Origin of the sequence: Paraburkholderia solitsugae, from assembly GCF_013177695.1 — a bacterium.
GTDB classification, from domain to species: Bacteria; Pseudomonadota; Gammaproteobacteria; order Burkholderiales; family Burkholderiaceae; genus Paraburkholderia; species Paraburkholderia solitsugae.
On the sequence record NZ_WOEY01000091.1, the window covers coordinates 1 to 56,621 of the forward strand.

The window sequence follows — 56,621 nt, forward strand, 5'->3', positions numbered from 1 at the left end:
TCCCGGTAGAACGCATCGAAATAGCTGGGCCGCAGTGCCACCGAGACGACCCCGGCAAACGAGCCGTCGACGGCGGGACGCCCCACACCGGTGTTGAAGACCTGCTCGCCCACAACATGTCCCGCCATCACCTTGGAGACATGCTCGAGGCCTTTGCCGTCGCGAATGCCGATGAAATCGTCGCGATCGGCAATCGACAGCACCGGTGCAGGATAGAAACGGCTGGTGGCGAGCAGATCACCTTCACGGCCGAAAATCGAAACGGCCGCCACCTGGGGATAGCCGCCGCCCATGGTGCGCAGTTTCTCGTGAATGTCGGCTTCTTTAGCGCGGATGCCGTCGTCGTCCAGACCTTGGGTCAGATCGACGATGCGCGAGTCGAGCGTCTCGTTCATGTCGAACACTTTCAGTGCGTGTTCTTCCGCCACGCGCACGGTGCGCAGCGTCACGTCGGTTGCGTCGGCCATGCGCCCGCGCAGATCGCTGAACGCCATCGCCGCGACGTACACGCAGGGCAGCACGATGGCTGCAATCAGCAGCGCGATCAGCGTGATGCGCCGGACGTGGAAATTCTGTTCCGGCACGGCCGGGAACAGTGCCTCGTGCTGGCGATCGGCGGGAAGGCGGCTCGCTTTGGGCGGGTCGAACCGGTCTGGTGTCATGGTCGATAACGCTAAGGTCGTTCGGGACGAAAGGGCCGGGCGTCGGCCTCATACGGAAAGCATAGACATGTCGCGGCGGTACTGGTTACCGTGACACATGGTTGCCGTCTGATTTGTCTACTGTTTGAATCAGTGACGAATCGAGAAGCGCAAACGTACACAAAAGTATAAATGTAAAAGAAAACCTTCCATATCTATCAAAATATTTTCAATAATACTCATTATTGGGAAGATCTCTTTAACCAATGCGAAATTGGTGTATTGCCTTTCCGCCGTTTTACTTCGAAAATCGACGCCACTACAAATAATGTGTCCGCCATGCTCGGATGCATCTGCCGCGAGGGCCCGCCAGACAACGCGCACAACGCGTGATGGAAGGCGCTCGCGGAAACACGCGCGCGGCAAGGGGACCATCCGATCCGTAAAGCCGCGCGGAATCATCTACGGGGTAGGCTTCGAACATGCCGGTCATAGCCGTCGTCCACCGTGCTCGCGCGCATCCAGGCGTGCTCACGGCTTCCGTCCAAAGCGCCTCGCTGCGCGCGCTCCCCGCTCGTCTGCAAGCCGTATTCTCGCAAGTCTCAGTCCGCTTTGCCGCGGGTCGACAGACCACGCACTAAAGAAATCGCCTCTACCCGCCGTTAACGCGCAAGAGCTCATTCCGCTTACTGACCCGCCCATGCCTTTGCCCATTGTGATCGCCGACGATTCATTGCTTGCCCGCAAGGTGCTCACCAAGGCATTGCCACCGGACTGGGATGTCGACGTGTCCTACGCGGCGAACGGGCGCGAAGCGCTCGGCTTGTATCGCGAAGGCAAGGCGTCGGTCATGTTCCTCGACCTGACGATGCCGGACATGACGGGCTATCAGGTGCTGGAGGCATTGCAGCATGAGGATCTGAACACTTTCGTCATCGTCGTCTCCGCCGATGTCCAGCCGATGGCCCAATCGCGCGTACGCGCGCTGGGCGCCGCTGCATTCATCGCCAAGCCCGTGACGCCCGAGGCGGTACTGCCCATCCTCAAGGAGTACGGGTTGTATGTCTGAGCCAGCCCTCAACGAAGATCAGCGCGACGCGCTGCAGGAGGTCGCCAATCTGGCGATGGGCCAGGCCGCGACGCGTCTCGCGCACCTGCTCGATGCGTTCATCGAATTGTCGGTGCCGCGCGTGAAGGTGGTGGTGGTGCACGAAGCGGCACAGGCGCTGCGCGAGATGACCGGGATCGAGGACACGGTGAGCGCGGTGCGCCAGGGCTTTCGCTCCGACATCAAGGGCGAAGCGCTGGTGATCTGCCGCAGCGACAGCATCGACCAGTTGTGTTCGCTCGTGAGCGATCCGTATTCGCGCTCGAGCTACGAGGCGGTGAGCCAGAAAGAACTCGTGTTCGACGTCGCGAATGTGCTGACGGGCGCGTGTGTCTCGTGCATTCTCGACCAGCTCGGCCGCACGCCGGTCTTCTCCGCGCCGGGCCTGCTCGGCGAAGCGATGACGCTCGACGAAGTGTTCCAGCCCGGTGTGCTGCAATGGGAAGTCGCGCTGCTGGTCGAAGTCAATTTCGCGCTCGAGGATCAAAGCTTCCGCGCGCACCTCGTGATGCTGATGGCCGAAGAATCGATCCGGCATATGAACGAGGCGCTCGACGCGCTGTTGTCCAGCCTATGAATGTGCCTGTGGACTCGTTGAGCGATCTGGTGGTCGAACGTGTCGGTTTCGGCATTTTCGTGCTCGATCGCGACATGAGCGTGCTCATGTGGAACCGCTTCATGCAGGATCACAGCGGGTTGTCGCCCGAACAGATGGTCGGCAAATCGCTCTTCACGCACTTTCCGGAACTGCCGCGCGTGTGGCTGTCGCGCAAGATCGAAAGCGTGTTTCAGCTCGGCAGTTTCGCGTTCAGTTCGTGGGAGCAGCGCCCGTATCTCTTCAAGTTCGATCACGACCGGCCGATTACCGGCGGCGTCGATTTCATGCAGCAGGACTGCACGTTCATGCCGCTGATGCGCGACCGCGAAGTGGTGGCGGTGTGCGTGACCATCTCCGACGTCACGCATGTCAGCATCGTGCAGCGCGAGCGTGAAGAGGCGGTCGCCAAGCTGCAGGAATATGCGGACCGCGACGGCCTCACGGGCATCGCCAATCGTCGTTTCTTCGAAGCACGCCTGCGCGACGAGTACACGCGATGGCAGCGCTACGGCGGCGAGATGTCCGTGCTGCTGTTCGATCTCGATCACTTCAAGAAAATCAACGACCAGTTCGGCCACGGCGTCGGCGACACGGTGTTGCGCGTGATGGCGCAGCGGGTCGCCGGGGTGGTGCGGGTGCAGGATACCTTCGGGCGTTTCGGGGGCGAGGAGTTTGCCTTGCTGTTGCCGTGCACGCCGCTCGAAGACGCCATGCGGGTCGCGGAGAAGATCCGCTGCACGATCGCGGACACGCCGGTCGAAGTGCAGGGCACGAGCGTGCCGGTGACGGCCAGCGTCGGTGGCGCGGCGGCGCGCGTGGGCGTGCCGACGTATGACGTGCTCATCAATGAAGCCGACGCGGCGCTGTATAGCGCGAAACGGCAAGGACGCAACCGCTCGGTGGCTTTTTCCTGAGCCTTTCCCGCCAGGCCGACGGTCGGCGCATGTCGCCCCCAGCCCTCGTTCCGGCCCTTATTCACCCCTCAAAACTGCGGCATCTCACAAACGTTGTTATACTTTTCGCCGTTTCCGGCATCCCAGCCGGGCGTTTCGCGCGTGTCCGCGCGCGCGGGCCGCTTACCTTGCGGGTAGGCATTAAAACTTCTTGAACGCCTTTCAGCGGGCGCCTCCAGCGGAGATCGTCTTGGCTGTTTCCAATCTTGTCGTGGACGAACCAGAAATCGACGCCGCTGCCGCCACGTCCGGCAGCTCGTTCTATCTCGCGATGCGCATCCTGCCGGCCGCGCAGCGCGACGCGATGTATCAGGTCTACGCCTTCTGCCGCGCTGTCGACGACATTGCCGACAGCGACATGCCGCGCGCCGAACGCGCCGCCGCGCTCGAGTGCTGGCGCGCCAACATCGACGCGTGCTACGTCGGCGCACCGCGCGCTTCCTTGCGCGCGCTGACGCGGCACATTCATACGTTTCACCTGCAACGCGAAGATTTTCACGCGATGATCGACGGCATGGCGATGGACGCCGCCGCCGACATTTGCGCGCCCGACGAGGCCACGCTCGACCTGTACTGCGATCGTGTGGCCAGCGCGGCGGGCCGCCTATCGGTGAGGATATTCGGGATGCAGGAGGAGCCCGGCCGGCTACTTGCGCACCATCTGGGCCGCGCGCTGCAACTGACCAACATCCTGCGCGATATCGACGAAGACGCCGGCATCAACCGCTGCTACCTGCCGCACGAATTGCTGGCGCGCGAAGGCATCGCGGTGACGAGCCCGACGCAGATTGCCGACGATCCGTCGCTACCGCGCGTCTGCGCGACGCTCGCCGAGCGCGCCAAGGAGCACTTCGCTGCCTCCGACGCGATCATGGACCGCGAGCCGCGCAACCACGTGCGTGCGCCGCGCATCATGTCGGGCGTCTATCGCGTGCTGCTCGAACGCACGCTCGATCGCGGTTTTGACATTCCGCGAACGAAGGTCAGCAAGCCGAAACTGCGCCTGCTGTGGATCGTCGCGCGTTACGCGCTCTTCTGAGCTGATGCCAAAGCTCATCCATGTAATCGGCGCCGGGCTCGCCGGCCTGGCCGCTGCGGTGCAATTGCAGCGGCGCGGCGCGCAAGTCGTGTTGCATGAGGCCGCGCGCGAGGCGGGTGGCCGTTGTCGTTCGTATTACGACCCCAAGCTGGGCGCCACGATCGACAGCGGCAATCACATGGTGCTGTCAGGTAATTTCTCCACGCTCAACTATGTGCGCGCGATCGGCGCCGCCGACGAGCTGGTCGGCCCGGCCCAGCCCGAGTATCCGTTCGTGGATCTGGCGACGCGGGCGCGCTGGACCGTGCGCATGTCGCCGGGCCGTCTGCCCGGTTGGATCTTCGACCCGAACGCGCGCGTGCCGAACACCGGCCCGAGCGACTATCTGGCGCTGGTGCCGCTGCTGTTCGCCAAGCCTGGGCGCAGTGTGGCGCAGACCATGCGCTGCAATGGCCCGCTGTGGGACCGCCTGCTGCGGCCGCTGTTTCTCGCGATGCTCAATGTCGAGCCGCGTGAAGCGTCGGCGGAGCTGACGGGCGCGATGGTCAGGGAGACGCTGGTCGCCGGTGGTCTGGCGTGCCGGCCTCTGGTGGCGAAGAACGGTCTGGGCAGCGCCTTTGTCGACCCGGCGCTGCGTCTGTTGCAGCATGGCGGCGCGGCAATCCGGCTCGGTTCGCGCCTGAAGGACATGGAGTTTGCCGACACCGGCCCCGGTCGTATCTCGGCACTGAATTTCGCGGACGAACGCATCGCGATCGAAGCGAACCAGGCCGTGGTGCTCGCGGTGCCGCCGGAGATTGCACAGACGCTCGTGCCCGGTGTGCGCTCGCCGAATCGCTTCGCCGCGACCCTGAACGTGCATTTCGCGGTCGAGCCGCCGTTCGGTATGGCGCAGGTCACGGGGCTGCTCAATGCGACGGCCGATTGGCTGTTCGCCTTCGAGGGGCGCGTGTCGGTCACGGTCAACGCCGCTGAACGCCTGCTCGACACACCGCATGAAGCGCTCGCGAAAACCATCTGGGCCGAAGTGGCTCAGGCCGCCAATTTGCCGGCCGAGCCGATGCCGGCCTGGCAGGTCGTGATGGAAAAGCGCGCGTCATTTGCCGCTCTGCCGGATCAGGAAACGCTGCGCCCCGGCACGCGCACTCGCTGGAACAACTTGATGCTCGCGGGCGACTGGACGGCCACTGGTCTGCCCGCGACGATTGAAGGGGCGATCCGCTCCGGCCAGAAGGCCGCGGACACGCTGCTGAATCAACCGATGGAACGCCGATGAACGACTTATCTCAAGCCCAGCCGCTGGACGCCGTCCTGCCTGAATTCGCCGATGCGGCGCCGACTGTGTCGATCGCTGCGCCTATCGTTGCGCCGCAAGCGTCCGCTGGGCCGCTCGACGCCGCGATCACGCGCGCCACCGACGCGATTCTCGGCGCGCAGAAACCGGACGGCCACTGGGTCTACGAACTTGAAGCCGACGCGACGATTCCCGCCGAATACGTGCTGCTGGTCCACTATCTCGGCGAAACGCCGAACGTGGAACTGGAGCAGAAGATCGGCCGCTATCTACGCCGCATCCAGTTGGCGGACGGTGGCTGGCCGCTCTTCACCGACGGCGCGCTCGACATCAGCGCCAGCGTCAAGGCGTACTTCGCACTGAAGATGATCGGCGACTCGCCGGATGCCGAACACATGGTCCGTGCGCGCGAAGCGATTCTGGCGAACGGCGGCGCGGAGACGGTGAACGTGTTCACGCGGATTCTGCTCGCGCTGTTCGGCGTGGTGTCGTGGCGCGCGGTGCCGATGATGCCGGTCGAAATCATGCTGCTGCCGATGTGGTTCCCGTTCCATCTGTCGAAGGTGTCGTACTGGGCGCGTACCGTGATCGTGCCGTTGCTGGTGCTGAACGCGAAGCGGCCGGTGGCGCGCAATCCGCGCCGGGTGCGGATCGACGAGCTGTTCCGCGGCGCACCGGTCAATACCGGCATGCGCGATCGGGCGCCGCATCAGCATCTCGGCTGGTTCCGCTTTTTCCGCGGCGTGGATGTGATGCTGCGCATGATCGACGGCCTGTTCCCGAAGGCGACGCGCGAACGGTCGGTGCGTGAGGCAGTGCGCTTCGTCGACGAACGGCTGAACGGTGAAGACGGCCTCGGCGCGATTTTCCCGGCGATGGCGAACTCGGTGATGATGTACGACGTGCTCGGCTATCCGGCCGATCATCCGAACAGCGCAATCGCCCGTCAGTCGATCGAGAAGCTGCTCGTCATCAAGGATGACGAAGCCTATTGCCAGCCGTGCCTGTCGCCGGTGTGGGATACCTCGCTTGCGGCGCACGCGCTGCTTGAAACCGGCGAAGCGCATGCGGAACAGGCGGCTGAACGCGGGCTCGCATGGCTGCGTCCGCTGCAGATTCTCGACGTGCGCGGTGACTGGATCTCGCGCCGTCCGAACGTGCGTCCTGGCGGCTGGGCGTTCCAGTACAACAACGCGCACTATCCGGACGTCGACGACACGGCGGTGGTGGCGATGGCAATGCAACGTTCGGCGGCGCTGACGCAATCGGATGTCGATCGCGAAGCCATTGCGCGGGCGCGCGAATGGGTGGTCGGCATGCAAAGCAGCGATGGCGGCTGGGGCGCGTTCGAACCCGAAAACACCCAGTATTACCTGAACAACATTCCGTTCTCCGATCACGGTGCGTTGCTCGATCCGCCGACCGCGGACGTGTCGGGCCGCTGCCTGTCGATGCTCGCGCAACTCGGCGAATTCCCGCAGGGCAGCGAACCGGCGCAACGCGCGTTCGATTACATGCTGAAGGAACAGGAATCGGACGGTAGCTGGTATGGCCGCTGGGGCCTGAACTACATCTACGGCACGTGGACCGCGCTGTGTTCGCTGAACGCCGCAGGCCTGCCGCACGACGACCCGCGCATGAAACGCGGCGCGCAGTGGCTCCTGTCGATCCAGAACGAAGACGGCGGCTGGGGCGAGGGCGGCGAGAGCTACAAGCTCGACTATCGCGGCTACGACCGCGCGCCGAGCACGGCTTCGCAAACCGCATGGGCGCTGATGGGCCTGATGGCGGCGGGCGAGGTGAATCACGAGGCGGTCGCGCGCGGCGTCGAGTATTTGCAGCGCGAACAGCGTGAACACGGCCTGTGGGACGAAACGCGCTTCACGGCGACCGGTTTCCCGCGCGTGTTCTATCTGCGTTACCACGGATATCGCAAGTTCTTCCCGTTGTGGGCGCTGGCGCGCTTCCGTCATCTGAAACGCAACGGGCTGACGCGCGTCGCGGTCGGGATGTAACGGATGGCGTTTTCGACAACGCCGTTAGCCGGCGCCGGCCGCAGCACCTTGCCGGTGATCGTGGTGACGGGGATGGCGTTCGAAGCGCGCATCGCGCGTGGTAAGGGCGTCGAGGTGGTTTATGCGGCGCGCGCCGATCTGCTGGAGCGGGCGCTGAGCGCGGCGGTCGCGCGCGGTTGCTCGGGGATCGTCAGTTTTGGTACGGCGGGTGGGTTGGCGCCGGACCTGGAGCCGGGCGCGTTGATCGTCGCGGAGGCCGTCGAGGGGCCGTTTGGGCGGCTCGAGACCGATCGGGCATGGGCCGATAGGCTTGCTGCCGCGCTGTCGACCGGGCCTCTTGTGGCGCGTCTGCGGCGCGGGTTGATGGCGGCTGTGACCGCGCCTTTAGTCACTGCTGACGATAAGCGCGTGCTGCATCGCGCTACGGGCGCTTTGGCCGTTGATATGGAATCGCATATTGCCGGTGCGGCGGCCGCCGCGCATGGTGTGCCGTTTGCGGTTTGCCGCGCGATTGTCGATCCGGCCTGGCGGACGTTGCCGTCTGCTGCGACCGCTGGCTTGCGGGATGATGGGACGACAGCGTTAGGGCCGATTTTGCGGGAGCTGTTGCGGCAGCCGTCGCAGTTGGGCGCGCTGATTCAGGTCGCCGTCGACGCGCGGGCGGCGCGGACCTCGCTGGTGCAGGCGCGGCATGCGATGGGGGAGGCTGGGGTTTTGCAGGCTGTTGCCTGAAGGTGGCCGCTCGCCGCTCCTTGATTTGGCTTCTTTGGCCTTTTCTTGATTTGTTATTGGTTTATTAGCGTTGCCCCTGTGCGGGGCGGCACTTACTTTCTTTGCCGCCGCAAAGAAAGATAAGCAAAGAAAGCGGCTCACACCGCTAATTCTTAAGCGGGTCCCCCGCGCAGCCACGGTAGTGGTGCATCTGGAATCTGTGCCCTCGCACATTCGGCGTCAGTGACAAGGGCGTCATACTTCCGGCGGCGCTGCGCGCGCCGACGCGTAATTCATAAAACCGCTTGTTTTGCTCCGCGCTCGGTCTGTAATTGGCGGGCGCGCGACTCATTTCCGCTCTTCGCGGTTGCCCGGCGCGCTTTGCGCGAGCCGGGTCGTCTGACTCAGACCCTTTATTGTGTCGCCGGTACTGCTTCTTGCAGTTTCTTGTCCGTCGGCGCGGTTTGCTGCGGCGGCGTCGGGGTCATTGCGCCCGACGACGCCGCAGGTGCCGCCGCTGGGGCGGTCGGTGTGTCGCCCGGATCACTGTAGTTCGGCACGCCCGCCGGGGCGCCTGTGGCGCTCCCTGATGCGGCGTTCGGGGCTTCGGCTGCGTCGCCAGGGTCCGCGTAGTTCGGTAAGCCTGCCGCCGCGCCCGAAGCGCCCTTGGCGGGCGCAGCCGCGCCCGAGTTGTCCTCGTCGTCGTAGTTCGGGAGCGGTGCGGCGTTTTCGCCGGGACCGCGCAGGCGCGCTTTACGCTGCTGCGTATAAGCGTCGCGAACGAATGAGTACTTGTCCAGTGCAGCCTGTTCCAGCAGGCTGGACGCGCCCAGCAGGTCGGAGCGCACACTCACGAACTGCAACACGTACAGTGGATTGCGCTCCGCCGGCTCGATGTAGTTCAGCGGGTTGAACTTCACGTCCACCACCAGACCCACGCTGTCACGCACCGTGCTCGGGCCGAATAGCGGCAGAACAAGATACGGGCCCGATGGGACGCCCCAGTGACCCAGCGTCAAGCCAAAGTCCTGGTGGTGCTTCGGCAGGCCGGCCGGCGTCGCCCAGTCGAGCAGGCCGCCAAGTCCAAAGGTCGAGTTGAACGCGAAACGTACGAGGTCTTCCGTTGCGTCCGTGATCTTCAACTGCAACAGGTTGTTGGCGGCGTTGGTCAGATCGCCCAGATTCGAGAAGAAGTTGCTCACCGCCGTGCGCAACGGCTGCGGTGTCACCTTCTGGTAACCCTTGGCGACCGGAACGGCGATGTAGCGGTCCACGCCGTCATTGAATTTGAAAATCACGCGGTTCGCGGGCTCGAACGGGTCGCCCGGTTTGCGGTCGGGGCCGGTGGCGCAGCCAGCGATCAGACCGGTAGCAGCCAGCGCCAGCACAGTGGTTCGCATCTTCATACTTATATTCCTTTGTGCTTCGCGCGACGTCGCGGTTTGCCCATCAGTACCGGTTGGAACACCACTGCGCCAATCAGCGTGCAAAACAACGAGAGCGCCAGCAAGCGTCCCATACTCGACGTCCCCGGATGGTGCGACAGCCAGAGACTGCCGAACGCCGTCGCCGTAGTCGCCGCGCTGAACAACACGGCATGCGTAAGGCTCGACTGTAAAAGGCTGGTCTGGCCGTGGCGCCACGCCATGACGAAGTAGATCTTGAATGCTACGCCGACGCCCAGCATCAGGGGCAACGCAATAATGTTCGCGAAGTTCAGCGGCATGCCGAACACCACGCACAACTCCAACGTTACCAGTGCCGACACCAGCAGCGGAACCAGGGTGCGCAGCATATCGCTGAGCCGCCGCAGCGCAATCCACAGCAGGATGGCAATCGACAGCAACGCGTAGCCGGCAGCCTGCAGGAACGCCTTGATGATCGTGTCGGCGGAATTGAGGATCGAAATCGGGCCGCCGATCGCGTCCGGTTCGGCCTTCTTCACCGCGTGCACAAAGCGGGCGAGCGTCGCGTCGTCGTTCGGATCAGCACCGGCTTTTATCCTCGGCGCGATGTCCACAAGCGCGCGGCCGTCCTTGGAAACCCAACCCGTGGATATCTCCTTGGGCAGGTTGTCGCGAGTAATCTCGGTCGGCTGCAGCAAATCCGCCAGTTGCTTCAGCGCGATACGCAGCGGCTCGGACATCGCGGTTTCGGCACGGTCGCGCGTGGCGGCGTCGGCGGCAGCCAGCTTTTGCAGCGTCGCGGACAGATGCTGGGCTTCGGCGGCGCCCGGGCCCGGGTGGTCGTCGGCGGCGAGCGAGAGCTGGTTCGACGCGCGCTTCAACGCGGCAACGCGCACTGCGTCGGTGGCTTGAGGCGAGGGCTGCTGTTGCAGCGCGGGCAAGAGTTGCTGCGAGGCGCTTGCAACCAGCATCAGCTTTTGCTGCTGCTCGGTGGGAATGAACGTGTCGAGCGTGGTCACGCGGCCCACTTCCGGCAGCGTGCGCAGATGAGCGGCGATGCGGTCCGCGTCGGCAAGCGTTGGCGCCAGCACTTGCACGTTGTTGACCGCCGCTTCCGGCGAATCCTTCAACGACAGTAGCGTCGCCATCGATTCCGTGTGCGGGTCCTTCAGATGCAGCGGGTTGAAGTCGAAGCGCAAATGCGTGAGCAACGGGGCGGCGCCGATCACGACGATGAGCGTGCCGATCAGCACCGGCTTGCGGTTGCGATCGAGGAAATCGTCGACGGGGGCGAGCTGCTTGAAGCCCGGCGAGGTGGGTTCGCTCCGCGGTCTGAAGACTTTCAGCAGCGCCGGCAGCAGCGACATGTTGGTGAAGTACGCGACGAACATGCCGACGCCGGCGATCTCACCCAATTCCGACACGCCACGGTAAGCCGTTGGCAGGAAGGAGAAGAAGCTCAGCGCGACCGCAACGGCCGCGAGCGTCAGCGGCACGCCGATGCTGTGCGCGGTATGCATGAGTGCCGCGGAAATACGCTCGTCGCGATTGCGTTCCTCGCGATACTTGACGCCGAACTGCACGCCGAAATCGACCCCGAGCCCGACGAACAGCACCATGAAGGCGACCGAAATCATGTTGAGCGCACCGACCATCATCAAGCCGAGTGCCGCGGTGATCGCGAGACCGACGAACAGCGTGATAAACACGGCGGCGATCATGCGGCCCGAACGCAGCGCCAGCCACAGAATGACCAGCACGACGATGAATGTGCCGATGCCGTTGAGTACGGCACCGTCCTGGACCGATGCGAATTCTTCATCCGCCAGGGGCTGTTCACCCGTCAGGCGGATCGTGGCGCCATAACGCGTATCGAGGTGCAACGAGGCGGCAGTGTCGCGGATCGTTTTGGACGCGGTAGCGCCCGGCTCCAGCGCGTCGTAGTTCACAACCGGCTGCACCGTGACGAAGGCGCGTGCCGGATCCGTGGCGGCGCCCTTGTCGACCAGCGCACGCCACGAGAACGCAGCCGGCTGGCCGGCCAGCACGCGATCGAACGTGGTCGCGCTTTGCGACAGCAGATGGCTCATGTCGGCCAGCTTCACCTGACCGAGCTGCAGCGGCAGCAACAGGCTCGTGGTGAGCGTGCCGGCCAGGCCGGTCAGGCTCGGATCGTGCGCGAGCGCATTGACGAGCGGGCGGGACTGGACGAGCTGCGAGGTGGTCGAAAGAACCTCATCGGTTGACGGAAACAACAGACCGTTGTGTTCGAAGAACGGCCCGCCGGCGGGCTGCGAGACCGCCACGAACTCTTTCGGATCGGCTTTGAGCGCGGCCGTCAGGGCATTGGCGGCCGCGTCCGCAAACTCCGGGGCGCGGGCTTCGACCACCACCAGCACAGTGTCGCCGCGATCCGGGAAGGCCGCGTCCATGGCATGTTCGAGCGACGACCATTGCTTGTCGGTTTCGACCAGACGGCTGATATCCGTGTTGATCTTGAAGTTATAGGCTACATAGATGCTGCTCAAAACGGCGAGCACGAGCGACGCGGCGATGATCCGAAACGGATGACGCACCGAATAGGCGACGAGACGGACAATAGATGACTTCAACATGTAGGCGGAGAGGGCCTTATCGCAGGTGGCGTTTTTGACGAAAGTGCACAAGTATACAGAGCCGGAGCGGTTCGGCTCCACTTCGGTAGCAAGCCCGGCTCCCGGGCAGCGGTGAAGGGGCGGGAACGCAATATCGGTATACTGGGTCTATCCTGCTTTCGCTACAGGCTCGTGAGCCTGCCGGCGCTTACTTCTTTGGGTTTTGGCGAGCGTATGAAACGTTATCTGTCTGCTTTTCTGGCTGCGGCCGTGGTGTCCACTGCGGCCTATGCGCAAAGCGCGCCTGATGCGGTGGTGAAGAGTGCCGTCGAAGGCACGGTCGCCGCGATGAAGGCTGATCCGCAGGCCCGTGGCGGCGACATGGCGAAGATCACCGATCTGGTCCAAACGCGATTTGTGCCGGCCACCGATTTTCAGCGGACCACGCGGATCGCCGTAGGGAAGGCATGGAGTACGGCGACGCCTGAGCAGCAGAAGCAACTTTATGACCAGTTTACGCTGCTGCTGGTGCGTACCTACGCCGCCTCGCTGTCGCAGTTGCGGGACCAGGACGTGAAATTCAAATTTCTACCGCCCAACGTGCCGGCCGGCGCCAAGGATGCGGTCGTGCAGTCGCACGTGATCAGCAATGGCGGCGACGATGCGATTGATTACCGGCTGACTAAAGGCGCGTCGGGCTGGAAGATTTACGACATCAACATGATGGGCGCCTGGCTGATTCAGGTTTATCAGACGCAGTTTGCCGATCAGATTTCCAAAGGCGGCGTTGATGGGCTGATCAAGTTCCTGACTGCACATAACGCACGCAGCGCAGGCTGAAGTAACACCGAAGTAAAACACTTCACGCAAAAAGAAAAAGCGCGGTGGCAATCAAGCCAACGCGCTTTTTTTCTAACATGCCTATCATGGGGCGGACAAAACCGTCCCATGCGCCGCTTAGTGTGCAGAAGCGGAAGCCGACGTTTGCACCTTCTTACCCTTTCCAGCACGCCCAATCTCTTCGAGCTTGATCTCGACGTGCCGCGAGAACACGTACTCAGCCGGACGCTGCTTATCCAAGGCAATATCCTTGGTGAAAGCACCGGACGTCTTCGGGCCGCGCAGGCTGACCCTCAACGCCTTCAACGGGTGCGCAACCGTATCCATCACGGCAGTCGCTTCAAAGCCGCAGTGCACCATGCAATCCGCGCACTTCTCGTAGTTACCCGTACCGTACTTTTCCCACTCCGTGGTTTCCATCAATTCCTTGAAGGTCTTCACGTAGCCTTCGCCGACCAGGTAGCACGGCTTCTGCCAGCCGAACACCGTGCGCGCCGGGTTGCCCCAAGGCGTGCACTCGTACGTCTGATTGCCGGCCAGGAAGTCGAGGAACATGCCCGACTGGCTGAACGACCAGTTCTTGCCGTTGTTGCCGCGCTTGAAAATCTCGCGGAACAGTTGCTTGGTCTTGTCGCGGTTCAGGAAGTGTTGCTGATCCGGCGCGCGTTCATATGCATAACCCGGCGAGACGGTGATGCCGTCCACGCCCATCGGGCCCAGCGTGTCGAAGAACGCAGCAACGCGTTCCGGCACGGCGTCGTTGAACAACGTGCAGTTGATGTTCACGCGGAAACCGCGGCGCTTCGCTTCCTTGATCGCGGCGACAGCCTTGTCGTACACACCTTCCTGCGACACCGAGTGATCGTGCGCCTGCTGGTCGCCGTCCAGGTGAACCGACCAGACGAAGTACGGATTCGGCTCGTAGTCGTCCATCTTCTTTTCCATCAGCAGCGCATTCGTGCACAGATACACGAACTTCTTGCGCGCGATGATGCCCTTCACGATCTGCGGCATTTCCTTGTGCAGGAGCGGCTCGCCGCCTGCAATCGAAACGACCGGTGCGCCGCATTCGTCGACTGCGCCAAGACATTCTTCGAGCGACAGACGCTGATTCAGGATGGGATCCGGATAGTCGATCTTGCCGCAGCCATTGCAGGCAAGATTGCAGCGGAACAGCGGCTCCAGCATCAATGCGAGCGGGTAGCGTTTGTTGCCAGAGAGATGCTGACGCATGATGTATGCGCCAACCCGGACTTTCTGTAGCAGCGGAATAGACAAGACGTCCTCCTTAAACTTCGCGTGCAGCGAGTGGTTGCATCAGTTTCGATGGCAACTTGAATTCGACTTTCTCTTCACGGCCCGCCATCGTCGTGACATCGACAGGCCCCAATGCGCGCAGCGCATCGATTACGTTCTTCACCATCTCTTCCGGTGCCGAAGCACCGGCCGTGATGCCGACAGTCTGCACGTTGGCAAACCACTCCGGCTTCACTTCCGAACCGTCGGCGACGAGATAACTCGCCACGCCGCTTTCGCTGCCGATCTCGCGCAGCCGGTTCGAGTTCGAACTGTTGGTTGCGCCTACCACCAGCAGCACGTCGATTTCTTTGCTCAGTTCACGCACCGCCGCCTGGCGGTTTTGCGTGGCGTAGCAGATGTCGCGCGTGTCAGGACCTACGATGTCGGTGAAACGGCGCAGCAAGGCGTCGATAATGCCACGCGTGTCGTCGACCGAGAGCGTGGTCTGCGTGACGTACGCGAGCGGCGTATCGAGCGGCAGGTCCAGATGCGCGACTTCAGCCTCGCTCTGCACCAGCAGCACCTTGCCGGGAATCTGGCCGATCGTGCCTTCCACTTCCGGATGGCCCGCGTGGCCGATCAGGATCAGGGTACGGCCCGCGGCCACATACTGGCGCCCTTGCACGTGGACTTTGGTCACGAGCGGGCAGGTCGCGTCGAGCACGTCGAGGCCGCGCTGTTCCGCGTCGCGCTCGACGGTCTGCGCGACACCATGCGCGCTGAAAATCGCCACGGCGCCTTGCGGCACCTCATCGAGTTCTTCGACAAAGCGCGCGCCTTTCTGGCGCAAGTTGTCCACCACGTGGCGATTGTGAACAATCTCGTGACGGACATACACGGGTGCGCCGTGTTGTTGTAGCGCACGATCGACGATCTCAATTGCACGAACAACACCCGCACAAAAGCCGCGGGGCTGAGCAAGGATGACTCGCATAAATTGGCGAACTCCGACTGACGCGGGTTTCGAAGAAGTCGGTAAAAATGACTTTATCGCCGCGACCATCTATTTAGTTGACGTCTTGAGCCCCGGCGCCGAGCCGGTACAGCAAAACCAAACGCGCATTCTAACGCTATCAGGCCGGTTTTGCTCTGGTGCCCCACCAAGGTGTTGGGCCGCCGCCGCGCCACGGGCTTGCTGCCCGGCGCCGCCCCATGGTGCAGGCGGCAATGCGCGGGTGGCAAGGCGTAGCTGGCAATGTGCGGGCGGCAATCATTACGCACTGCACCGGTTTGGCGGAACCCTTAAACTACATGGTCCTGCGGCGCGCGTTTGCGACTGCATTACAGAACAGAAAGGTTTCGAGGCTCGCTGGATGGACGTCGATCTATACGAAAATTTTCCGGTCGCGAGCGTGCTGCTGCCAAAGGCGCTGCGCGCGCCTATCGGCATTATCTATCAGGTTGTCCGCACGGCCGCCGACATTGCCGATGAAGGCGACTGGAGCCCGGCCGAGCGGCATGCCCGCCTTGCTGACTTCCGCGCCGGCCTCGACGCGGTAGCACAGCGCCGCGCGGCGCCGGTGCATCCGCTCCTGTTCGGGCAGCTCGCCGGCGTGGTCGCCCAGTACAAACTGCCGCTCGCGCCGTTCTACGACCTGCTGCACGCGTGCGGTCAGGACATCGACACCAACCGTTACGCGGACCGGGCCGCGCTGCTCGACTACTGCCGCCACTCGGCCAGCCCGGTCGGGGTTCTGATGCTGCATCTGGTGGGCGCCGCCACGCCGGAGAATCTCGCCGATGCCGATGCGATCTGTACGGCATCACAACTGATCAGCTTCTGGCAGGACGTCGCCGCCGACTGGAAAAAAGACCGCCTGTATCTGCCGCTCGCGGATCTGCGGCGCTTCAACGTGACCGAGGCGCACATCGCGAGGGGCGTCGTCGACGATGCCTGGGCGAAGCTGATGGCCTACGAAATTTCGTTCGTCCGGGCCATGCTGGTGCGCGGCGCACCGCTCGCGCTGCGTATCCCAGGGCGGTTGGGGATCGAACTGTGCGGCGCCATCCACGGCGGCCTGCGCATCCTCGAGCGGATCGAAAAGGCCGGCTACGACGTGTTTCGCGAGCGGCCGGTACTCAACACTTTCGACTGGTGCGTCGTCGCGGTACGCACTGTGGTGATGCGCCTGTCGCGGCGCGTCGGCGTGCAAGCGGGTTCACTTGAGGGTAATGCTTAATGGCGGTGGTTCTGTTTCTTCTGTCGTGTCTGTCCCTGCTGATCTGGTGTGTGTTGCTGTTCGCGCGCGGCGGTTTCTGGGGGGCCCGCCCCGCCACGCCGCTCACCCTCGAGCCGCGTGAAACCTGGCCGGCGGTCGCCGCCGTGGTGCCGGCCCGCAATGAAGTCGATGTGATCGCTCAAGCGGTGACCACCTTGCTCGAGCAGGACTATCCGGGCGAATTTCACGTGATCGTCGTCGACGACCACAGCACCGACGGCACCGCCGACGCCGCCCGCGCGGCCGCGTTGCAACTGCAATGCCCGGATCGTCTCACGGTGCTGAGCGCGAAGCCGCTGCCGCCGGGCTGGTCCGGCAAGGTGTGGGCGCAGTCGCAAGGGATCGAGGCGGTGCGCACGCTCGGTCTGCCGGCCGATTTCCTGCTCCTGACCGATGCGGACATCGGCCATCCCGCTGATGCTGTGGCGCAACTCGTCGCCCGCGCGGATGCGGAAAAGCGCGATCTCGTCTCGCTGATGGTCCGTCTGCGCTGCGATTCGTTCTGGGAGAAGGCGCTGATTCCGGCCTTCGTGTTCTTCTTCGCCAAGCTGTATCCCTTCTCGTGGGTCAACAACCCGCGCAACCGTACGGCCGCGGCGGCGGGCGGCTGCATGCTGGTCCGGCGCAGCGCGCTCGAAGAAGCGGGCGGCATCGAATCGATTCGCGCCGAGCTGATCGACGATTGCAGCCTCGCTGCGCGGATCAAGCATCGCGGCACGGGGCGTCATCCGATCCGTCTGGATCTGGCGGCGCGCAGCGTGTCGCTGCGTCCTTACGATAGCTGGCGTGAGATCTGGAACATGATCGCGCGCACGGCCTTTACCCAGTTGCGTTACTCGCTGCTGCTGCTGGCGGGCACGCTGCTGGGCATGACGATCATCTACCTGATGCCGCCGGTGGCGGCGCTGGTGCTCGGTCCCCTGGGCTGGCCCGCGTGGCTTGCGTGGGCGCTCATGTGCTGCGCGTATGCGCCGATGCTCAGCTATTACCGTCGCTCGCCGCTGTGGGCGCCGTTTCTGCCGCTGATCGCATTGTTCTATGTCGGTGCGACGTTCGCGTCGGCGGTGCGCTACTGGCGCGGCAAGGGCGGTCAATGGAAGGCGCGGGTGCAGGCGCCGGTGCAGGAGCGCTGAGACGCGCCCGTCCGGAGGTTCATCAGATGAAAAAAGCGGCGCTCTCAGGCGCCGCTTTTTTTTACATCGACTTGGGCATCAGCCCTTGGTGAGCATCATGTACATCTGGATCACCATGTCGGGCGAGAACGTGAACGGCACCCAGCCGTGGCCGGTGTGACGCATGACCAGCAGACGGTCGCCATTCGACTGTTTCTGTACGGCCATGACGGGGTTTTTCGTCGACACGAAGCGCCAACCCGGCGGGATGCCCGGCGGCGGCTCCGGCGTCATCGAGGCGCGCGCGTTCGACAATTCCTCGATCAGTTGCCCGATCTGCTCAGCACGCAGCGCGACCGTCTGGCCGCCGATCGTCATCGTGATTTCGTTCTGCGCAGGGCGGTTGATTTCGAGCGTGGGCTGCAACTGGGCGGCCGGCTCTTCACCGGGCACAGGTGCCGGCTCCGCTGCATCTACCGCTGCCGCCGCTGCTTCAGGCGCAACGTCGTCCACTTTCGCTTCGGACGGGACGTGATTCGCCACCGGCGCTTCCTGCGCGGCGGTTACTGCGGTTGTCTCGGGGATGTTTTCGGCCTGCGGGGCCACGACAGCCTGGATGAGCTGATCGACGCCCATTTCCAGCGCGCCGAGCTGTTCATGAAGATTCATGCGAGGTTTCTCTGGTAAGACCCACGATTTTACCTGCTGCGCGTAGGCTTTTACCTGTCGCAAACACAGTGACGTTGTAACAAAGTGCATGCAGGCCACGCCGGATCGCCCGGCGCGGCCTGCATGACCTGAATGATGCCGCCTACGCGGCCCGACGCTGACTTTCCTGCCCGCGTCGGCGCTTTATCAGGGCTTCAGATACCCGGCTTGCCGGAACCATTCGAGCGCATCGCTCAAGCCCTCGCGATAGGGCCGCGCGCGATAGCCGAGCTCGCGTTCCGCCTTCGCCGACGTGAAGTACATTTTGTTCTTCGACATTTTCAGACCGTCGACGGTGAGGAACGGTTCACGCTTCGTGATCTTGGCGACCGCTTCGGCGCCCATGGCGAGCGGGTAGAGCGGCCAGCGCGGCAAACTCAGCGTCGGCGCCTTGCGGCCGGTCAGCACCGCGATATCCGCGAGCATCTGTTGCAGCGGCAGATTTTCGCCGCCGAGAATATAGCGCTCGCCGATCTTGCCACGTTCGAGCGCGAGAAAATGGCCGGCGGCCACGTCATCCACGTGCACGAGGTTCAGCCCCGTCTCGACGAACGCGGGAATCTTGCCGAGCGCCGCTTCGACGATGATGCGACCGGTCGGCGTCGGCTTGACGTCGCGCGGACCGATCGGCGTGGACGGATTGACGATCACGGCCGGCAGGCCGTCTTCGGCGATCATGCGCTCCACCGCGCGCTCGGCCAGCACCTTGCTGCGCTTGTACACACCGATTGCCTGGTCGGCTTTGAGCGGCGAGGTTTCATCGGCGGACTGGCCGGAACTGGTGACTTTCAGCGTGGCCACGCTGCTTGTGTAGACGATACGTTCAACGCCTTCCTTCAGCGCCGCGCGCATGGTCGCCTCGGTGCCTTCGAGATTCGAGCGCTCGATTTCGCTCGGGTCCGGCGCCCACAGGCGATAGTCTGCCGCCACGTGCAGCAGATAACGCACGCCGCGCAGCGCGTTGCGCATCGACGCTTCGTCGCGCATATCGCCGACGACGATTTCCGCATCCAGCGCCTCGACGTTTTTGCGCGGACTGGTGGCGCGCACCAGCACGCGCACCTTGAAACCCTTCTGTTGCGCGATGCGCGCCACCGACGAGCCGACGAAGCCGGATGCGCCGGTCACGAGCACGAGATCGCGATTCTGTTCGGTCATTCTCTTTCATTCCCTGCGTGACAGTCGACGGATTGTACGTGTCGCGCGTGCCGCGTGTCGCACCGGGCGGGCTCAGCGCGCAGGCGAGCTCAGAGACCGCCGAGCAATCTTGCCGCGACGCGTCTAGAATGCCGGCTTGAAAGAATTGCGTTGCATGGGACCAGAGTAAGCGCTAAAGCGCTAACTCTGGTCGACAGCTGAAGCACTAACTCCGGTCGACAGAGGAGAGGACGGCATGGCCCCGGATCTGGATCAGCGGATCGAAACGTATTACGTGAGAGTGCGCGGCACCGTGCAGGGCGTGGGCTTTCGCCACGCCACCGTGCGGCAGGCCCACGCGCTCGGTATCAAGGGATGGGTGGCGAATCTCGACGACGGCTCCGTCGAAGCCATGTTGCAGGGCTCGGCCAACCAGGTCGACCGGATGCTGTCGTGGCTGCGTCACGGGCCGCCGGCGGCGCGCGTGACCGAAGTGACCGGCGAAGAGCGCCTGACGGAAAAGCGTTTCGAGCGTTTTGAGCAGCACTGAGCGCGTGAGCTTCGCGCAAAGCAAAGGCGGCGAGCCATCACATCGATAGCGCGCCGCCTTGTCGTTTGCGTGTCTCGCGTTTCCGGCTCGCGGCTCAATAGCACTTAGCCCCTAGCGCGCCACCAGCAAGCTCTCCGCAAACCCCCATCCATCTTCGATCCACTGATGGCTGCATACGAAGCCGGCATCGTCGGCGATCACGGGCATCTCGTCTGCACGATACTTGTGGCTGCTCTCGGTCCAGATCGTTTCGCCTGCTTTGAGCGAGACCGTCAATTGCGCGGCGCCCACGTGCGCCGTGACATCGCGCTTCGCACGCAGATGCATCTCGATGCTGCGCGCGTCCGGATTGAAGCGCGCGACGTGCTCGAATGCATCGAGCGGAAAATCGCCATCGAGTTCGCGATTGACGCGCGCCAGCAGATTCAGATTGAACGATGCGGTCACACCGATCGCATCGTCGTAGGCGGCAACGAGCACCGGCGTCGGCTTGATCAGATCCGTCCCGAGCAGCAGCGCGTCGCCAGGTGCGAGCATGTTGCGGATATCGCGCAGAAAACGCGTCGCCGCGAGTCTGCCGAAATTACCGATCGTACTGCCGAGAAACAGGACGAGTAGCCGTTCGTCCTCCGCGCGGTTCTTGCTCACTTCAGCCAACCCGGCCAGGTAATCGCGTTCATAGCCGACGATCGAGATCCGCTCGATGTCACCAAGTTCACGCCTGCACAACTGCAGCGCGCTGCGCGAAATTTCAATCGGGAAGTAAGAAGTGGGGCGCTTTTTACACAGTGCTTCCAGAATGCGCCGCGTTTTGCGGCCGCTGCCGCTGCCCAGTTCGGCGACGGTCACGTCGTGCGGCAAGTGCGCGACGATGTCCGCAGCGTGCTTCGTGAGCAGCCGTTCCTCGGCGCGCGTCACGCCGTATTCGGGCAGGACAGTGATCACTTCGAACAGCGCGGAGCCGACTTCGTCATACAGATACTTCGACGGCAGCTCTTTCTGCGGCGTGTGGGTGAGTCCGGCGCGTACTTCGGCGGCGAAGGTAGCGCGGAATAAATCGGGAGATGCGTCGTGCGATAGGGCTGGCTGGGTCATGCTGGCTCCAGTAGTCACATTCAGTCACATTCGATGAGCGGGATTGCTGGCCGGGCGGCGGCAGGCGCGGTGAAACGCAGTTGATGCATGCCGCGGGAAAGAAGGGCTGGCTCGGTAGCGTGGACTGCCTTTGCCGACCCGGCTCGTTGATGCTGCAGATGACGATTGCAAATGACGGCTGGCCGTTGCGACGGATATCCAGGATGCCTCAGATGACGTTGCAAACGGTGTCGCCAGATTTCGTAGCAAGATTCGCGCTTGAGCAAAGCAGGGGACGTTGCCGGCGTTGCAGTTGCGGATCCGCTTGGTCGCGCGTGAAGTTATGTTCTAGTGCATCGTCGCGCGATGCGCACGGGAAAAATTGCTACTTACTGCAAGGAACGAACGGGCACGTTGGCGGGGAACCCGTCTAGAATGCCCGCTTGCATCACCTATCGAAGATAAAAATGCAGCGCTTGATACGCACCGTCAGCCGCACTGCCTGCTTGTGAGACTTTACTTCTAATGACAACGATTCGAGGCACGCAGCCGTATGCTGCGCTGCACACACCGGCATGTGCATCCGCTCGTGCACCTGAACCGCATGCCAAAGCAATTGCGCCACGGGGCGCGCGATGAACCAGTATGACCCAAAGCGCGGAATCGCGTTGTCGGTCGGCGCATCGGCGATGTTCGCTTTACTGTCCGCTTACGCCAAGCTGCTTGCACCGTTGAGCGGTCTCGACATTTTCGCGTGGCGTGTCGTGTGGACCGTGCCCGGGGCGCTATTGCTGATCGTGCTGCGCAAGCGCCTGCCGATTCTCCGGCAACTTCTTTACCGCATGGTGACGGAGCCGAAGCTCGGCGTGGCGATGGTTGTCAGCGCGGTTTTGCTGGGCGCGCAGCTGTGGGTGTTTCTATGGGCGCCGCTCCATGGGCGCATGCTTGAAGTCTCCCTCGGTTATTTTCTGTTGCCGCTCGTGATGGTGCTGGTGGGGCGCTTCTACTATCACGAGCGCCTCGACGCTTTGCAGTGGCTAGCGGTTATCTGTGCCGCGTTGGGCGTTGGGCACGAACTGTGGATGACGGGCGCGTTTTCCTGGCCGACCCTGCTGGTTGCGCTCGGCTATCCGCCGTATTTCGTGCTGCGCCGTAAAATCAACCAGGATTCACTCGCCATGTTCACGGTGGAAATGGCGTTGCTGCTGCCGGCGGCAGCTGTGTTCATCATCATCGGCGGTTCGCTGGCGATGATCGGCGGCCGTATCGACATGTGGTGTTTGCTGTTGCCTGGGCTTGGCGCGCTAAGCACCATTGCGCTGGCTTCGTATCTGAAGGCGAGCCGTCTGTTGCCGGTCGCATTGTTCGGCATCCTCGGCTATGTCGAGCCGGTGTTGCTCGTGTTTGTCTCGATCACGCTGCTCGGCGAGGTACTGAGCGCCGCGCAGTTAGCCACCTATATTCCGATCTGGATTGCGGTTGCGTTGACGGCACTGCATAGCGTGCGGCTTGTTCGCTTTGCGACGCGCTGAGCTGCGTGGGTTGAGTCGCGGCGGGTGGTTGAGTTGAGACGGCGCGCAGCGTTGCGCTGATGCCGCTGAATCAGGCGCAGCGGCATCAGCGATGCGCCGCCGCGCGATCCACATTGATACGCGTCGCGCCGACCTGCGCCTCGATGGCTTCGCGCAGTGCCGGCCGCCAGCCGAAACCGAACAACGCTTCAGCGAGCACGAATAGCGGCCCGATCAGCAGACCGATCACATCGTCGACAAATGCCGGCTTGCGATGTTCGTATGCCACGTGGCCGATGAACTGAAACACCCAGCCGACAACGAAGAGTCCGATGCCCGAGGCGAGCCAGGTGAGCGTGGCTTGCGCGGCGAGCCACTGTCCGCATGCGATGCACAACACCGATACCACGGCCATCATTACACCGAGCGGCACGTCGAGCACGAGGTAATAGACGGTCGCCGCGGCGAACAACACCCACGCGGGCGATAAGGTAAGCGGCAACGCGCCGAAGCCGAAAGCAGGCCGGCTCAACAACACAGCCAGCGCCAGCACGATCATCGGAATGCCGATGAAATGGGTGGCGATATTGCGCCGGTCACGATGGTAGGCCGCGTATTGCGTCAGCTGTTGCGTCAGCGTTCTCATGGATGCCGCTCCTCGATCAAAGTCAGCATAATCGCGGGCAGCGGAATTTGAAACCATCGGGTAGCCGACAATCGGGCACGGATACAGTCTTATGACTGCGAGTTTTTCATCAAATGAGCTTGGCCGCCTGCTGGCGCGCAGCGCGTGGTTTCGCTCGGCGCCTGCTGCCATGCAGGCGCAACTAATCGAAGCGGGGTGTGTCGAGCGCCTGGCGGCCGGTCAACGGCTTTTCACGCGCGGCGATTCTGACGATGGCCTCTATTGCGTGCTCGACGGTCTCGTGCGAATCGGCGCGGCGAGTTCGGCCGGCAAGGAAGCGTTGCTCGCGGTCATCGAGCCGGTCAACTGGTTCGGCGAGATCGCGCTGTTCGATAATCGCCCGCGAACCCATGACGCGTACGCCGAACGCGATTCCGAGCTGTTTCATGTGCCGCGCACCGCGCTTGCCGTGCTGCTCGAACGCACGCCTGAATATTGGCATGCCTTCGGTTTGCTGTTGACGCAAAAGCTGCGCCTCGCTTTCGATGTCATTGAAGAAGCCGCCTTGCTTCCCGCCGCGCCGCGCGTGGCGCGCCGCTTGTTATTGATGGCTGGCGGTTACGGCGAACCCGGTGCATTGCGGCGCGTACTCAAGGTGCCGCAGGAGGACCTGGCGATGATGCTGGCTTTGTCGCGGCAGACGATCAATCAGGTGCTCAAGCAGTTCGAAGCGCAAGGTGCATTGAAGCTGGGCTATGCGGAAATCGAAATCGCCGACGTGCAAAAGCTCAGCGCGCTAGCCGAGCTGAATCCGGCAACGGATTGATCGCCTCGATCTACCCGTAAACCTACCCGCAAAGCGCGGCACGGCCTCCCGCTCACTTACGAAAAGAACGCAAAGGGCAACGTGGCGGCCAGGTAGACGGCGATACCCGTCGAAGGCAATCCCGCCGCGATGGCGATGGCCGCGACCGCGGCGCTCGCGACCGCCAGGACAAGCGTGCGTCGCCGAACGGCTTGCCGGCCGGCAAGGTAGTTGCGATGCGATGTGTCGCCGCGGTCGTCCGGGGATGTGACGGCGTACTGACGGATGTTCAGGCTGGACATGATGACGTCTCGTTGAGCGGTCACCAAAGTCTGACATTCCTGAAATATCGAATGCCTTAATAACGCGTCGACAAACGCAAAAGATGCATATACGCCCCACTCACGCGCCGCTGCATCTTTATAAGCATTTTACGGCGCACCCCTATTTCTTTGGCGATTCGCTACACCAAGCCCGGTAAGGTCGAGCCACCCCCGGTCAGGAAGCGAAAGTATGCATGGAAATAGCGCTCTGGATGGTGTGCAAACACAACAGGATCTTTGTCCGAAATTTAGCCTGAAGGCCATAGTCACGGCAATCGTCTTCTCGCTTGCCGCAGTGTCGCAAGGCGCCGATGCACAATCGACATTGGCCGCTCCAACTGCCGCGAGCGACACAACCCCTGACGCCGGTATGCCGGCGCTCAGCGATATCACCGCCATGTTGCGCGCGCAGTTTCGCGTTGCGCCATCGGAATCGATGAAGATCGCACGCGCGGTGTTGATCGAAGCCGACCGTCACGCCATCTCGCCGGTATTGCTGCTTGCCGTGATGTCGGTCGAATCGAGTTTCGATCGCCACGCGGTCAGCAACGCAGGTGCGCGCGGGCTCATGCAGGTCTTGCCCGCAGCACATCCGCAATTGATTGCGGACACAACTGATTTGTCCGATCCGGCGATCAACGTGCGGATCGGCACGACCATTTTGCGCGGCTACCTCGACGAGAGCGGCGGCGATCTCGACGCCGCGCTGCTTCGCTACAGCGGCGGCGGCCGCGGTTATGCGCGGCGTGTCGTGCTGCGGATGCAGCACCTGGACGCAAGTTTGCGCCACGAATGATTAACGCATTCGTGGCGCGTTGATGTGTACGTTAAGGTGGAGGTCAATGTGCACATCGAAGTGCACATTGACCTCCACATCGAAATGCAACCTCTTACTCTTTAGCTCATTGCCCCGGCAAACTCGGCGCGCAGATCCTGCAACCTGTCGCGTGCGGTGCTGAGGCGCTCGACGAGTTGCGCCGAGGCGCGTGTGATCGGCATACGTGTTTCGTCGGTCAGCGAATGATCGAACGCCAGCATCGCCTTGATCGCGGACGGATTGGGCGCGGCGAACAGCAGACGCAACACGGGCAACAAGCTGGCAAACAGATTGCGCGCGTCGTGGTCGCGATCGGTCCGGATCAATTCCTGTACCGCAACCAGAAGGTCCGCGCAAACATGTGCGCTGGCCAGAATGCCCCCTGTGCCACCGTTGTTCAGGCAGTCGTCCAATGCTTCATCGGTGCCGCATAGTACGTTGATCGGCAGGCCGCGCAGCTTGCTGAAGTGTTCCTTCACGCATTCCTTGATCGCGACGATGTTGCCGAACTCAACCAGGCGCGCGACCGTCTCCGGCGCGATCGTCACGCCGGTTCGATGTGGCACGTTGTACAAAACGATCGGCCGCTCGGTGGCGAGTGCGGCTTGTTCGAAATGCCACTGCACGCCGGCTTGATCTGGACAGACGTACGACGGTGGCGACACCAGGTAACCCGCGCAGTCCCAGCGCTCATAGCGCTGAATATCGTGCAGGACGTCGCGCGTATTGGAGCCGCCGACCCCGATCAGCATCGGCAGACGGGTGCCGATCACATCGGTCAGCGCCTGCAATACCGTGAGGCGCTCGGATTCCTGTAATAAAGCGGCTTCACCTGTCGTGCTCAAGGCGACAAAACCGCTGATCTCCGTGCTCAGGTAGTAGTCAGCGAGGCGCTGCAACGCGTCGACGTCGACTTCGCCATTGCGAAACGGGGTAACGATGGGCAACCAGATACCTGAAAACATGATTAGCGCGCCTTTGCGACGGCTTGGCGGCGCTTCAGTGGTCCGATCAGTGCCGCGGGGAGTGTGGAGATGAGCGTATGCAAGGTGAAATCGAGGTCGTCGAGCGCAATGTCGAGTTGCACGCGCACTTCTTCGCGCACGGCCTCCGTGCTGACGACATAAACGCCGAGTGGGGAATGAAGCAATGTGCGCAGTTGGGTGCCAGGAAGATCGTGCGGAGGATGAGGCAGGGTCACCTGCAAGCGGGCGCGGGCCGCCGGGAAAGGAATGACATTGTTGCGTTGGGGCGGGACCGGCGGCGCGCTGAGCGGCTGCGTTTCGAAGCTGTCGATTGATTGTGTGAGAGCCATTTGCTTTGGCGTTCGTCGACGCCATGGTTGATCAAGACAGTTCGAGATTAGACGTCTACGGGTAAACGCAGTGCAAAAATTGAGGTGTCCGCTGAAAAAAACTTGCGGGTTCGACGTGTCGCTCGAATTGAATCAGGCGGCGTGCTGGCAAATTAACTTTGCGTGAGTTTCAACCCGGTTCATACGACGCGCCCATAAAAAAAGGCGAGTCGTGAGACTCGCCCTCCCTGAACGGCAGCGTTCGGCTTCGATTAACTACGCATGCGTGGCCGGTGTGTGCCGAAAACCGATCACGTGTTATTGCGTCTTCGTCGTGTCGGTCTTTGCGCCGTCGGCTTTTGCCGGGGCATTGCTGGCCTCTTTCGCGCTCTCCGTTTTGGTCTTGCCTGCGCTAGCTTCGACAGCGGTCTTCTTGGTTGCCTTATGGATCTTCGCCGTGTGAGCGGCGGAAGCCTTTTTCACATGCGCCTTCGTCGCGGCCTTCGTCGGCGCTTTCGTCGTGGCGGCGGCTTCAGTCGTGGCGCCGGTTTGCGCGGCGGTGCTCGCCTTCAGATTCGCTTGACCGGCGGGCTGCGTTTGCGCGGGTTGCGCGGCCGACGGCGCTGCGGTTTGTGCAAATGCGGTCGACACGACGAGAGCGGAAGCGAGAGCAGCGAAAAGCGTCTTCATGATGTAACTCCAGGTTAAACCGGTTGTTCTTTGTGTCGCGGCTGAAATGTTTCAGCGCTGCCGGTTTAACGTTGGCGGGAAGACAGCAGTTGACGGCGCTCTGGTGACAAAACGTAACGGCGGATACATATTGCCGTGTGCCGTTCAGCCGCCGCCACCGGCGCCGAACTGAAGCGGCACACTCGTAAAAGCAGGATCAACGCGTATTGCCGAGTACCTTCTGCGCAGTCGCATCGACGGCCTGCCGCATCTTGTCGACCAGTTCGTCGATCTGCGCGTGGTCGATCACGAGCGGCGGGGCGACGATCAGCCGGCCGTTCGTCGAGCGCACGATGGCGCCCAGTTCGAAGCCGACAGTCCGGCTATGCCAGGTCAACTCGGCTTCGTCGCTAAAGCGCTCGCGCGTGGCCTTGTTTTTCGCGAACTGTATCGCGGCCACCGCGCCCACGCCCTGGATCTCGCCGATCAACGGGTGATCGGCGAATGCGTCACGCAATGCCTTCTGCAGATACGGACCGGTATCGTTCTTCGTGCGCTCGACAAGACGGTCTTTCACGAGAACATCGAGATTGGCCAGCGCGACCGCCGCCGCGACCGGGTGACCTGAATAGGTCAGTCCGTGCGCGTAGACACCGCCTTGTTCGACCAGTGCCTCGCCGACCTGCCGGCTCATCACGAGACCCCCCATCGGCACGTAACCCGACGTCAGACCCTTCGCAATGCAGATCAGATCGGGCTCGAAGCCGAAATGCCGATGCGCGAACCACTCGCCGGTTCGCCCGAAACCGCCAATCACTTCGTCCGCACACAACAGCACGTCGTACTGACGGCAAATACGCTGGATTTCCTGCCAGTAGCCGTCCGGCGGAAAGATCATGCCGCCCGCCCCTTGGAATGGCTCGGCGACAAAGGCGCCGACCCGGTCCGCGCCCAGTTCGAGAATCTTCTTTTCGAGCGACAACGCGGCCTGTTTGCCGAATGCCTCCGGGCTCAGATCGCCACCGTTCGCGTACCAGTAGGGTTCGTCGACATGCGTTACGTTCGGAATCGGCAGATCGCCCATCTCATGCATGAACGCCATGCCGCCCAGCGACGCGCTGCCGACGGTCGACCCGTGATAGCCATTGATCCGCCCGATCAAGACCTTCTTGCCGGGCTTGCCCTGGATGTCCCAGTAGCGCCGCACCGTACGAATGAGGACTTCATTCGCCTCGGAGCCTGAGTTCGTGTACACGACATGACTAAAACGATCGCCCAGCAGCGAGAACAGTCGTTCCGACAATTCGATCACGGCGGGATGCGTGGTGTGAAAGAACATGTTGTAGTACGACAGTTCCTTCATTTGCCGTGACGCTGCGTCGATCAGTTCCTGACGGCCGTAACCGACGTTGGTGCACCAGAGGCCGGACATGCCGTCGATATAACGGTTGCCGTCGTTATCCCACAGATAGACGCCTTCGCCTCGCACCATCACGCGCGGCCCTTCGTTGTTCAGGGCTTTCTGATCGACGAAGGCATGCAGGTGATGGGCTGCATCGCTTTGTTGGTAATCGCGGGTAGCGCGGTGCGGGAAGTTAGGAGCGTTCATGTTCAAGGTTCCAGTTGTGTAACGAACGGATGTGGCCTTTCACGTCCCGGTGCGGCGAGTCGCACGCACCCAGGCTGTACTCTCAGGCTCATTGCAGATTGATTTCAGGCGTTGGAGCGCCGGATCAGTAGCTGATCCACGTTGTTTTTAGCCCCGTGTATTTGTCGAGTGCGTGCAACGACAGATCGCGGCCGAATCCCGATTGACGGAAACCGCCAAACGGGGTTTGCGCGCTCAATGCGTCGACGGTGTTGACGGACACTGTGCCGGCACGCAAGCGCGACGCCACGCGATGCGCGCGTGCCAGGCCGCCCGTCCAGACCGACGCGGCGAGTCCGTAAATCGAATCGTTGGCGAGCGCGATCGCTTCGTCCTCGGTGTCGAATGTGAGAACCGACAGCACCGGTCCAAAGATTTCCTCGCGCGCAATCGGGTCGTTTGCGTTCACATCGACAAAGATGGTCGGCTCGATGAAATACCCCTTGCCGTCGACAAGCCGTGTTCCGCCGCCTGTCGCCAGCGTCGAGCTCGTGCGCCCTCGCGCGATCCATTCTTTAACCCGCTCAAACTGCGTACGGTCGACGATTGCGCCCATGCCGCTAGCAGGATCAAGCGGGTCGCCGGGCATGAAGTCGCGCGAATGGGCAATCAGGCGATCGACAAACTCATCATGGATCGAGCGATGCACCAGCAGTCGTGAATTGGCCGAGCACACTTCGCCCTGATTGAAGAAGATGCCGAAGCATGCTTTGCGGGCCGCAAGATCGAGATCGTCCGCGTCTTCGAAAACCAGATTGGGACTCTTGCCGCCGCATTCGAGCCAGACCTGCTTCATATTCGATTGCGCGGCGTATTCGAGAAACTTCTTGCCGACGGCCGTCGATCCCGTAAACGCCAGAACGTCAACGTCCGGATGCAATCCGAGCGCCCGTCCTGCGGTCTCGCCGAAGCCGGGCACGACGTTCAGCACGCCCGGCGGCAGTCCAGCCTCGAGCGCGAGTTCGGCAAGACGCAGGGCGGATAGCGGTGATTGCTCCGCGGGCTTCAGCACGACGCTATTGCCAGCTGCAAGGGCAGGGGCAATTTTCCAGGCCACCATATCGAGCGGGAAATTCCACGGCACGACCGCGCCGACCACGCCGAGCGGCTCGCGTGTGACAACGGCGAGATTGCCCGGATCGGTCGACGCGACCTCGCCGTTCACTTTATCTATCGCTTCGCCATACCAGCAGAACAGGCTGCTTGCGGCCGGCACGTCGATGTCGAAGGCGTCGGCCACGCGTTTGCCCATGTTGAGCGAATCGAGCAGGGCGAGCTCCGCACCGTGGGACGCAATCAAAGCACCTAACCGGCACAAGACACGCTTGTGTTCCGCCGCCGGACAACGCGACCAGTGCCCAGCATCGAACGAAGCACGGGCAGCACGAACGGCGTCGTTGACCTCGGCCATGCCACAGGATGCAACGTTGGCAATCACCGTCTCGGTCGCCGGATTGATCGCCTGGAAGGTCTTGCCGTCTTGAGCGTCCGTGAAGCGACCGTCAATGTGTGCCTGCGCGCGCGGGAGAACTTCTGCGGCCCGTCGCCGCCAGTCCGCATGGGTGTGGATATCAGCTGAAGAATGACTCAAGGAATAACTCCGGTCTGGCGATGGGCAGGACTACCCGCCCATCTCGTGTATCGATGATCGAGATAGCTACTGCTCTAGCGCCCTACTGTCGATTAACAAAAAGGGACGGGAAAGAACAAATTTGCTCTTCATTGCATCTGTTTTTCCTATTCATTTTCGAAGTTGCATTTCCTTCTGGTCTCTTTCAGGGTTTCGTTGCTTGAACGCCGGGACAGATTGAGAACACACATTAACAGGCGGGGTGGAACGAGCCGACTTTGCATCTCAAAAAACTATCCATAAGGTAGGAAAACTATTTTTATTCAATAAATGCGCGATGCTACGCTCCATCCGTCGTTCGCCGCAGAGTCCTTGTATCTGGAGGTTTTGCGGCACCAGGAACGCCATGTTGCAAGAGCCGCGCGCACAGGAGACGTTGTGCGTAGCGCCGGTGGGTGGACGGATAAAGAGCCATGAACGAGATCGACGACTTCCTGAAGAAGAACCGCGTCACCGAAATCGAAGCGATCATTCCGGATATGGCCGGGATCGCACGCGGCAAGATCATTCCGCGCAGCAAGTTCGAATCCGGCGAGTCCATGCGCTTGCCGCAAGCGGTGATGATCCAGACCGTCACAGGGGACTATCCGGAAGACGGCACGCTCACCGGCGTCACCGACCCGGACATGGTGTGCGTGCCTGACGCCAGCACCATCCGCATGATTCCGTGGGCCGTCGATCCGACCGCCCAGGTGATCCACGATTGCGTTCACTTCGACGGCACGCCCGTCGCGATCTCGCCGCGCCGTGTGCTGCGCCGCGTGCTCGAACTCTACAAGGCCAAAGGCTGGAAGCCGGTCATCGCGCCCGAGCTCGAGTTCTACCTGGTCGACATGAACAAGGACCCGGACCTGCCACTGCAACCGCCGATTGGCCGTACGGGCCGTCCGGAGACCGGGCGTCAGGCGTATTCGATCGAGGCCGTCAACGAGTTCGACCCGCTGTTCGAAGACATCTATGAATACTGCGAGGTTCAGGAACTGGAAGTCGACACGCTGATTCACGAAGTCGGCGCCGCGCAGATGGAAATCAACTTCATGCACGGCGACCCGCTGAAGCTCGCCGACAGCGTGTTCCTGTTCAAGCGCACGGTGCGCGAGGCTGCGCTGCGTCACAAGATGTACGCGACTTTCATGGCCAAGCCGATGGAAGGCGAACCGGGCTCGGCGATGCACATGCACCAGAGCCTCGTGGACGAAGAAACCGGCCAGAACCTGTTCACCGGTCCGGACGGCAAGCCGACTTCGATGTTCACCGGCTATATCGCCGGTCTGCAGAAGTACACGCCGGCGCTAATGCCGATCTTCGCGCCGTACATCAACTCGTATCGCCGCCTGTCGCGCTTCATGGCTGCGCCGATCAATGTGGCGTGGGGTTACGACAACCGCACGGTGGGCTTCCGGATTCCGCATTCGGGGCCGGCTGCGCGCCGTATCGAGAACCGCATTCCGGGCGTGGACTGCAATCCGTATCTGGCGATCGCAGCAACGCTGGCTGCCGGGTATCTCGGTATGACGCAAAAGCTCGAAGCCACCGAGCCGCTGCTCAGTGACGGTTATGAATTGCCGTACCAGTTGCCGCGCAACCTCGAAGAGGGTCTGACGTTGATGGGCGCATGCGAACCGATGGCCGAGATTCTCGGCGAGAAATTCGTGAAAGCCTATCTCGCACTGAAAGAAACCGAATACGAAGCGTTTTTCCGCGTAATCAGCTCGTGGGAACGCCGGCATTTGCTGCTGCACGTTTAAGACCACTCCGCAACCCAGCTTTTCTCAACGCCAATTTCGTCCGGCAAGAGCACCGACAGACGCTCGCACCGGCTTCTTTATTTACTAGGGGAACATCATGAGCGCTTGTCATTCTGGACGTCATCTTCGCCATGCAGCTGCGGGGGCCGCGCTACTCGCCTTTACGAGTTTGGCAGCGCTGTCGGTCACGCCGGCGCAGGCGGCCGACACGGAACTGAATGTCTACAACTGGTCGGACTATATCGCCAAGGACACGATTCCGAACTTCGAGAAGCTGGACGGCATCAAGGTCAAGTACGACAACTACGATAGCGACGACACGCTACAGGCCAAACTGCTCGCAGGCAGTTCCGGTTACGACATCGTGGTACCGACGTCGAACTATATGGCCAAGCAGATTCAGGCCGGCGTGTACCAGAAGCTCGACAAGTCGAAACTCCCTAATCTGGCCAACCTGGATCCCACCTTGATGAAAATCATCAGTGAGGCTGATCCGGGCAACCAGTACGGTGCGCCCTACGCGTATGGCACCGACGGCATCGGCTACAACGTGCAGGCCGTCCAGAAAGCGCTGGGTGCGGATGCGCCGGTTGACAGTTGGGCGCTGGTGCTTGATCCGCAGTACCTCTCCAAGTTGAAGAGTTGCGGTGTGTCGTTCCTCGATCAGCCCGTCGACGTGTTCGCCGCCACGCTGCAATACCTGCACAAGGACCCGAACAGCACCAGTCCGGCCGACTACCAGGCCGCCTTCGAAGTGCTGAAGAAGGTTCGCCCGTACATCACACAGTTCAACTCGTCGGGCTACATCAACGACCTTGCGAACAACGACATTTGCGTCACGCTCGGCTGGTCGGGCGACGTCGGCATCGCGCACCGCCGTGCGGAAGAAGCCAAGCGTTCATACGACATCAAGTTTAACAACGCGAAGGAAGGTGGCCTGGTGTGGTTCGACATGATGGTGATCCCGAAGGATGCGCCGCACCCGGAAGCGGCGCTCGCGTGGATCAATTACATCGAGGACCCGAAAGTTAACGCGGCCATTACCAACGAGGTTTTCTATCCGACCGCCAATGTCCCCGCGCGCCAGTTCGTCACGCCGGCCGTTTTGCATGACCAGGGGGTGTACCCGGCGGTGGATGTGTTGAAGAAAATGACCCTGATGAAGCCGTTGCCCACTGACATCCTTCGACTTGAAAACCGTCTTTGGGCTCAGCTTAAAACCGGCCACTAAACCTACTAAACCGTTACCACGGCAAAGCAACTCATAGAGAACTTCGCGGCAGGAGTCGCTCGACTCCTGCCCACCAGAGGTAAGCAGCACAGTAGTCAGCCTGCGCGCTTTTAGCGTTCCAGCTCCGCGCAGTCCCATGTTTTCCGATCGCAGCGCATCTTGCGAGCCGCTCTTCGCGTCTCGTATGGAGACACTTGCGCCCGCGATCCGCAAGGAATGGTTACATCATGAACTCGACGACCTTAAAAAGCGCGGCCGGCGCCGCCCAGATGGCCCGCCCCGCACCGACGACAAAGTCGAAATCGGACGAATTCGTTCGCATCGAAAATGTCGTGAAAAAATTCGGCGACAGTACCGCTGTCAATAACGTCAATCTGAACATCGCGAAGAACGAACTGTTCGCGCTGCTCGGCAGCTCCGGCTGCGGCAAGTCCACGCTACTGCGCATGCTCGCCGGACTGGAAACGGTCACCTCCGGGCGCATTTTCGTCGACGGCGAAGATCTCGCTGCGATGCCGCCGTACAAGCGCCCAGTCAACATGATGTTCCAGTCGTATGCGCTGTTCCCGCACATGACGGTGGAAGCGAACATCGCTTTTGGTCTCAAGCAGGAAGGCACGCCGAAGAACGAGATCAAGGAACGTGTTGCTGACGCACTCAATCTCGTGCAGATGGGCAAATATGCGCAGCGCAAACCGCATCAGCTCTCCGGCGGCCAGCAGCAGCGTGTGGCGTTGGCCCGCTCGCTCGTCAAACGCCCCAAGCTGCTGCTGCTCGACGAGCCGATGTCCGCGCTCGACAAACAGATCCGCCAGAAAACCCAGCTCGAACTGGTGAACATCATCGAGAAAGTCGACGTGACCTGCGTGATGGTCACCCACGATCAGGAGGAGGCGATGACGATGGCCGGCCGCATCGCGGTCATGAGCGAAGGCCATATCGTGCAGATCGGCTCGCCCAGCCAGGTATATGAGTTCCCGAATAGCCGCTTCTCGGCTGAATTCATCGGATCGACCAATCTGTTCGAAGGCGTTGTCGTCGAGGACGAACCGGACCACATCTTCGTCGAAAGCCAGGACCTCGAAGCCCGCATGTATGTGAGCCATGGCATTACCGGCCCGCTCGGCATGCCGGTCGGCATCTCGGTGCGCCCGGAACGCGTGAAGGTATCGCGCGAGCGGCCGGGCACGCCGCATAACTGGGCGCGCGGCGTCGTCTCGGATGTCGCCTACATGGGCAGCTATTCGCTGTACCACGTACGCCTCGAGAGCGGCAAGACAGTCGTGTCGAATCTCTCCAGCTCGCACCTGATGAGCGAAGGTGCGCCCGCCTACAACGATGACGTGTTCATCTACTGGTCGCCGTCGAGTGGCGTGGTGCTGACGCAATGAGCCATCCCACTACCTCCCCCGCGGCGCTCGGCGCGCCGTCCGGCAGCCGCTTGGCCGGTTCGCTGAAAAAACGCCTCTCGAAGCTGATGCCGGCAGGCCGCTCGACGGTCATCGGTGTGCCGTTCATCTGGCTCACGCTGTTCTTCGCCGTGCCGTTCCTACTGGTGCTGAAGATCAGTTTCACCGACTCGCGGCTTGGCATTCCGCCGTACACCGATCTCCTCAGTGCGAAGGATGGCGTGCTCCACGTGGTCATGCAACTGGGGCACTACGCGTTCCTGTTGCAAGACGACCTGTATGTGGCCACCTACATCAGCTCGCTGAAGATGGCGGCGGTCTCGACGCTCTGCTGCCTGTTGATCGGCTATCCGGTCGCGTACTACATCGCGCGTTCGGAGCCCGCGAAGCGCAACCTGCTGATGATGGGCGTGATGCTGCCGTTCTGGACGTCGTTCCTGATCCGCGTCTACGCATGGATCGGCATTCTGAAAGACGACGGCCTGCTCAATCACACGCTGATGGCCCTCGGGATGATCCATTCGCCGCTGCGGCTCTATCACACGGATATCGGCGTCTATATCGGCATGGTCTATTCGTATCTGCCGTTCATGGTGATGCCGCTCTACGCGCACCTGGTGAAGTTGGACCTCACGCTGCTCGAAGCCGCGTACGACCTTGGCTGCAAACCGTGGACCGCGTTCACGCGCATCACCTTGCCGCTATCGAAGAACGGCATCATCGCCGGCAGCCTGCTGGTGTTCATTCCGGCGGTCGGCGAGTACGTGATTCCCGAACTGCTCGGCGGCGCCGACACGCTGATGATCGGCCGCGTGATGTGGAATGAATTCTTCAACGATATGGACTGGCCGATGGCCTCCGCCGTGACGGTCGCGATGGTTCTGCTGCTGCTCGTGCCGATGGCCGTGTTCCAGTACTACCAGGTCAAGGAACTGGAGGGCGCGAAATGATCAAGCCAAATAAAACCCTTTCCACCAGTGTGCTGACGTTCGGATTCCTGTTTCTGTACATCCCGATCATCAGTCTCGTGGTGTTCTCGTTCAACGAGTCGAAGCTCGTCACGATCTGGTCCGGCTTCTCGCTGAAATGGTACGCCGCGTTGCTGCAGGACGACGAGTTGCTGACCGCTGCCTGGTTGTCCTTGAAGATCGGTCTGATGACCGCGTGCGCGTCGGTCGTGATCGGTACATGGGCCGGCTTCGTGCTGGCCCGTTTCGGGCGCTTTCGGGGCTTCACGCTGTTCGCCGGGATGATCAACGCGCCGCTCGTGATTCCTGAAGTGATTCAGGGCATTTCGCTGCTGCTGCTGTTCGTGGCGATGGAACAGATGCTCGGCTGGCCGAAGGGTCGCGGCGTCGTCACGATGTGGATCGGTCACGTGATGCTGTGCGTCTCCTATGTGGCGATCATCGTGCAGTCACGCGTGAAGGAGTTGAACCGATCGCTCGAAGAAGCCGCCCTCAACCTGGGCGCGACTCCGCTCAAGGTGTTTTTCGTTATTACCTTGCCGCTGATCTCGCAGGCGTTGATGTCCGGCTGGCTGCTGTCGTTCACGCTGTCGATCGACGACCTCGTGCTGTCCGCGTTCCTGTCGGGTCCGGGCTCCACTACGCTGCCGCTCGTCGTGTTCTCCCGTGTCCGCCTCGGCCTGAATCCGGAGATGAATGCACTGGCGACGATCTTCATCAGTCTGGTGACGATTGGGGTGGTCAGCGTGAATACGCTGCTGGTCGCCAAAGAGCGTAAGCGCCTGCGCGATATGCAAGCAGCCTTGACGGTGGCCGAAGCCGCCGATGCAGGTCCCGCCGCGCCACAACCCGCAACGGCGCGCAAGTCGCTCGATACGGCACGCGCATAAGAAGTCCTTTTGCAATACGACCAATAAGGAGAATTCGCATGAGAAAGAAGCTCATCTGTCTGTTGGTGGCGGGAAGTTTGCCGGGCTTTGCCATGGCAGATACCACTAGCGACCAGATCAAGGCGCTACAGGCCCAGCTCAATGCACTGCAAAAGGAAGTGAAGCAGTTGCGCTCGGAAGCGGCAACCAGGCCGAAAGCTGCAGCGGCTGCCGCCGCGCCTGCCCCTGCCTCGGCAGTGGCCGCTGCGCCGGTCGATATCTCCTCGCCGGATTACGGCAAGGCGCAAGCGACGCTGACCAACGATCAGGTCGATACGATGAAGCAGCAGCTCGCCAACCAGCAACTGAAGGTCGATTCGCTGGTGGATGCGCAGAATACCGGTCCGATCGCCGGTCTGTCGGTGACGGGCTATATCGATCCGACCTACGTGTATAACCGCGCGGCAAGCAGTTCGTCGTTCCTGTTCGCGAACCACGAAAGCAGCTACAACTACTTCAACAGTACGTTCGGCGATCTGTACCTCGACATCAAGAAGACCTTCGGTGTCGGCCCGATGGCGCCGTCGGCCGAAATCACGTTGATGCCGAACCGCGGCAACGGCATCACGTTGCTGACAAACGAGCACGGCAATATCGGCAACAACATTCTGAATACGGCGGTCGTGACCGTCCCTGTGACGGCAACGACGACCTTCGTAGCCGGTTTGATGCCGAGCTTCGGCGGCTACGAAGTGCAGCAGTCGAACCAGATGCTGACGCTTACGCACAACCTGCTGTATGACTTCTCCGATCCGGGCAGCTATATCGGCGTCGGCGTGAACTACACGGGCGACAACAGCAACTGGGCATGGAAGTTCATGCTGGGCAACGAACAGTACCGCACGTATGGTTCGGTGGTGCAGACAGGCACCAACGCGCTGGGCGACCCGATCACCAGCAGCAACAAGATCCCGACCTTCACGGCCCGCCTCGACTACACGTGGTCGAGCGCGCTGGATATTGGCGGTTCGTTCAACATCGGTCGTCAGACGCTCTCGGCTTCCACGCAGAACGTGAACGGCAACACGATTCCGGTGTACGGCGTGGGCGGTCAGGCATCCAGCGCCTTCGGCACGTTCTTCTTCGGCGAAGCGGACATGGCCTACACGCTGGCTGACGTGACGTACAACGCAGAAGTCGACTACGGCCAGCAGCAGAACGCCGCATTCAATGGCGGGCAGGCGCAGTGGTACGGTCTGTCGCTGCTCGCACACCGCAAGTTCAGCTTGCCGGTGGTGGGCCGCATGGGCGCGACCGCCCGTTACGACGTGCTGGTTGACCAGAAGAACGGCGGCGGCGGCGGTGGCGTTGCGTTGAACGCGAACGGCATGGATACGGCGGACGGCTTCGGTATCGGCGCGGACTGTCTCGCCAATTCGAAGGCGAGCGGCGGTCTCGGCTTCGAGTGCAAGGGCGCAATCCATCAGGACGCCGCGCTCGATCTGTTGTTCTACCCGACCCAGCAGATCACGGTCAAGGTGGAATATCGCCACGACTGGGCGAACAAGCAGGTGTTCCTGAAGAACGACGGTTCGTACGGCAAGTCCAACGACCTGCTCGCGACGCAGTTCATCTACTCGTTCTAACGCCTTGCATTGAGGTGTGGGAGTGCCGGAGCGAGGTGCCCGTCGACAGACGTCGTCGGGCACCTGACGCAAAAATTCAGCGCTTCGCGTGCTGCTTCTTTATCTGCGCTTCACAGAAGGACGTGAAATGCCGCACAACCTGTCGCGGCTTCATGTTGCGCGACTGTGCAATGCCCAACGTGGCGGCTGCCACGTCGTCCTTGAACCGTTTGACGACGAAATCCTCACCGTCCACGGTATGGGTCGATTTGAGCGGAAAGTTCAGGATGCTGTATCCGAGACCGTTCGCCACCATACCGCGCACCACCTCGGGTTGTGCGGACTTGAACGCCGGGACCGGACGCTCGCCCACCGCGTCGAACAGCCCCGCAAAATATTCCCGGCTATGGGGCAGGTCGAGCATCACGTAGGGCTCCCCCACCAGATTCGCGAGCGCGATCGAGCGATGTTGGGCCAGATGGTGCGTTTTCGGGAGGATGACGTACGGCGGCAGCGTCAGCATCGGCAGGAATTCAATGTCGTCGGTCAGATCAATGCTGTAGGTCAGCGCGAGGTCGAGCGATCCGTCGTGCAGGCCCGTGAACAAATCTTCCTGATGCGCTTCCCGCGTCTGGAATACGACGCCGGCATGTTGGGCCACAAAGTGACTGATGAGACCCGGCAGCAACGGCGGCGCAAGCGAGACCAGGCAGCCGAGCGCAATCCCGCCCGATATGCCGGTATCCATTCCGCGTGCAGCAACCTGCAGCTCTTCCGCATTCTTGAGCAGGTCACGCGTTTTGCCGAGCATCTCGCGCCCTGCCTGGGTCAGGGAAAGCCCGGAGGCGTGGTGACGGATGAACAGTTGCACACCAAAGGATTCCTCCAGCTCTGCAATCGCCGTAGAAATCGAGGGTTGCGAAATGTGCAGAACTTTTGAGGCGCCGGTGAATGACAGCGCTTCTGCCGTCACGACAAAGTATCGCAGCTGACGCAGCGAATACCGAAGCAGAGGGCTTTCCATTGACCTGTTCCCATGAAAAAAATCATTCAGGAGACGCCGCGCAGGGCGCTCGATTCCACGCTGATTATCTCGCGCTCTGCATAGCTAAAACAAATGTTTTGCATTTTTTAAATATGTTTTTCAGATGTGATCTATCCGCGTAGATTTCTTTCATCAGTGGATCTTGCAAGGAGATAGCCGTGACAGTTGAAAGAACGTCAATCGATACGCTTGTGGTCGGCGCCGGTCAGGCCGGCGTGGCCATGAGTGAACACCTGAGCAAACTCGGGGTGCCCCACCTCGTTCTGGAGCGCGATCGTATCGCCGAACGCTGGCGCACGGGACGGTGGGATTCTCTGGTTGCCAATGGTCCGGCCTGGCACGATCGTTTCCCGGGCATGGAGTTCGACGATCTCGACCCCGATGCCTTCGCCTCGAAAGATCGGGTGGCGGATTATTTTGAAGCCTATGCCAGGAAGTTCAACGCACCCATCCGCACGGGTGTGGAAGTGACGAAGGTGGTACGCAATGCCGGCCGGCCGGGCTTCACCGTTGAAACCACGAAAGGCGTGATCGAGGCCAACCGCGTGGTTGTCACGACCGGGCCTTTTCAGCGCCCGGTTATCCCGCCGATCGCGCCTGAAGCCGGGGAGCTCACGCAGATCCACTCCGCCGAGTATCGTAATCCGCAGCAACTGCCCGAGGGTGGGGTTCTGGTGGTCGGCGCCGGGTCATCGGGGGTGCAGATCGCGGATGAACTGCAGCGCGCCGGCAAGCAGGTTTACCTCTCGGTTGGCGCGCACGATCGTCCTCCACGCGCCTATCGCAATCGTGACTTTTGCTGGTGGCTGGGCGTGCTCGGCGAATGGGATGCGGAGGTCATGAGGCCGGGCAGGGAACATGTGACCATTGCCGTAAGCGGTGCGCGTGGTGGCCATACGGTTGACTTCCGGCGGCTTGCCAATCAGGGGATCACGCTCGTCGGTTTGACGAAATCGTTCCATGACGGTGTGGTGACCTTCGAATCGGATCTGGCTGACAACCTGGCTCGCGGCGACGAGAACTATCTGTCTTTGCTGAATGCCGCTGACGCCTATATTGCCCGCAATGGTCTCGATCTCCCGGAAGAACCTGAAGCCCGCCATATGCTCCCGGATCCGGAATGCGTGACCCATCCCATTCCTGAACTCGATCTGGCCCGGGCCGGCGTGACCTCGATCGTGTGGGCAACCGGCTATGCCGTCGATTACAACTGGCTGCATGTCAACGCTTTCGACGCAAACGGTAAGCCGAAACATCAGCGCGGCGTGTCGATCGAGCCTGGCGTTTATTTCCTGGGTCTGCCGTGGCTGTCGCGTCGTGGCTCCGCTTTCATCTGGGGCGTCTGGCACGACGCCAAGCATATTGCCGACCATATCGTCACGCAGCGCAAATATCTCTCCTACCGCGATGCCTCGGAACGCCAGGCAGAAGACGGTCGCGAGATCTACGAAGCAAAATTTCTTCCGAGTACTGAGGTCCACTAATGAGCCAGCCCACGCACACCCGCATCCGCATGTTCAACACCAAGGATACCTATCCGAACCAGACGCTGGATAACGACCTCTGTCAGGCCGTGCGCGCCGGCAACACCGTCTATGTGCGCGGTCAGGTTGGCACCGATTTCGAAGGCCACCTGGTCGGGCTCGGCGACCCGGGTGCCCAGGCGAGGCAAGCGATGCAGAACGTCAAGCAGTTGCTGGAAGAGGCGGGCAGCGATATGTCCCACATCGTCAAGACCACCACCTACCTGATCGACCCGCGCTATCGCGAGCCGGTGTACCAGGAGGTCGGCAAGTGGCTCAAGGGTGTGTTCCCCATTTCTACCGGCCTGGTGGTGAGCGCGCTCGGCCAACCGCAGTGGCTGATGGAGATCGACGTGATCGCGGTGATCCCGGATGGCTGGAAGCCGGCTCAGGCCTAAGGAGCAGGACATGACTTTCTCTATCGTCGGACGTTGCGCGGAGACGGGGCAACTCGGGATCGCCATCAGCTCTTCCAGTATCGCGGTGGGTGCTCGATGCCCCTGGGTACGGGCGGGAGTGGGTGCGGTGGCGACCCAGAACGTCACCCTGCCTGCCCTCGGCCCGCAGATTCTCGACCTCCTCGAAAACCAGCCGATCGAGCCTGCCGCGGCCCTGGACCGGGCGCTCAGCGCCAACGGCTGGAGCGAGTATCGCCAGGTGACGGTGATCGATGGCCAGGGCCGTACCGCGTTCTTTAGCGGTAAAGAAACACTGGGTTTACACAACGCTGTGGCGGGTGAGCAGTGCGTAGCCGCCGGCAACTTATTGGCGGGTGTTCAGGTCATCGAGGCGATGGTTCAGGCGTTCGAGAATGCGCCTGGGATGCTTGCCGATCGCCTGCTGGTAGCCATGCATGCCGCGATGGCGGCCGGTGGCGAGGCAGGGCCCGTGCACTCGGCGGCGCTCAAGGTCGTGGGCGAGGTGAGCTGGCCGATCGTCGATCTGCGCGTCGACTGGGCGGAGGAAGACCCAATCGGCCAATTGGGCGCGCTCTGGCAAGCCTACCGGCCGCAGATGCAGGACTACCTCGCGCGTGCGTTGAACCCGACCGCGGCGCCCAGCTACGGGGTACCGGGCAATGAGTGAAATGTCCAGCCGTGAGCTGCTCGAACGACTGATCGGTTTCGCTACCGTCAGTCGGGACTCCAACCTGGAACTGATCGCTTTCATCCAGCATTACCTGGCGGAACTCGGCGTGGAGAGCGAGCTGTTCTACAACCCGGAGCGCACCAAGGCCAACCTGTTCGCCACCATTGGTCCTCGTGACCGGGGTGGCGTTGTGCTTTCCGGCCATACCGATGTGGTGCCGGTGGATGGGCAGGCCTGGACGGTGGAGCCGTTCCGTCTCACCGAGAGAGACGGGCGGCTGTACGGTCGCGGCACGGCCGACATGAAGGGCTTCATCGCCTCCGTGTTGGCGGCAGTACCGGTCTTTCTCAAGCGGCCGCTGAAGCTGCCGGTACACCTTGCCTTCTCCTATGACGAGGAAGTGGGATGCCTTGGTGTGCGACCGATGTTGGCGGAATTGGAAAAGCGTCCGCACAAACCGCGTCTGTGCCTGATCGGCGAACCTACCGACTTGAAGCCGGTTTTGGGCCATAAGGCCAAGCTGGCGATGCGCTGCCAGGTGAAAGGGGCTGCCTGCCACTCGGCCTACGCACCCTATGGCGTCAACGCTATCCACTATGCGGCGCGACTGATCGGCAGGTTGGAAGAGATCGGCTCGGAGCTGGCACAGCCTGAACATCACGATCAGCGCTTTGATCCGCCGTTCTCGACAGTGCAGACCGGCGTAATCAAAGGGGGGCGTGCGCTGAACATCGTGCCGGCTGAATGCGAATTCGATTTCGAGGTGCGCGCCTTGCCAGGCTTCCACGCCTACGACGTGGCGGATGAGTTGCAGATCTACGCCGAGGCCGAACTGCTGCCGAAGATGCGTTCTGTGCAGCCCGATACTGACATTCGCTTTCAGTCGCTCTCCGCCTACCCGGGATTAGCCACCTCGCCCGACAGCGAAGCGGCACGCCTGTTGGCATTGCTGAGCGGTTCCACCGAGTTCGGTACGGTGGCCTTCGGCACCGAGGGCGGACTGTTCGACCAGGCAGGCATTCCCACCGTGGTCTGCGGGCCGGGAAGCATGGATCAAGGGCACAAACCTGACGAATTTATTACCGTCGAGCAACTGACCCGCTGCGATGCAATGTTGGCTAGCCTAGCCGAATACCTCTCGCGCCCAGTCTGATTCAATCTCCGCGCTGGAACCGCATCGATTCGTTGATCACTTTTTGCACCTCAACCCTTATTTGTACCCATTAAGAAGTGGTGGAGCAGACCGTTAAGCCCTTTGTGCCCCGTTGGTATTTTTGTTGTTCGCACGCCTGCTTACCAGGTCTACCCATGCTGAATCGCTCCCCTATCGGGCTGGATTTTCTTCGCCGTCACCAATTCGAGTTGGTCCTGTTTTTGGCTGTGTTCGTGTTGATCGGACTTGCCGGCTACGGGCTTGCTCGGGACCGCATCAAGATGGTGGAGACCGGGCACAAGGATGCGCTGAACATTGCAGAGGCAGTGCAGTTGCATATTTCGGGCGAACTTGTGCGGGCGACCAATAGCGTCTTGGGCGTTCGCTCGGATTTGCAAGGAAATCCGGGGGCGAGCACGCGCCTGGTGCAGGCTAGCCTGTCGGAGGCGATGCGCTATGACACCGTATCGGCGCTAGTTGGGGCCGACCACGGCGGCGAAGTCCTGATGGTGGACCGCGCGGGCTTTTTCATCAATCAACCCGCTATGGCAAGCGCGCTAAAGGCGGCGTTCAGAACCCTGCAGGCGAACACCGTCCAGCCACTCCCGCTTATCCATGACGATGAGCGCGGCATCTGGTATTTACCCCTGGCGTTACGCAGCGTGGAATCCAGCAGAGACGCGGACGTTTTCTTCTCACTCGTTCCGGCGGAGCAGTTGGTCGAAGCGGCGGCCAGTCTTCAATTGGTAACAGACGGACGCTTTGGTTTGTTCACGGGAGACGGGAAAAGGCTGTTCCGCTACCTTAGTCGCGAGCGCGCCTTCGAGATTCGCCCCGCTCCGGTTCCGCCAAACTTGCTACGAATCCTGGCGGCGCAGCAATCAGGGACATTTGAAAGCGAATCTTCCGTCGATCGTCGATACGACATTTTGGGCTACTCGCACTCCGACTCTCTACCGCTCTTTGTGGTGGTGGGCGTGCCTAAGCGCTCGATCGAGATAGCATGGCTGCGACAGTCTGCTGTGCAGCTCTTTTTACTGTTGGCAGGGACTATTGCATCAATTGTCTTCGGTTTGCGATTGAAGAAGGCAGTCCTGGACCTGCAGGGTAGCCACAGCCAGTACCGGCAACTGTTCAGATCGGTGGGCGACGGACTGGTCATCCTGAATCGCGACGGCGTCATCCAGAAATGCAATCAGGCGGCTTCCCGCCTTTTGCGTGTTGGATCGGAACAGGATCTCGCTGGTGTGAATCTTTTTCATCTTACGGTTACGGATAGAGATTCAGCGGTGGTCGAGTCCCGCGGACTGAGACAATTGCGCAAACTCCAGCCGGGCGAAACGCGCACACATGACTGGCAATTTCGGCGGGTCGGCCAGTCGGGCATGGTCTACGTGAAATTGCATCTATTCGCGTCTCCACGCGACACGGATCCATTCGTCACAGCGCTGTTGCGGGACGTGACGGCCGAGCGCGAGCATCTTGCCCGGCAGGAATTTCTCGCCCGGCACGATGCGTTAACGGGGCTGCTGAATCGTTCCGCGTTCCTTGATCATGTTGCTAGCAGAATCGGCGGCCATTCGGACACGTCGTTCTTCGTTGCGTTTGTGGACTTGAACCGTTTCAAGGACATTAACGACTCGTTGGGGCATCACGCTGGCGACACTGTCCTTGAAATTCTGGGCGGGAGACTAAGCCGCGTGCTTGAAAACCGGTCTGGCTGCATTGGCAGACTTGGGGGCGACGAAATTGCGGTTTGCGCGGACCCGAGGGAATGGGCAGGTGGAGTCGCTGAGTTCTGCCAGGAACTGCACGCAGCCGTGCAAAAAACCTTCACGCTCAACGATGCCAATTTCGAAATTTCCGCGAGTGTCGGCATCGCGGTCTATCCCGATGACGCAACTGATGCCGAGCAGCTTCTACGCTGTGCCGACATCGCCATGTATTCCGCAAAACGGGCAATGATTCCGTTTGAGTATTATTCGCAGAAGCTGGATTGCTACGCGCCGCGGTCATTGACGTTCAAGTCTGATTTTGCACGCGCCATCCGCAACGGAGACCTGGCTCTGGCGTACCAGCCAAAAGTGCGCTTGAGTGATGGGGCCCTGGTCGGCTTCGAGGCATTGGCGCGCTGGACACATCCCAGTCAGGGTGCCATATCGCCTGGCATTTTCATTCCTTTGGCGGAAACTACGGAGTTGATTTATCCCTTTACGGATCGGGTGATCAGGATGGCGATGCGGCAACTGAAGTCGTGGTCGCTGCTAGATCCGAGGGTGTCGGTATCTGTCAACGTGAGCATGAACAATCTGCTGCATAGGGATTTCGTGGCGCAAGTACGCGCATTGCTCGCCGAGTTCGATGTTTCGCCGGAGCAACTCGAACTGGAAGTCACGGAAAGCGCACTGATGAGCGATCCCGATACCGCACTGATGCAACTTTGTCAGATTCGAGACATCGGCGTAAGACTGTCTATCGATGACTTTGGCGCGGGTCACTCTTCGCTCGCTTATCTGAAGAAGCTTCCTGTCCATATCCTGAAGATCGATCGCTCCTTTATCGCATCACTCATGACAGAAGAAGCGGATCGCCGGATCGTGGAATCGTCCATCACGCTGGCGCATAGTTTCAACCTGGAGGTGGTGGCCGAGGGGGTGGAAACGTCTGATGTCGCCGACTTACTGACGAACATGGGATGCGATATCGCGCAAGGCTACTTCTATGGTCGGCCGGCGGGAGCGGAGGCGATGACCGCGCAGTGGTTGTTGAGTGACGCGACGCACTATTGAAACGGATTCTGCACGACGCCCGGCTTCGCATCCGGCTCGTCCTTCACCTTCGCCGGCAAATTGGTCTGCGCCTGCAGCGCAGCCACCACCGCATCGATCGCTTCCTTCAGCGCCAACGCCGCCTTCAGCCCGCGCTGGTCCTGAGTCAACTCCAGCGTGCCGTTCAGCACCACGCGCGTGGTGCCGTTGCTGACGGTGAATGCATCGCCCTGGATGTTGAGCACGTCGTCATCGTTCGAATAGGGTTTAAACACCTTTCAGTCCTCCCGGTCGCTGATCTTTGACGTGTTCCGGAATACCCGGAAAACGGATGCCCGATGCCGCCTCGAGTTCGTGAATCGTCCTGATGTCGTAGCGGTTGGTCGACACATTGTCCACCACCACCGCGAACGCCATTTGCCGGGACGGCACGTAGACCACTTTGAACAACTGCGTCGGCACGAAGACGCGCGTCGGTCCGATGGTCTGCAATTGCTGGCCGCTGAAAATCGGCCCGGTGACCACATAGGTATCGTTGTACGACGTTGCGATCTTACGCACTGACGTTTCGATACGCGCCCACAAGCGCTGATTGTTCTCGCGGTTCTGCGGCACGACGTTGGCCAGCGAAAACGATTGTGCCATCGCTTCCTGATTCCAGCGATTGCCTGCCGGACTCATATGGCCGCGATCGAAGCCGCTGCGCTTATAGTCCGCGAGCGTCGCGCCTTCGCCGTCCGGCAAACGCGCGTCTTCGAAGAATTTGTTGGTGCGTACCATGTCTTTGGCGGCTTCGATATGCTCGCGCGTCAGATGCTCGGCGGACCACAGCGGACCATGCGTGATACCCGAGTGCAGCACCGCGAAATCGCTGTAGCACAGCATGCGCGTTTTCGGCGCCATCTTCTGATTGGTCAGAACCGGCCATTGCGCATTCGGGGTGAACTGGGTGCAGGAAGGCGCCGCGCTCGCGTGAGCGGCAACGGCGAACAACAGACAGGCAAACCACTTCTTCATGTGTCAATCAATCGAGGAACCGGGGGCGCAAGTATAGCGTCGCGAGCCCGCATCGAGCGACGTCGAACACAGGGAATCACAGAGGAAGAAAGCGGATTTTGCGCGGTACTCGCGGCGAGGAAAATGGTGCAAGCGCATGAAGCGCATGAAGCGCATGAAGCGCATGAAGCGCATGAAGCGCATGAAGCGCATGAAGCGCATGAAGCGCATGAAGCGCATGAAGCGCATGAAGCGCACGGCGCACCAAAAAGCCCCAAAGCGCCACACCAAAAAAAACGGGCCGCTTTGCAGCGACCCTAATGCGTGGAATTCAAACTCTACGCACGCAAACTTAAGACCGACTTAAGCGCACGCGATGCAAAGTATGGCGTGCATTGAAGGTCGAATTCGCGCACGAATCCGCCCGCGCCCGGGCGGCGCGGTTTATGTGAGTAAAAATTTCGACGGGCGAAAAAGTGCTCGAACTTAATTACCGAATACGCTGTGCTCGGCATGCACGTTCTGACGGTCAACGGCTTGTAAGCGCCAGAAGCCGCTGGTTTGCGCGCGTGTGGGCAAGGCCGTCCATGCCGCGGCGCCTTGCGCCGCGCTCACGCGTTGTTTGCGATCGACGTGCAATCCGCGCAGCGTGCACAGCGGCGCATCCGCGCTCGGCGCACAGAGAGTGGTCACGCCATTGTCGTCGTGTAATTCCCCCCACGGGGGCAGATCGATCCCTTGATGCGCTTCTCTCGACCACCGGTGTTCATCGGTGTCGAGCCATAACACAGCGTAGTCGTGGCTGACGGTGGGATCGGAACCGTTGATGAGGATAGTCAGGCGCATGGCAGTTCCGTACAAAGTGCGAAGTGATGCCCTAACAGTCTATGTCGCAACGCGTGTTATGCAAGGCAAAAGGTACGACGGATCAGGCACGAAAAAAACTTACGCACCGTGCATACGGTTGTACGATAGCCGCGTCTAAAAGACATTCGCGGAGGCAGCGCCATGCTGCGTCGATTCCTGCAACTCACGATGATGGCGGCGTGCCTCGGCGCGGTATCGACGCTCAGTGCCGCAGCGGACAGCACCCCGTTCGCGGCACCGGTGCCGATCGTCTATGTGTCCGACTTCGAACTCGACGTGGCCAACGTGAAACCCGACAGCGGACCGGGGCAACGATTGCGCGGTCTGCGCGGTTTGCTGCCGAGTGGCCCGGGACCGTTAGGCAAGGACAAGAATCCGGAGGACCACGCCAAGGACATCGTGAACGAGATGGCGGACGCGCTGACTGCGGATCTGAAAAAGGGCGGTGTCGACGCGCGCCGCAGTGCGCCCGGTCAACCATTACCCGCAACGGGCTGGCAAGTGCGCGGCGTGTTCCTGAGCGTCGACGACGGCAATCGTCTAAGACGCGCGATGGTCGGTTTTGGTGCAGGGCAGAACGATATTCAAGTCGCGGTATCGTGCGACAGCCTGGGGACGGCTGATTTACCGCCGCTCTATCAGGCCGTCGAAGAGGCCGACAGCAAGGGGAAGCCAGGCGCGGTGATCAAACTCAATCCCTACGTGATCGCGGCCAAGTTCGTGATGGCGGGCGGCGACGAGAAAAAGACGATCAAGAAGACCGCTCAGCAGATTTCGGATTCGGTGATTGCGAAGCTGCACGGGGCGGCGCAGTGATTGACGCACTGCTGCGCACCCCTTCGAGATAGGTAAAAACGGCTTAGGCGAGATCCAGCGTACCGGTCAAATCCCCAAGCGGCGCCAGGCCATTCTGCGCAAAAGCCCGATCTCGTGCGGCAACCCCGTCCAGCGGCGCCAGCCCATGCACCCGGCTAATCAGGCGAAGAATCGAATTGGTGTCGTACACCGTGTGATCGACATAACCCTTCTTCGCCAACGGCGAAATCACCAACGCGGGAATCCGCGATCCCGGCCCCCAGCGGTCGCCCTTCGGCGGTGAGACCGGATCCCACCAGCCGCCGTTCTCATCGACCGTGACGACCACGACCGTATTGGCCCACTGCGGACCGTGCTGAATATGCTCGATCACATTCGCGATGTGACGATCCCCCGATGCGACGTCCGCATACCCCGCGTGCATGTTCAGGTCGCCCTGCGGTTTGTAGAACGTGACCGCCGGCAAACGCCCCGCGTCGATATCGGCAATCAGACGATTGGTGGACGCGTCGTCGCCGAGGCCCGCATCGCGCAGATACCTGCGCCGCGCGGCCGTGCCCGGCGCGTAATTGGCGAAGTAGTTGAACGGCTGATGGTGGTACTGGAAGTCAGGCACCGCGCCCGTATCCTGATGCTCCAGCGCGTACTGCCACGCACCGCTGTACCATGCCCAGTCGACGCCCTTGTCCGTCAGACGGTCGCCGATCGTCGCGTAGTTTTGCGGCGGCATCACGCGCGGATTCGATGGGTCGGCGAACGCGGGATTGCCGCCTTCGGCCGGACGCACACTGCTCGGCTGATACGGCGGCGCCATCGTGTTGACGGCGTAGCCGTCGGCGGTAAACGCGCCGTCGTTGACGAATTTCGGCGGACCGTCGAGCGCGGACGCAGGCGAGTCCGGCGCCAGCTTGAGCCGTGTGCCGGTCGGATCGTCGCCGTCGACCACCGAGACCATTTTCTTCGCCGGACTGTTGTGGATGTCGGGGTAAAACGGCGCCTGCGCCGAGATCAGAAAAATGTGGTTCATCCACGAGCCGCCGAAGGCCGCCATGAAGAAGTTGTCGCACAGCGTGTATTGCTGCGCGAGATTCCACAGACGCAGCGTGTCGGCGGAACTGCGGTAGTGCCCCATTACCAGTCCGCCGGAATCGCCCCATGCGGCGAACTGGTTGTTGCGCCCGGCGTTGATCTGCATCTGGTTCTGATAAAAGCGATGCACCAGATCGCGCGTGATCACGCCGTTCGGTAACGGCGCGCCCTGGGCATCGGTGATGTGGAACGGGCCGTTGCGCAGTTTGCCGATATCCTTCTGACCGATCATGTAACGTTTGCCGTCCACCTCCTGCGCTTGTGGCACGAGGCCGCCCCAGATCGCCGGCAGGCGCGGCAGCGGCGTCTTGCCGTCGCGGTCGAGTTGCAGGTAACGTTCGGCGCTCACCGCGTCGAGTGGATGCTGGACGCCGGGAAAGTTGCCGTACAGGTTTGCGAAGCTGCGGTTCTCGGCGTAGATCACCACGATCTGCTTGACCTGATCGTGTAAGGCGGCATCGAGCCGCATGTCGGCGGCACTGCGCGGCGCCGCGCCGCTCGCGGTACTTTGCTCGGTCGAGCAACCGGTCAGCGCGAGTCCGATACCGGCCGCGGCGAGGCCGGGCAGGACACGGCGGCGCTCGGGATCGTCGGGGGCATCGTTGGGGTTCGGCGGCAGGGGGGAGTCGTTGTCTGTCATCGGTCGGTTTCGAAGTTAGCGTGACGGGCGCTTCACAGGCTCTAGCTGCCGCTCGGGGCGGCATGCGCGCGGCACCGGGTTTCTGATACGAGGTGGCCGGAAGGTTCCGGCACAGCTAAGGTAATCGTCGTTTCACGCGCCAGCTATTGTGCGTCGAGTCGATGGCGAACAGAAGCCAATGTCTGGCGTCGACGGGATGACGCCTCTGCGTCGCGTAACCGTCAACGGTCAATTCGAGTTCGTCGAAAGTCCGCCGATGGCAGGTGGCATGCGCGCCGGAGCCGTCCGCGAATTCGACGATAGCCGCGGCCGCGCGGGCCGGTTCGGGCAGGTGCGCGATATGCACGGCGCAGCCCGGATAAAGATGTGAGTCGGCAACCTGGATCTGGACGGATTCGGACATGAGCGTGGCCTCCGGACGCCTGGCGGGAACCAACGCGCGGCAGTGAGACCGCGCGCGATGGACCGCGCACCAAAGGATAGCACCGCGCACCGTGCCTTGATGTGCCTTGATGTGCCTTGATAAATGACCGCCGCGTGCTTCGCGCTATCATGCTGATCTGTACCCGATGAACAGCAGAAACGGCAGCCAAGATGGCAAAAGAAGAGCAGACAGGAGCGGGACGCAAGCAGGCGAGGCCACGCGGTGCGGCGGCCCCGGCTTCGCAGGACGATGCGGCGTTGTCCCATGCGGAAGGCGCTGATTCCGCCGATTCCACCGATGAAGAGAGCACCGGTGGATCGACTTACCTCGTGCCGGGGCTGGAGCGCGGCCTGCGCATCCTCGCCGAATTCAGCGCGCGTGAACCGATTCTGGGCGCGCCCGAATTGTCGAAACGCATCGGCATTCCGCGCACCACGACATTCCGTCTACTGCAAACGCTCGAAGCGTTAGGCTTTCTCGAGCGCGTGAATGGCGACCGCTATTTCCGCTTGAGCGTCGCGGTGTTGCGACTCGGTTTCGAGTATCTGAGTTCGCTCGAACTCACCGACGTCGGCACCCCGATCTTGGAACGCTTGCGCGACGCGACCGGCCTCAGCACGCATCTGCTGATCCGCGACCAGCGCGACGTGGTGTTCGTCGCCAAAGCGCAAACCCATGAGCCCATGTTCAGTTCCGTGAAGGTGCATGTCGGGACGCGTCTGCCCGCGCATGCCACCGTCCATGGCCAGGTGCTGATGGGCGATTTGAGTTTCGAAGAATTGCGTCAGTTGTACCCCGAGCCGCAACTCGAACGTTTCACCGAACGCACGCCTGCGACTGTCGAAGAACTGTATGGACGCGTGCGCGAAAGCGCGGCGCTCGGCTATGCATTGAGCGAGGCGTCTTTTGAACGAGGGATCTCGGTCGTGAGCGCGCCGGTGCGCGATCAAAGCGGCAAGATCGCCGCCGCGTTGACAGTCACCATTCCGCGTTCCGATATCGGCGAAGCCGAAGAGCGCGAGCCGCTCATCATCGCGGTTTGCCAGGCGGCGCTCGAATTGTCCGAGCGTCTGAGCTATCGTCCGCGGCCGGATGATCCGACTGCGGCTCAAGCGCGTCGCAGACCGGTTGCGGCGCACTGATTCTGGTTTTGCTTCTGCTTATGCCAAACGGCCCGGCTGCTTTCGCACCCGGGCCGTTTGCTTTACGTCGTCGGCATCATGGCGATCAGAACGAGTGGTGAATACCCGTCAGGAAAATCGTCTGATTCCGGCCGCTCGATACACCCGCAGTAAAGAACGCAGCATCCGTATTCGAACCCGCGCGCTCATACAGTGCATTCACATACAACTGCGTTGATTTCGACAGCGAGTAGATATCGCCGATCTCGAACTGCGTCCAGCGGTGGCCCGCCAACGTGGTCGTCGCGGCGCCGCCGGCGATGCTGTTGAAAGGCGTGAACTGATAATTCGCGCCCACATCGTAGCTCTGATACGTGTCCGAATGACTGGACGATTCCAGCTTCACACGCGTGTACAAACCATGCACCAGCAGCTTGCCGAACTGGTATGACGCTCCCGCGCCCATGTTCTCGACCTTGTCCGCGGTGTAGTTCGCCGCTGCAACGCCCTGGAAGGTGGTGATGCCCGTCGTCACGATCGACGGCGTACGGTCGTGCTCGTTCGCATAGGTCGCGCCGGCCTTGAACGGACCATTCGCATAGCTAAGCGCAAAGCTCAGTGTCTTGCCGGTGGAGAAGTTGGTCGTGTTGCCAAGACCCATCATCGCGCCAACCGAGAAACCGGCGAAAGTCGCCGAGCGGAATTTCACCGAGTTGTCGAACGGCACCACGCCAGTGTCGGCGAGCTCGTCGATGTTGCCTGGGTGAAATGCGTACCAGCTCGCGGCCAGATAAGCCGTGCTAAAGGGGTCCAGCACGTCGAAGCTGAACGGCGTCTGATGGCCGAGCGTCACTGTGCCGATCTGGTCCGAACTCAGTCCGACATAAGCCTGACGGTTGAACAGGGTGCCGGCTTTGGCGAATGCGCCTGTGTTCGTGTAGAAGCCGTTTTCCAACTGGAATACCGTCTTCAGACCGCCGCCCAGATCTTCCACGCCCTTCAGGCCCCAGCGATCCGGCTGCATGTTGCCTTGCTCCTCGATCCACTTCGAGCTGCCACCTGCATTGCTGATATACGCAATACCGGCATCCAGGCTGCCGTATAGCGTCACGCTGCTCTGCGCCCATGCGCCAGTCGTTGCGCAGATTGCCGTCAAGCCGGCCGCCGCAATGATGTGCTTCACCGTTGGTTCTCCTGATCACACGACGGACGGCTCACGCCGATTTCGTCGTCCCTGATCCTTGCTTTGAGTTGAATGCAGCTTCGGGTTTATGCGCCAAAACTGTTCCGCTTTATGTTCCACCTATGGGCGTTTGTATCGCCTATGGAAAGTATAGTGAGTCTGGAAGCGGTCAAAATAAATTTTCGGACCCCGGACAAACCCGTACGAGCGCTTCAGTATTTGTCTGAAAATTATGGGCAAACCCAAGCCCACAAAGGTTCTTGAGCAAACGAGGCCACTTATGTCAGTTCACGCAAAGCTGTGTTGTGAACGCCACAGTCGGTGTTTTCCCCTACCAACCCAGATTTTTATTTTCTCTATGCAAAGCCGCTCCTATAATTATCCATACACGAACTGATGTTCCTTGTATGGAACATAAGGCTTCAGGAGAAGGCGAGAAATGACTGAACAATGGCGCTGCGCCGGCCATGCCGGCGACCTGTCCGAAGACGCGCCGCTCGAGTTCAAACTTGACGGCACGGAAATCGGCATCTACAAGTTGGGCGATGCGCTGTACGCGCTGGAAAACGTCTGCCCCCATGCGTACGCGTTGCTGACGCAGGGCTTTGTCGACGGCGACACCGTCGAATGCCCGCTGCACGAAGCCGTGTTCCATATCCCGACCGGCAAGTGCTTGAAAGAGCCGGGTGGCCGCGACCTGAAGATGTACTCGGTACGTCTCGCCGGCGAAGAAATCCAGATCAAGGTGGAATGACATGTCAGAACACATCGTGAACTTCAATCCCTTCCTGAAGCCGTGGCTTGCGCCGCAGCCGAACAACGTCGCCGGCAAGGGCGTGATCGAAAAGCCGGGCGAGACCGAAAACTTCATCTGGCAAACGCGTAAGGCTGAGCCGACCCAATACGAAAACGACTTCGGCGATGCGCTCGAACAGGTCTTCGAAGCCGGCGCGATGGAGTTGCCGGAAGTCGTCGACGGCCTGAACCGCGTGGGCTTCCGTACGCCGGAAGGCAATGCGTGGGACGTCGATCGTCTCGCTGCCGAATTCCGCCTGCTCGCCGAATAAGCGCGCTTTCCCGAACACGTTTCATCGCTTTCGTACCCGGAGTCTCTTCATGACGTCCCCCAATACAACGACTCAAGGCGCGGCCGACCCGATTCAGTCCTATCTGAACCGCGGCCTGCGCAATTACTGGTATCCCGTTGCACCGAGCTGGCAAGTCGGCGACGCGCCGGTCGGCGTCACGCGCCTCGGCGATCAGATCGTGCTGTGGCGCGACAAGGAAGGCAAAGTCCGCGCGCTCGAAGACCGTTGCCCGCATCGCGGCGCGCGTCTGTCGCTCGGCTGGAATCTCGGCGGCAGCGTCGCGTGCTGGTATCACGGCATTGAAATCGACGGCGGCGGCATGGTCACGAAAGTGCCCGCTGTTTCTAACTGCCCGCTGGAAGGCCAGAAGTGCGTGAAGTCGTATCCGGCCGAAGAACACGCCGGCGCGATTTTCCTGTGGTTCGGCGACGAGGCCCATAAAGAACCCACTCCGCTTGTGCTGCCGGAAGAGCTGGTCGGCGAGGAGTACGCGAGCTTCCTGTGCATGTCGAACTGGAAGTGCAATTACCAGTACGCAATCGACAACGTGATGGACCCGATGCACGGCGCGTACCTGCACGCGACGTCGCACTCGATGGCCGAAGGCGACAAGCAGGCCGACATGCGCGTGCGCAAGACCGAAACCGGACTGATGTTCGAAAAGGTCGGTCAGCGCGATGTGAACTTCGACTGGGTCGAGCTCGGCGAGACCGGCACGCTGTGGATGCGCCTCGCGATTCCGTACAAGAAGAAGTTCGGCCCGGGCGGCAACTTCGGGATCATCGGCTTCGCTGTGCCCATCGACGAAAATAACTGCCAGGTTTACTTCTGGCGTACCCGCAAGGTGTCGGGCTGGCAGCGCGACGCATGGCGTTTCATGTATCGCAACCGTCTGGAAGGTCTGCATTGGGACGTGCTCGAGCAAGACCGCTACGTGCTGGAAAGCATGGCGCCGAATGCGCGCAACCACGAATTCCTCTATCAGCACGACGTCGGCATGACGCGTGTGCGCCGCATGCTGCGTCAGCGCGCACAACAGCATTTTGCCGATCTGGAAGCACATCGCGCTGAAGCCGCTCAGTCCGGCGCCGCGCAAACGGACGCAGCAGGCCACAGCCATGCATAACGAAGCGCCATCGGCATTGTCAGCACTCAATGGCCTGCGGGTCCTCGTGACCGGCGGCGCGCGAGGTCTCGGCGCGGCGTTCGTTCGCTCGCTGGTGCAAGCGGGCGCGCAAGTGGTGTTTGGCGACGTGCTGCATGACGAGGGCCGTGCGCTTGCTGCGTCGCTGGTCGAGCAAGGTCACGCGGTGACGTATCTGCCGCTCGATCTCGCCGACCCCGCCAGCATCAAGCAGTTCGCCGATCAAGCGGCGGTGCAACTCGGCGGCCTCGACGCACTGATCAACAACGCGGCGATCACCACCTCGGGCGGCAAGTTTGCCGACGAATTGTCGGTCGACACGTGGGACGCCGTGATGAACGTCAACGTGCGTGGCACGTGGCTGATGAGCACCGCGGCATTGCCGTATCTGCGCGACTCGGGCCGCGGCAGCATCGTCAACATCGCGTCGGATACAGCGATGTGGGGCGCGCCGAAGTTGCTCGCGTATGTGGCCAGCAAGGGCGCCGTGATCTCGATGACCCGCTCGCTGGCGCGCGAATTCGGCGCCCACTGCGTGACGGTCAACGCGATCGCACCGGGCCTCACCGAAGTCGAGGCCACCGCCTACGTGCCCGCCGAGCGTCACCAGTATTACCTGCAAGGCCGCGCGCTCACGCGCGCACAAGTGCCCGACGACGTTACCGGGCCGGTGCTGTTCCTGTTGTCCGATGCCGCGCGCTTCGTGACTGGCCAGTTGCTGCCGGTCAACGGCGGCTTCGTGATGAATTGATCTTGTCGAATCGAAAGGAGAAAGAGATGGCGGACGCCGAACTCGAACGTAAATCGTGGGAACAACCTGCGGACGCGAGCTTTGCCCAATGGTTGGACACCCGCGTGGCACGCCTGGAAACGCGTCGCTATGACTGGGAAGCGCTGAAGTTCCAGGCCGATTACGACCCGAAATATCGCCGCGCGCAAATGCGCTACGTCGGCACGGGCGGCACGGGCGTCGCGAAGGATATGAACACAGTACCGGCAGGCGGCTTCACGTTCTCGACGATGGTGATCCCGGCCGGCAACATCGGCCCGAGCCATATTCATATGGATGTCGAAGAAATTTTCTTCGTGCTGCGCGGCAAGATGAAAGTGATCTGCGAGAAAGACGGTGAAACGTGGGAAGCCGTGCTCGGCGAACGCGATCTGATTTCGGTGCCGCCGGGCGTGTATCGCACGGAAGTGAACAT

At 61.5% G+C, this 56,621-nt stretch carries 55 protein-coding genes (1 of these 55 running past the window's edge); 32 read left to right on the top strand and 23 right to left on the bottom strand.

Going from position 1 to position 56,621, the window contains the following annotated elements; genetic code table 11:
* On the bottom strand, positions 1-662 hold a 662-nt coding region (locus GNZ12_RS23480), incomplete at its 3' end, for a PDC sensor domain-containing protein (RefSeq protein WP_456238564.1).
* Between the two features lie 679 nt (positions 663-1,341).
* On the opposite strand from GNZ12_RS23480, the gene GNZ12_RS23485 reads away from it, so the two are divergent.
* From GNZ12_RS23485 to GNZ12_RS23515, 7 genes are all read left to right on the top strand, one after another.
* On the top strand, positions 1,342-1,710 hold the full coding sequence (locus GNZ12_RS23485; RefSeq protein ID WP_169486305.1) for a response regulator: 369 nt from the start codon (positions 1,342-1,344) through the stop codon (positions 1,708-1,710).
* Positions 1,703-2,326 (top strand): chemotaxis protein CheC, encoded by a 624-nt coding sequence (locus tag GNZ12_RS23490; RefSeq protein WP_172314142.1) that lies wholly within the window; start codon positions 1,703-1,705, stop codon positions 2,324-2,326. The genes GNZ12_RS23485 and GNZ12_RS23490 overlap by 8 nt, the downstream gene beginning before the upstream one ends.
* Entirely contained in the window at positions 2,323-3,261 is a 939-nt protein-coding gene (locus tag GNZ12_RS23495; protein WP_172314144.1) for a sensor domain-containing diguanylate cyclase, read from the top strand. Before GNZ12_RS23490 ends, GNZ12_RS23495 begins: the two co-directional genes overlap by 4 nt.
* 229 nt (positions 3,262-3,490) lie before the next feature.
* Positions 3,491-4,339 (top strand): presqualene diphosphate synthase HpnD, encoded by an 849-nt coding sequence (gene hpnD, locus GNZ12_RS23500; RefSeq protein ID WP_172314146.1) that lies wholly within the window; start codon positions 3,491-3,493, stop codon positions 4,337-4,339.
* 4 nt (positions 4,340-4,343) lie between these two features.
* On the top strand, positions 4,344-5,615 hold the full coding sequence (gene hpnE / locus GNZ12_RS23505; protein ID WP_172314148.1) for a hydroxysqualene dehydroxylase HpnE: 1,272 nt from the start codon (positions 4,344-4,346) through the stop codon (positions 5,613-5,615).
* On the top strand, positions 5,612-7,648 hold the full coding sequence (gene shc, locus GNZ12_RS23510) for a squalene--hopene cyclase (RefSeq protein WP_172314150.1): 2,037 nt from the start codon (positions 5,612-5,614) through the stop codon (positions 7,646-7,648). Before hpnE ends, shc begins: the two co-directional genes overlap by 4 nt.
* A 3-nt stretch (positions 7,649-7,651) precedes the next feature.
* Positions 7,652-8,380, top strand: a complete 729-nt coding sequence (locus GNZ12_RS23515) for a phosphorylase (RefSeq protein ID WP_172314152.1) — start codon at positions 7,652-7,654, stop codon at positions 8,378-8,380.
* 392 nt (positions 8,381-8,772) lie between these two features.
* Here GNZ12_RS23515 and GNZ12_RS23520 read toward each other — a convergent pair whose 3' ends face one another.
* Together GNZ12_RS23520 and hpnN are read right to left on the bottom strand one after the other, a co-directional pair.
* Positions 8,773-9,765, bottom strand: coding sequence for an MlaA family lipoprotein (locus GNZ12_RS23520; RefSeq protein WP_172314154.1), 993 nt, complete (start codon positions 9,763-9,765; stop codon positions 8,773-8,775).
* Positions 9,766-9,767: 2 nt separating this feature from the next.
* Positions 9,768-12,380 carry a hopanoid transporter HpnN gene (gene hpnN, locus GNZ12_RS23525; RefSeq protein WP_172314156.1) on the bottom strand — a complete coding sequence of 871 codons (2,613 nt, stop codon included), beginning with the start codon at positions 12,378-12,380 and terminating at the stop codon, positions 9,768-9,770.
* Positions 12,381-12,593: 213 nt separating this feature from the next.
* Between hpnN and GNZ12_RS23530 the strand changes: the two genes are divergently transcribed.
* A complete protein-coding gene (locus tag GNZ12_RS23530; protein WP_172314158.1) occupies positions 12,594-13,199 on the top strand; it encodes an MlaC/ttg2D family ABC transporter substrate-binding protein in 606 nt (201 codons plus the stop codon).
* Between the two features lie 117 nt (positions 13,200-13,316).
* Here GNZ12_RS23530 and hpnH read toward each other — a convergent pair whose 3' ends face one another.
* Entirely contained in the window at positions 13,317-14,477 is a 1,161-nt protein-coding gene (hpnH, locus tag GNZ12_RS23535) for an adenosyl-hopene transferase HpnH (protein ID WP_172314160.1), read from the bottom strand.
* Between the two features lie 10 nt (positions 14,478-14,487).
* The gene (gene ispH, locus GNZ12_RS23540) at positions 14,488-15,432 is read right to left on the bottom strand and encodes a 4-hydroxy-3-methylbut-2-enyl diphosphate reductase (RefSeq protein WP_074289181.1); all 945 of its coding nucleotides are present in this window, start codon (positions 15,430-15,432) and stop codon (positions 14,488-14,490) included.
* 379 nt (positions 15,433-15,811) lie between these two features.
* Between ispH and hpnC the strand changes: the two genes are divergently transcribed.
* Positions 15,812-16,678 carry a squalene synthase HpnC gene (gene hpnC / locus GNZ12_RS23545; protein ID WP_172314162.1) on the top strand — a complete coding sequence of 289 codons (867 nt, stop codon included), beginning with the start codon at positions 15,812-15,814 and terminating at the stop codon, positions 16,676-16,678.
* Entirely contained in the window at positions 16,678-17,850 is a 1,173-nt protein-coding gene (locus tag GNZ12_RS23550) for a glycosyltransferase (RefSeq protein ID WP_172314164.1), read from the top strand. Before hpnC ends, GNZ12_RS23550 begins: the two co-directional genes overlap by 1 nt.
* A gap of 78 nt (positions 17,851-17,928) precedes the next feature.
* Here GNZ12_RS23550 and GNZ12_RS23555 read toward each other — a convergent pair whose 3' ends face one another.
* Together GNZ12_RS23555 and hpnA are read right to left on the bottom strand one after the other, a co-directional pair.
* Positions 17,929-18,498 (bottom strand): hypothetical protein, encoded by a 570-nt coding sequence (locus GNZ12_RS23555; protein WP_172314166.1) that lies wholly within the window; start codon positions 18,496-18,498, stop codon positions 17,929-17,931.
* A gap of 186 nt (positions 18,499-18,684) precedes the next feature.
* Entirely contained in the window at positions 18,685-19,695 is a 1,011-nt protein-coding gene (gene hpnA / locus GNZ12_RS23560) for a hopanoid-associated sugar epimerase (RefSeq protein ID WP_172314168.1), read from the bottom strand.
* 235 nt (positions 19,696-19,930) lie between these two features.
* Between hpnA and GNZ12_RS23565 the strand changes: the two genes are divergently transcribed.
* Positions 19,931-20,224 (top strand): acylphosphatase, encoded by a 294-nt coding sequence (locus GNZ12_RS23565; protein ID WP_172314170.1) that lies wholly within the window; start codon positions 19,931-19,933, stop codon positions 20,222-20,224.
* Positions 20,225-20,335: 111 nt separating this feature from the next.
* Here GNZ12_RS23565 and egtD read toward each other — a convergent pair whose 3' ends face one another.
* Positions 20,336-21,319, bottom strand: a complete 984-nt coding sequence (egtD, locus tag GNZ12_RS23570; protein ID WP_172314172.1) for an L-histidine N(alpha)-methyltransferase — start codon at positions 21,317-21,319, stop codon at positions 20,336-20,338.
* 614 nt (positions 21,320-21,933) lie between these two features.
* Here egtD and rarD point away from each other — a divergent pair.
* Entirely contained in the window at positions 21,934-22,830 is an 897-nt protein-coding gene (rarD, locus tag GNZ12_RS23575) for an EamA family transporter RarD (RefSeq protein ID WP_172314174.1), read from the top strand.
* An 85-nt stretch (positions 22,831-22,915) separates the two neighbouring features.
* Here the strand turns inward: rarD and GNZ12_RS23580 are convergent, their stop codons facing one another.
* A complete protein-coding gene (locus tag GNZ12_RS23580) occupies positions 22,916-23,455 on the bottom strand; it encodes an Mpo1 family 2-hydroxy fatty acid dioxygenase (protein ID WP_172314176.1) in 540 nt (179 codons plus the stop codon).
* A 91-nt stretch (positions 23,456-23,546) separates the two neighbouring features.
* On the opposite strand from GNZ12_RS23580, the gene GNZ12_RS23585 reads away from it, so the two are divergent.
* Positions 23,547-24,260 carry a Crp/Fnr family transcriptional regulator gene (locus GNZ12_RS23585; protein ID WP_172314178.1) on the top strand — a complete coding sequence of 238 codons (714 nt, stop codon included), beginning with the start codon at positions 23,547-23,549 and terminating at the stop codon, positions 24,258-24,260.
* A gap of 56 nt (positions 24,261-24,316) precedes the next feature.
* On the opposite strand, the gene GNZ12_RS23590 is transcribed toward GNZ12_RS23585, so the two are convergent.
* The gene (locus GNZ12_RS23590) at positions 24,317-24,541 is read right to left on the bottom strand and encodes a hypothetical protein (RefSeq protein WP_172314180.1); all 225 of its coding nucleotides are present in this window, start codon (positions 24,539-24,541) and stop codon (positions 24,317-24,319) included.
* Between the two features lie 211 nt (positions 24,542-24,752).
* Here GNZ12_RS23590 and GNZ12_RS23595 point away from each other — a divergent pair, with 211 nt between their 5' ends.
* Positions 24,753-25,358 (top strand): lytic transglycosylase domain-containing protein, encoded by a 606-nt coding sequence (locus GNZ12_RS23595; RefSeq protein ID WP_172314182.1) that lies wholly within the window; start codon positions 24,753-24,755, stop codon positions 25,356-25,358.
* Positions 25,359-25,459: 101 nt separating this feature from the next.
* Here the strand turns inward: GNZ12_RS23595 and GNZ12_RS23600 are convergent, their stop codons facing one another.
* The 5 genes from GNZ12_RS23600 to GNZ12_RS23620 all read right to left on the bottom strand — a co-directional run bounded on the left by GNZ12_RS23600 (position 25,460) and on the right by GNZ12_RS23620 (position 30,581).
* Complete coding sequence (locus GNZ12_RS23600) at positions 25,460-26,344, bottom strand: 4-hydroxy-tetrahydrodipicolinate synthase family protein (RefSeq protein WP_172314184.1); 885 nt, start codon at positions 26,342-26,344, stop codon at positions 25,460-25,462.
* A gap of 2 nt (positions 26,345-26,346) precedes the next feature.
* Positions 26,347-26,694, bottom strand: coding sequence for a hypothetical protein (locus tag GNZ12_RS23605; protein ID WP_172314186.1), 348 nt, complete (start codon positions 26,692-26,694; stop codon positions 26,347-26,349).
* A gap of 297 nt (positions 26,695-26,991) precedes the next feature.
* Positions 26,992-27,363, bottom strand: a complete 372-nt coding sequence (locus GNZ12_RS23610; RefSeq protein WP_172314188.1) for a hypothetical protein — start codon at positions 27,361-27,363, stop codon at positions 26,992-26,994.
* A gap of 196 nt (positions 27,364-27,559) precedes the next feature.
* Complete coding sequence (locus GNZ12_RS23615; protein ID WP_172314190.1) at positions 27,560-28,951, bottom strand: aspartate aminotransferase family protein; 1,392 nt, start codon at positions 28,949-28,951, stop codon at positions 27,560-27,562.
* A gap of 124 nt (positions 28,952-29,075) precedes the next feature.
* Entirely contained in the window at positions 29,076-30,581 is a 1,506-nt protein-coding gene (locus tag GNZ12_RS23620) for an aldehyde dehydrogenase (RefSeq protein WP_216673334.1), read from the bottom strand.
* Positions 30,582-31,033: 452 nt separating this feature from the next.
* Here GNZ12_RS23620 and GNZ12_RS23625 point away from each other — a divergent pair, with 452 nt between their 5' ends.
* From GNZ12_RS23625 to GNZ12_RS23650, 6 genes are all read left to right on the top strand, one after another.
* Positions 31,034-32,368, top strand: a complete 1,335-nt coding sequence (locus GNZ12_RS23625) for a glutamine synthetase family protein (protein WP_172314192.1) — start codon at positions 31,034-31,036, stop codon at positions 32,366-32,368.
* 97 nt (positions 32,369-32,465) lie between these two features.
* On the top strand, positions 32,466-33,599 hold the full coding sequence (locus tag GNZ12_RS23630; RefSeq protein WP_172314194.1) for a polyamine ABC transporter substrate-binding protein: 1,134 nt from the start codon (positions 32,466-32,468) through the stop codon (positions 33,597-33,599).
* A 227-nt stretch (positions 33,600-33,826) separates the two neighbouring features.
* Positions 33,827-34,990, top strand: a complete 1,164-nt coding sequence (locus GNZ12_RS23635; protein ID WP_172314196.1) for an ABC transporter ATP-binding protein — start codon at positions 33,827-33,829, stop codon at positions 34,988-34,990.
* Positions 34,987-35,958: an ABC transporter permease subunit gene (locus GNZ12_RS23640; RefSeq protein ID WP_172314198.1), complete on the top strand. Its 972-nt coding sequence runs from the start codon at positions 34,987-34,989 to the stop codon at positions 35,956-35,958. The genes GNZ12_RS23635 and GNZ12_RS23640 overlap by 4 nt, the downstream gene beginning before the upstream one ends.
* Positions 35,955-36,866: an ABC transporter permease subunit gene (locus tag GNZ12_RS23645; RefSeq protein WP_172314200.1), complete on the top strand. Its 912-nt coding sequence runs from the start codon at positions 35,955-35,957 to the stop codon at positions 36,864-36,866. The genes GNZ12_RS23640 and GNZ12_RS23645 overlap by 4 nt, the downstream gene beginning before the upstream one ends.
* A 38-nt stretch (positions 36,867-36,904) precedes the next feature.
* Positions 36,905-38,491 carry a DUF3138 family protein gene (locus GNZ12_RS23650; protein ID WP_172314202.1) on the top strand — a complete coding sequence of 529 codons (1,587 nt, stop codon included), beginning with the start codon at positions 36,905-36,907 and terminating at the stop codon, positions 38,489-38,491.
* Between the two features lie 76 nt (positions 38,492-38,567).
* Here GNZ12_RS23650 and GNZ12_RS23655 read toward each other — a convergent pair whose 3' ends face one another.
* The gene (locus tag GNZ12_RS23655; protein WP_172314204.1) at positions 38,568-39,494 is read right to left on the bottom strand and encodes a LysR family transcriptional regulator; all 927 of its coding nucleotides are present in this window, start codon (positions 39,492-39,494) and stop codon (positions 38,568-38,570) included.
* A gap of 179 nt (positions 39,495-39,673) precedes the next feature.
* Here GNZ12_RS23655 and GNZ12_RS23660 point away from each other — a divergent pair, with 179 nt between their 5' ends.
* From GNZ12_RS23660 to GNZ12_RS23680, 5 genes are all read left to right on the top strand, one after another.
* The gene (locus tag GNZ12_RS23660; protein ID WP_172314206.1) at positions 39,674-40,999 is read left to right on the top strand and encodes a flavin-containing monooxygenase; all 1,326 of its coding nucleotides are present in this window, start codon (positions 39,674-39,676) and stop codon (positions 40,997-40,999) included.
* Positions 40,999-41,436, top strand: a complete 438-nt coding sequence (locus GNZ12_RS23665) for a RidA family protein (protein WP_172314208.1) — start codon at positions 40,999-41,001, stop codon at positions 41,434-41,436. Before GNZ12_RS23660 ends, GNZ12_RS23665 begins: the two co-directional genes overlap by 1 nt.
* Positions 41,437-41,446: 10 nt before the next feature.
* Positions 41,447-42,124, top strand: a complete 678-nt coding sequence (locus GNZ12_RS23670; protein ID WP_172314210.1) for a DUF1028 domain-containing protein — start codon at positions 41,447-41,449, stop codon at positions 42,122-42,124.
* Positions 42,117-43,280 (top strand): acetylornithine deacetylase, encoded by a 1,164-nt coding sequence (gene argE / locus GNZ12_RS23675; RefSeq protein ID WP_172314212.1) that lies wholly within the window; start codon positions 42,117-42,119, stop codon positions 43,278-43,280. Before GNZ12_RS23670 ends, argE begins: the two co-directional genes overlap by 8 nt.
* Before the next feature lie 155 nt (positions 43,281-43,435).
* Positions 43,436-46,069 (top strand): putative bifunctional diguanylate cyclase/phosphodiesterase, encoded by a 2,634-nt coding sequence (locus tag GNZ12_RS23680; protein ID WP_172314214.1) that lies wholly within the window; start codon positions 43,436-43,438, stop codon positions 46,067-46,069.
* Here GNZ12_RS23680 and GNZ12_RS23685 read toward each other — a convergent pair.
* From GNZ12_RS23685 to GNZ12_RS23700, 4 genes are all read right to left on the bottom strand, one after another.
* Complete coding sequence (locus tag GNZ12_RS23685) at positions 46,063-46,323, bottom strand: hypothetical protein (RefSeq protein WP_074289208.1); 261 nt, start codon at positions 46,321-46,323, stop codon at positions 46,063-46,065. The two genes, GNZ12_RS23680 and GNZ12_RS23685, sit on opposite strands and share 7 nt — an antisense overlap.
* Complete coding sequence (locus tag GNZ12_RS23690; RefSeq protein ID WP_172314216.1) at positions 46,316-47,065, bottom strand: DNA/RNA non-specific endonuclease; 750 nt, start codon at positions 47,063-47,065, stop codon at positions 46,316-46,318. The genes GNZ12_RS23685 and GNZ12_RS23690 overlap by 8 nt, the downstream gene beginning before the upstream one ends.
* A 3-nt stretch (positions 47,066-47,068) precedes the next feature.
* Positions 47,069-47,293 (bottom strand): hypothetical protein, encoded by a 225-nt coding sequence (locus tag GNZ12_RS23695; protein ID WP_172314218.1) that lies wholly within the window; start codon positions 47,291-47,293, stop codon positions 47,069-47,071.
* Between the two features lie 237 nt (positions 47,294-47,530).
* Positions 47,531-47,890: a DUF3564 domain-containing protein gene (locus GNZ12_RS23700; RefSeq protein ID WP_074289210.1), complete on the bottom strand. Its 360-nt coding sequence runs from the start codon at positions 47,888-47,890 to the stop codon at positions 47,531-47,533.
* 162 nt (positions 47,891-48,052) lie between these two features.
* Between GNZ12_RS23700 and GNZ12_RS23705 the strand changes: the two genes are divergently transcribed.
* On the top strand, positions 48,053-48,727 hold the full coding sequence (locus GNZ12_RS23705) for a DUF4410 domain-containing protein (RefSeq protein WP_172314220.1): 675 nt from the start codon (positions 48,053-48,055) through the stop codon (positions 48,725-48,727).
* 43 nt (positions 48,728-48,770) lie between these two features.
* Here the strand turns inward: GNZ12_RS23705 and GNZ12_RS23710 are convergent, their stop codons facing one another.
* Positions 48,771-50,456 (bottom strand): acid phosphatase, encoded by a 1,686-nt coding sequence (locus tag GNZ12_RS23710; protein WP_172314222.1) that lies wholly within the window; start codon positions 50,454-50,456, stop codon positions 48,771-48,773.
* A 115-nt stretch (positions 50,457-50,571) separates the two neighbouring features.
* On the bottom strand, positions 50,572-50,859 hold the full coding sequence (locus GNZ12_RS23715) for a hypothetical protein (RefSeq protein ID WP_172314224.1): 288 nt from the start codon (positions 50,857-50,859) through the stop codon (positions 50,572-50,574).
* A gap of 191 nt (positions 50,860-51,050) precedes the next feature.
* Between GNZ12_RS23715 and GNZ12_RS23720 the strand changes: the two genes are divergently transcribed.
* On the top strand, positions 51,051-52,022 hold the full coding sequence (locus GNZ12_RS23720) for an IclR family transcriptional regulator (RefSeq protein ID WP_172314226.1): 972 nt from the start codon (positions 51,051-51,053) through the stop codon (positions 52,020-52,022).
* A gap of 85 nt (positions 52,023-52,107) precedes the next feature.
* On the opposite strand, the gene GNZ12_RS23725 is transcribed toward GNZ12_RS23720, so the two are convergent.
* A complete protein-coding gene (locus GNZ12_RS23725; protein WP_172314228.1) occupies positions 52,108-53,184 on the bottom strand; it encodes a porin in 1,077 nt (358 codons plus the stop codon).
* Between the two features lie 439 nt (positions 53,185-53,623).
* Here GNZ12_RS23725 and GNZ12_RS23730 point away from each other — a divergent pair, with 439 nt between their 5' ends.
* The 5 genes in view from GNZ12_RS23730 to GNZ12_RS23750 are tightly spaced (at most 49 nt apart) and all read left to right on the top strand, a layout consistent with a single transcriptional unit that may run on beyond the window.
* Positions 53,624-53,938 carry a non-heme iron oxygenase ferredoxin subunit gene (locus GNZ12_RS23730; protein ID WP_172314230.1) on the top strand — a complete coding sequence of 105 codons (315 nt, stop codon included), beginning with the start codon at positions 53,624-53,626 and terminating at the stop codon, positions 53,936-53,938.
* Position 53,939: 1 nt separating this feature from the next.
* Positions 53,940-54,251, top strand: coding sequence for a recombinase-like helix-turn-helix domain-containing protein (locus tag GNZ12_RS23735; protein WP_172314232.1), 312 nt, complete (start codon positions 53,940-53,942; stop codon positions 54,249-54,251).
* Positions 54,252-54,300: 49 nt separating this feature from the next.
* Positions 54,301-55,398, top strand: a complete 1,098-nt coding sequence (locus tag GNZ12_RS23740; RefSeq protein ID WP_172314234.1) for an aromatic ring-hydroxylating dioxygenase subunit alpha — start codon at positions 54,301-54,303, stop codon at positions 55,396-55,398.
* Positions 55,391-56,167, top strand: a complete 777-nt coding sequence (locus GNZ12_RS23745; protein WP_172314236.1) for an SDR family oxidoreductase — start codon at positions 55,391-55,393, stop codon at positions 56,165-56,167. Before GNZ12_RS23740 ends, GNZ12_RS23745 begins: the two co-directional genes overlap by 8 nt.
* 26 nt (positions 56,168-56,193) lie before the next feature.
* Positions 56,194-56,621 carry the 5' portion of a cupin domain-containing protein gene (locus tag GNZ12_RS23750; RefSeq protein ID WP_172314238.1) on the top strand. 100 nt of this gene lie beyond the right edge of the window, so the window shows 428 of its 528 coding nt (coding positions 1-428); it begins with the start codon at positions 56,194-56,196; its stop codon lies off the right edge, out of view.

Coding starts and splice junctions, on each gene's coding strand:
- GNZ12_RS23485 (WP_169486305.1), top strand. CDS start 1,342: ATGCCTTTGCCCATTGTGATCGCCGACGATTCATTGCTTGCCCGCAAG.
- GNZ12_RS23490 (WP_172314142.1), top strand. CDS start 1,703: ATGTCTGAGCCAGCCCTCAACGAAGATCAGCGCGACGCGCTGCAGGAG.
- GNZ12_RS23495 (WP_172314144.1), top strand. CDS start 2,323: ATGAATGTGCCTGTGGACTCGTTGAGCGATCTGGTGGTCGAACGTGTC.
- hpnE (WP_172314148.1), top strand. CDS start 4,344: ATGCCAAAGCTCATCCATGTAATCGGCGCCGGGCTCGCCGGCCTGGCC.
- shc (WP_172314150.1), top strand. CDS start 5,612: ATGAACGACTTATCTCAAGCCCAGCCGCTGGACGCCGTCCTGCCTGAA.
- GNZ12_RS23515 (WP_172314152.1), top strand. CDS start 7,652: ATGGCGTTTTCGACAACGCCGTTAGCCGGCGCCGGCCGCAGCACCTTG.
- GNZ12_RS23520 (WP_172314154.1), bottom strand. CDS start 9,765: ATGAAGATGCGAACCACTGTGCTGGCGCTGGCTGCTACCGGTCTGATC.
- hpnN (WP_172314156.1), bottom strand. CDS start 12,380: ATGTTGAAGTCATCTATTGTCCGTCTCGTCGCCTATTCGGTGCGTCAT.
- GNZ12_RS23530 (WP_172314158.1), top strand. CDS start 12,594: ATGAAACGTTATCTGTCTGCTTTTCTGGCTGCGGCCGTGGTGTCCACT.
- ispH (WP_074289181.1), bottom strand. CDS start 15,432: ATGCGAGTCATCCTTGCTCAGCCCCGCGGCTTTTGTGCGGGTGTTGTT.
- hpnC (WP_172314162.1), top strand. CDS start 15,812: ATGGACGTCGATCTATACGAAAATTTTCCGGTCGCGAGCGTGCTGCTG.
- GNZ12_RS23550 (WP_172314164.1), top strand. CDS start 16,678: ATGGCGGTGGTTCTGTTTCTTCTGTCGTGTCTGTCCCTGCTGATCTGG.
- GNZ12_RS23555 (WP_172314166.1), bottom strand. CDS start 18,498: ATGAATCTTCATGAACAGCTCGGCGCGCTGGAAATGGGCGTCGATCAG.
- hpnA (WP_172314168.1), bottom strand. CDS start 19,695: ATGACCGAACAGAATCGCGATCTCGTGCTCGTGACCGGCGCATCCGGC.
- GNZ12_RS23565 (WP_172314170.1), top strand. CDS start 19,931: ATGGCCCCGGATCTGGATCAGCGGATCGAAACGTATTACGTGAGAGTG.
- egtD (WP_172314172.1), bottom strand. CDS start 21,319: ATGACCCAGCCAGCCCTATCGCACGACGCATCTCCCGATTTATTCCGC.
- rarD (WP_172314174.1), top strand. CDS start 21,934: ATGAACCAGTATGACCCAAAGCGCGGAATCGCGTTGTCGGTCGGCGCA.
- GNZ12_RS23580 (WP_172314176.1), bottom strand. CDS start 23,455: ATGAGAACGCTGACGCAACAGCTGACGCAATACGCGGCCTACCATCGT.
- GNZ12_RS23585 (WP_172314178.1), top strand. CDS start 23,547: ATGACTGCGAGTTTTTCATCAAATGAGCTTGGCCGCCTGCTGGCGCGC.
- GNZ12_RS23590 (WP_172314180.1), bottom strand. CDS start 24,541: ATGTCCAGCCTGAACATCCGTCAGTACGCCGTCACATCCCCGGACGAC.
- GNZ12_RS23595 (WP_172314182.1), top strand. CDS start 24,753: ATGCATGGAAATAGCGCTCTGGATGGTGTGCAAACACAACAGGATCTT.
- GNZ12_RS23600 (WP_172314184.1), bottom strand. CDS start 26,344: ATGTTTTCAGGTATCTGGTTGCCCATCGTTACCCCGTTTCGCAATGGC.
- GNZ12_RS23605 (WP_172314186.1), bottom strand. CDS start 26,694: ATGGCTCTCACACAATCAATCGACAGCTTCGAAACGCAGCCGCTCAGC.
- GNZ12_RS23610 (WP_172314188.1), bottom strand. CDS start 27,363: ATGAAGACGCTTTTCGCTGCTCTCGCTTCCGCTCTCGTCGTGTCGACC.
- GNZ12_RS23615 (WP_172314190.1), bottom strand. CDS start 28,951: ATGAACGCTCCTAACTTCCCGCACCGCGCTACCCGCGATTACCAACAA.
- GNZ12_RS23625 (WP_172314192.1), top strand. CDS start 31,034: ATGAACGAGATCGACGACTTCCTGAAGAAGAACCGCGTCACCGAAATC.
- GNZ12_RS23630 (WP_172314194.1), top strand. CDS start 32,466: ATGAGCGCTTGTCATTCTGGACGTCATCTTCGCCATGCAGCTGCGGGG.
- GNZ12_RS23635 (WP_172314196.1), top strand. CDS start 33,827: ATGAACTCGACGACCTTAAAAAGCGCGGCCGGCGCCGCCCAGATGGCC.
- GNZ12_RS23640 (WP_172314198.1), top strand. CDS start 34,987: ATGAGCCATCCCACTACCTCCCCCGCGGCGCTCGGCGCGCCGTCCGGC.
- GNZ12_RS23645 (WP_172314200.1), top strand. CDS start 35,955: ATGATCAAGCCAAATAAAACCCTTTCCACCAGTGTGCTGACGTTCGGA.
- GNZ12_RS23650 (WP_172314202.1), top strand. CDS start 36,905: ATGAGAAAGAAGCTCATCTGTCTGTTGGTGGCGGGAAGTTTGCCGGGC.
- GNZ12_RS23655 (WP_172314204.1), bottom strand. CDS start 39,494: ATGGAAAGCCCTCTGCTTCGGTATTCGCTGCGTCAGCTGCGATACTTT.
- GNZ12_RS23665 (WP_172314208.1), top strand. CDS start 40,999: ATGAGCCAGCCCACGCACACCCGCATCCGCATGTTCAACACCAAGGAT.
- GNZ12_RS23670 (WP_172314210.1), top strand. CDS start 41,447: ATGACTTTCTCTATCGTCGGACGTTGCGCGGAGACGGGGCAACTCGGG.
- argE (WP_172314212.1), top strand. CDS start 42,117: ATGAGTGAAATGTCCAGCCGTGAGCTGCTCGAACGACTGATCGGTTTC.
- GNZ12_RS23680 (WP_172314214.1), top strand. CDS start 43,436: ATGCTGAATCGCTCCCCTATCGGGCTGGATTTTCTTCGCCGTCACCAA.
- GNZ12_RS23690 (WP_172314216.1), bottom strand. CDS start 47,065: ATGAAGAAGTGGTTTGCCTGTCTGTTGTTCGCCGTTGCCGCTCACGCG.
- GNZ12_RS23695 (WP_172314218.1), bottom strand. CDS start 47,293: ATGCGCTTCATGCGCTTCATGCGCTTCATGCGCTTCATGCGCTTCATG.
- GNZ12_RS23700 (WP_074289210.1), bottom strand. CDS start 47,890: ATGCGCCTGACTATCCTCATCAACGGTTCCGATCCCACCGTCAGCCAC.
- GNZ12_RS23705 (WP_172314220.1), top strand. CDS start 48,053: ATGCTGCGTCGATTCCTGCAACTCACGATGATGGCGGCGTGCCTCGGC.
- GNZ12_RS23710 (WP_172314222.1), bottom strand. CDS start 50,456: ATGACAGACAACGACTCCCCCCTGCCGCCGAACCCCAACGATGCCCCC.
- GNZ12_RS23715 (WP_172314224.1), bottom strand. CDS start 50,859: ATGTCCGAATCCGTCCAGATCCAGGTTGCCGACTCACATCTTTATCCG.
- GNZ12_RS23720 (WP_172314226.1), top strand. CDS start 51,051: ATGGCAAAAGAAGAGCAGACAGGAGCGGGACGCAAGCAGGCGAGGCCA.
- GNZ12_RS23730 (WP_172314230.1), top strand. CDS start 53,624: ATGACTGAACAATGGCGCTGCGCCGGCCATGCCGGCGACCTGTCCGAA.
- GNZ12_RS23735 (WP_172314232.1), top strand. CDS start 53,940: ATGTCAGAACACATCGTGAACTTCAATCCCTTCCTGAAGCCGTGGCTT.
- GNZ12_RS23740 (WP_172314234.1), top strand. CDS start 54,301: ATGACGTCCCCCAATACAACGACTCAAGGCGCGGCCGACCCGATTCAG.
- GNZ12_RS23745 (WP_172314236.1), top strand. CDS start 55,391: ATGCATAACGAAGCGCCATCGGCATTGTCAGCACTCAATGGCCTGCGG.